Annotated in this window: 55 protein-coding genes (2 of these 55 cut by a window edge); 22 read left to right on the top strand and 33 right to left on the bottom strand. The window is 71.4% G+C overall.

Annotated elements, in window-relative coordinates; translation table 11 throughout:
* Together ACF08B_RS16990 and ACF08B_RS16985 are read left to right on the top strand one after the other, a co-directional pair.
* Positions 1 to 186, top strand: partial view of a zinc-dependent alcohol dehydrogenase family protein gene (locus ACF08B_RS16990; protein WP_392171232.1) — the 3' end only. 804 nt of this gene lie to the left of the window's left edge; only the last 186 of its 990 coding nucleotides appear in the window; the start codon falls outside the window, past its left edge; its stop codon occupies positions 184 to 186.
* A 60-nt stretch (positions 187 to 246) separates the two neighbouring features.
* Positions 247 to 1446: a TerD family protein gene (locus tag ACF08B_RS16985; RefSeq protein ID WP_392318042.1), complete on the top strand. Its 1200-nt coding sequence runs from the start codon at positions 247 to 249 to the stop codon at positions 1444 to 1446.
* 70 nt (positions 1447 to 1516) lie between these two features.
* Here ACF08B_RS16985 and ACF08B_RS16980 read toward each other — a convergent pair whose 3' ends face one another.
* The 4 genes from ACF08B_RS16980 to ACF08B_RS16965 form a co-directional block, all read right to left on the bottom strand.
* Positions 1517 to 2083 carry a TetR/AcrR family transcriptional regulator gene (locus tag ACF08B_RS16980; RefSeq protein ID WP_392318041.1) on the bottom strand — a complete coding sequence of 189 codons (567 nt, stop codon included), beginning with the start codon at positions 2081 to 2083 and terminating at the stop codon, positions 1517 to 1519.
* Between the two features lie 146 nt (positions 2084 to 2229).
* Positions 2230 to 3813 (bottom strand): TROVE domain-containing protein, encoded by a 1584-nt coding sequence (locus tag ACF08B_RS16975; protein ID WP_392318040.1) that lies wholly within the window; start codon positions 3811 to 3813, stop codon positions 2230 to 2232.
* Between the two features lie 405 nt (positions 3814 to 4218).
* Positions 4219 to 5673 carry an alkaline phosphatase PhoX gene (locus ACF08B_RS16970; RefSeq protein WP_392318039.1) on the bottom strand — a complete coding sequence of 485 codons (1455 nt, stop codon included), beginning with the start codon at positions 5671 to 5673 and terminating at the stop codon, positions 4219 to 4221.
* Positions 5674 to 5953: 280 nt separating this feature from the next.
* Positions 5954 to 7381, bottom strand: a complete 1428-nt coding sequence (locus ACF08B_RS16965; RefSeq protein WP_392318038.1) for a hypothetical protein — start codon at positions 7379 to 7381, stop codon at positions 5954 to 5956.
* Between the two features lie 266 nt (positions 7382 to 7647).
* Between ACF08B_RS16965 and ACF08B_RS16960 the strand changes: the two genes are divergently transcribed.
* Positions 7648 to 9474, top strand: coding sequence for an endonuclease/exonuclease/phosphatase family protein (locus ACF08B_RS16960; protein ID WP_392318037.1), 1827 nt, complete (start codon positions 7648 to 7650; stop codon positions 9472 to 9474).
* A gap of 6 nt (positions 9475 to 9480) precedes the next feature.
* On the opposite strand, the gene ACF08B_RS16955 is transcribed toward ACF08B_RS16960, so the two are convergent.
* The 5 genes from ACF08B_RS16955 to ACF08B_RS16935 all read right to left on the bottom strand — a co-directional run bounded on the left by ACF08B_RS16955 (position 9481) and on the right by ACF08B_RS16935 (position 12217).
* Complete coding sequence (locus ACF08B_RS16955) at positions 9481 to 10218, bottom strand: SRPBCC domain-containing protein (RefSeq protein WP_392318036.1); 738 nt, start codon at positions 10216 to 10218, stop codon at positions 9481 to 9483.
* 173 nt (positions 10219 to 10391) lie between these two features.
* Positions 10392 to 10916 (bottom strand): DUF3618 domain-containing protein, encoded by a 525-nt coding sequence (locus tag ACF08B_RS16950; RefSeq protein ID WP_392318035.1) that lies wholly within the window; start codon positions 10914 to 10916, stop codon positions 10392 to 10394.
* Positions 10913 to 11332, bottom strand: coding sequence for a phage holin family protein (locus tag ACF08B_RS16945; RefSeq protein ID WP_392318034.1), 420 nt, complete (start codon positions 11330 to 11332; stop codon positions 10913 to 10915). Before ACF08B_RS16945 ends, ACF08B_RS16950 begins: the two co-directional genes overlap by 4 nt.
* A 52-nt stretch (positions 11333 to 11384) precedes the next feature.
* Complete coding sequence (locus tag ACF08B_RS16940; RefSeq protein ID WP_392318033.1) at positions 11385 to 12080, bottom strand: hypothetical protein; 696 nt, start codon at positions 12078 to 12080, stop codon at positions 11385 to 11387.
* Positions 12077 to 12217, bottom strand: coding sequence for a hypothetical protein (locus ACF08B_RS16935; RefSeq protein WP_218138118.1), 141 nt, complete (start codon positions 12215 to 12217; stop codon positions 12077 to 12079). The genes ACF08B_RS16940 and ACF08B_RS16935 overlap by 4 nt, the downstream gene beginning before the upstream one ends.
* A 166-nt stretch (positions 12218 to 12383) precedes the next feature.
* Here ACF08B_RS16935 and dapA point away from each other — a divergent pair, with 166 nt between their 5' ends.
* Complete coding sequence (gene dapA / locus ACF08B_RS16930; RefSeq protein WP_392318032.1) at positions 12384 to 13289, top strand: 4-hydroxy-tetrahydrodipicolinate synthase; 906 nt, start codon at positions 12384 to 12386, stop codon at positions 13287 to 13289.
* Here the strand turns inward: dapA and ACF08B_RS16925 are convergent.
* Positions 13276 to 14487, bottom strand: a complete 1212-nt coding sequence (locus ACF08B_RS16925; protein WP_392318031.1) for a hypothetical protein — start codon at positions 14485 to 14487, stop codon at positions 13276 to 13278. The two genes, dapA and ACF08B_RS16925, sit on opposite strands and share 14 nt — an antisense overlap.
* Entirely contained in the window at positions 14484 to 15041 is a 558-nt protein-coding gene (locus ACF08B_RS16920) for a SigE family RNA polymerase sigma factor (protein ID WP_392318030.1), read from the bottom strand. The genes ACF08B_RS16925 and ACF08B_RS16920 overlap by 4 nt, the downstream gene beginning before the upstream one ends.
* A gap of 188 nt (positions 15042 to 15229) precedes the next feature.
* Here ACF08B_RS16920 and ACF08B_RS16915 point away from each other — a divergent pair, with 188 nt between their 5' ends.
* The 3 genes from ACF08B_RS16915 (at position 15230) to ACF08B_RS16905 (ending at position 17611) form a co-directional block, all read left to right on the top strand.
* Positions 15230 to 16117 (top strand): prohibitin family protein, encoded by an 888-nt coding sequence (locus ACF08B_RS16915; protein ID WP_392318029.1) that lies wholly within the window; start codon positions 15230 to 15232, stop codon positions 16115 to 16117.
* A 13-nt stretch (positions 16118 to 16130) separates the two neighbouring features.
* The gene (locus tag ACF08B_RS16910) at positions 16131 to 16355 is read left to right on the top strand and encodes a cold-shock protein (RefSeq protein ID WP_392318028.1); all 225 of its coding nucleotides are present in this window, start codon (positions 16131 to 16133) and stop codon (positions 16353 to 16355) included.
* A gap of 293 nt (positions 16356 to 16648) precedes the next feature.
* A complete protein-coding gene (locus tag ACF08B_RS16905) occupies positions 16649 to 17611 on the top strand; it encodes a beta-propeller fold lactonase family protein (RefSeq protein WP_392318027.1) in 963 nt (320 codons plus the stop codon).
* A gap of 166 nt (positions 17612 to 17777) precedes the next feature.
* Here ACF08B_RS16905 and dapD read toward each other — a convergent pair whose 3' ends face one another.
* From dapD to ACF08B_RS16890, 3 genes are all read right to left on the bottom strand, one after another.
* Positions 17778 to 18764: a 2,3,4,5-tetrahydropyridine-2,6-dicarboxylate N-succinyltransferase gene (gene dapD, locus ACF08B_RS16900; protein ID WP_392318026.1), complete on the bottom strand. Its 987-nt coding sequence runs from the start codon at positions 18762 to 18764 to the stop codon at positions 17778 to 17780.
* Between the two features lie 73 nt (positions 18765 to 18837).
* Entirely contained in the window at positions 18838 to 19374 is a 537-nt protein-coding gene (locus ACF08B_RS16895; RefSeq protein WP_093478629.1) for a TetR/AcrR family transcriptional regulator, read from the bottom strand.
* A complete protein-coding gene (locus tag ACF08B_RS16890) occupies positions 19374 to 19697 on the bottom strand; it encodes a DMT family transporter (protein ID WP_392318025.1) in 324 nt (107 codons plus the stop codon). The genes ACF08B_RS16895 and ACF08B_RS16890 overlap by 1 nt, the downstream gene beginning before the upstream one ends.
* A 201-nt stretch (positions 19698 to 19898) precedes the next feature.
* Here ACF08B_RS16890 and ACF08B_RS16885 point away from each other — a divergent pair, with 201 nt between their 5' ends.
* Positions 19899 to 20738: an AbfB domain-containing protein gene (locus ACF08B_RS16885; protein WP_392318024.1), complete on the top strand. Its 840-nt coding sequence runs from the start codon at positions 19899 to 19901 to the stop codon at positions 20736 to 20738.
* Positions 20739 to 20804: 66 nt separating this feature from the next.
* Here ACF08B_RS16885 and ACF08B_RS16880 read toward each other — a convergent pair whose 3' ends face one another.
* Genes ACF08B_RS16880 through ACF08B_RS16845 form a run of 8 tightly spaced genes read right to left on the bottom strand, consistent with a single transcriptional unit; the run spans position 20805 to position 27389 of the window.
* Positions 20805 to 21137 carry a metal-sulfur cluster assembly factor gene (locus tag ACF08B_RS16880; protein ID WP_361126148.1) on the bottom strand — a complete coding sequence of 111 codons (333 nt, stop codon included), beginning with the start codon at positions 21135 to 21137 and terminating at the stop codon, positions 20805 to 20807.
* On the bottom strand, positions 21134 to 21601 hold the full coding sequence (gene sufU / locus ACF08B_RS16875) for a Fe-S cluster assembly sulfur transfer protein SufU (RefSeq protein WP_392318023.1): 468 nt from the start codon (positions 21599 to 21601) through the stop codon (positions 21134 to 21136). The genes ACF08B_RS16880 and sufU overlap by 4 nt, the downstream gene beginning before the upstream one ends.
* An 18-nt stretch (positions 21602 to 21619) precedes the next feature.
* A complete protein-coding gene (locus ACF08B_RS16870; RefSeq protein ID WP_392318022.1) occupies positions 21620 to 22876 on the bottom strand; it encodes a cysteine desulfurase in 1257 nt (418 codons plus the stop codon).
* The gene (gene sufC / locus ACF08B_RS16865) at positions 22873 to 23637 is read right to left on the bottom strand and encodes a Fe-S cluster assembly ATPase SufC (RefSeq protein WP_392318021.1); all 765 of its coding nucleotides are present in this window, start codon (positions 23635 to 23637) and stop codon (positions 22873 to 22875) included. Before sufC ends, ACF08B_RS16870 begins: the two co-directional genes overlap by 4 nt.
* A 7-nt stretch (positions 23638 to 23644) precedes the next feature.
* Entirely contained in the window at positions 23645 to 23965 is a 321-nt protein-coding gene (locus ACF08B_RS16860; protein ID WP_285513308.1) for a non-heme iron oxygenase ferredoxin subunit, read from the bottom strand.
* Positions 23962 to 25179, bottom strand: a complete 1218-nt coding sequence (gene sufD / locus ACF08B_RS16855; RefSeq protein WP_392318020.1) for a Fe-S cluster assembly protein SufD — start codon at positions 25177 to 25179, stop codon at positions 23962 to 23964. Before sufD ends, ACF08B_RS16860 begins: the two co-directional genes overlap by 4 nt.
* Positions 25180 to 25236: 57 nt before the next feature.
* Positions 25237 to 26658: a Fe-S cluster assembly protein SufB gene (gene sufB / locus ACF08B_RS16850; protein ID WP_073892546.1), complete on the bottom strand. Its 1422-nt coding sequence runs from the start codon at positions 26656 to 26658 to the stop codon at positions 25237 to 25239.
* Entirely contained in the window at positions 26655 to 27389 is a 735-nt protein-coding gene (locus tag ACF08B_RS16845) for a metalloregulator ArsR/SmtB family transcription factor (RefSeq protein ID WP_073892549.1), read from the bottom strand. Before ACF08B_RS16845 ends, sufB begins: the two co-directional genes overlap by 4 nt.
* Positions 27390 to 27573: 184 nt before the next feature.
* Between ACF08B_RS16845 and ACF08B_RS16840 the strand changes: the two genes are divergently transcribed.
* The 4 genes from ACF08B_RS16840 to ACF08B_RS16825 all read left to right on the top strand — a co-directional run bounded on the left by ACF08B_RS16840 (position 27574) and on the right by ACF08B_RS16825 (position 31208).
* Positions 27574 to 28389 (top strand): aminoglycoside N(3)-acetyltransferase, encoded by an 816-nt coding sequence (locus ACF08B_RS16840; RefSeq protein ID WP_392318019.1) that lies wholly within the window; start codon positions 27574 to 27576, stop codon positions 28387 to 28389.
* A gap of 31 nt (positions 28390 to 28420) precedes the next feature.
* Complete coding sequence (locus ACF08B_RS16835) at positions 28421 to 29344, top strand: ABC transporter ATP-binding protein (protein WP_093478616.1); 924 nt, start codon at positions 28421 to 28423, stop codon at positions 29342 to 29344.
* Positions 29341 to 30114: an ABC transporter permease gene (locus ACF08B_RS16830; protein WP_392318018.1), complete on the top strand. Its 774-nt coding sequence runs from the start codon at positions 29341 to 29343 to the stop codon at positions 30112 to 30114. Before ACF08B_RS16835 ends, ACF08B_RS16830 begins: the two co-directional genes overlap by 4 nt.
* Before the next feature lie 101 nt (positions 30115 to 30215).
* The gene (locus ACF08B_RS16825) at positions 30216 to 31208 is read left to right on the top strand and encodes a heme A synthase (RefSeq protein WP_392318143.1); all 993 of its coding nucleotides are present in this window, start codon (positions 30216 to 30218) and stop codon (positions 31206 to 31208) included.
* Between the two features lie 15 nt (positions 31209 to 31223).
* On the opposite strand, the gene ACF08B_RS16820 is transcribed toward ACF08B_RS16825, so the two are convergent.
* The 4 genes from ACF08B_RS16820 to ACF08B_RS16805 all read right to left on the bottom strand — a co-directional run bounded on the left by ACF08B_RS16820 (position 31224) and on the right by ACF08B_RS16805 (position 34694).
* Positions 31224 to 31961: a nucleotidyltransferase domain-containing protein gene (locus ACF08B_RS16820; protein ID WP_392318017.1), complete on the bottom strand. Its 738-nt coding sequence runs from the start codon at positions 31959 to 31961 to the stop codon at positions 31224 to 31226.
* A 79-nt stretch (positions 31962 to 32040) separates the two neighbouring features.
* A complete protein-coding gene (locus ACF08B_RS16815; protein ID WP_392318016.1) occupies positions 32041 to 33147 on the bottom strand; it encodes an amidohydrolase family protein in 1107 nt (368 codons plus the stop codon).
* 151 nt (positions 33148 to 33298) lie between these two features.
* On the bottom strand, positions 33299 to 33631 hold the full coding sequence (locus ACF08B_RS16810; RefSeq protein ID WP_073892565.1) for a hypothetical protein: 333 nt from the start codon (positions 33629 to 33631) through the stop codon (positions 33299 to 33301).
* A 91-nt stretch (positions 33632 to 33722) separates the two neighbouring features.
* A complete protein-coding gene (locus ACF08B_RS16805; protein WP_392318015.1) occupies positions 33723 to 34694 on the bottom strand; it encodes a protoheme IX farnesyltransferase in 972 nt (323 codons plus the stop codon).
* Positions 34695 to 35056: 362 nt separating this feature from the next.
* Between ACF08B_RS16805 and tkt the strand changes: the two genes are divergently transcribed.
* The 7 genes from tkt (at position 35057) to ACF08B_RS16770 (ending at position 42893) form a co-directional block, all read left to right on the top strand.
* Positions 35057 to 37144, top strand: coding sequence for a transketolase (gene tkt, locus ACF08B_RS16800; RefSeq protein WP_392318014.1), 2088 nt, complete (start codon positions 35057 to 35059; stop codon positions 37142 to 37144).
* Between the two features lie 32 nt (positions 37145 to 37176).
* Entirely contained in the window at positions 37177 to 38295 is a 1119-nt protein-coding gene (gene tal, locus ACF08B_RS16795) for a transaldolase (protein WP_392318013.1), read from the top strand.
* Position 38296: 1 nt separating this feature from the next.
* The gene (zwf, locus tag ACF08B_RS16790) at positions 38297 to 39835 is read left to right on the top strand and encodes a glucose-6-phosphate dehydrogenase (protein WP_392318012.1); all 1539 of its coding nucleotides are present in this window, start codon (positions 38297 to 38299) and stop codon (positions 39833 to 39835) included.
* Positions 39832 to 40920, top strand: a complete 1089-nt coding sequence (gene opcA / locus ACF08B_RS16785; protein ID WP_392318011.1) for a glucose-6-phosphate dehydrogenase assembly protein OpcA — start codon at positions 39832 to 39834, stop codon at positions 40918 to 40920. Before zwf ends, opcA begins: the two co-directional genes overlap by 4 nt.
* Positions 40917 to 41699, top strand: coding sequence for a 6-phosphogluconolactonase (pgl, locus tag ACF08B_RS16780; RefSeq protein ID WP_392318010.1), 783 nt, complete (start codon positions 40917 to 40919; stop codon positions 41697 to 41699). The genes opcA and pgl overlap by 4 nt, the downstream gene beginning before the upstream one ends.
* Before the next feature lie 211 nt (positions 41700 to 41910).
* On the top strand, positions 41911 to 42402 hold the full coding sequence (locus ACF08B_RS16775) for a lamin tail domain-containing protein (protein WP_392318009.1): 492 nt from the start codon (positions 41911 to 41913) through the stop codon (positions 42400 to 42402).
* Positions 42403 to 42422: 20 nt separating this feature from the next.
* A complete protein-coding gene (locus ACF08B_RS16770) occupies positions 42423 to 42893 on the top strand; it encodes a hypothetical protein (RefSeq protein ID WP_392318008.1) in 471 nt (156 codons plus the stop codon).
* A gap of 15 nt (positions 42894 to 42908) precedes the next feature.
* Here the strand turns inward: ACF08B_RS16770 and ACF08B_RS16765 are convergent, their stop codons facing one another.
* The 5 genes from ACF08B_RS16765 to ACF08B_RS16745 all read right to left on the bottom strand — a co-directional run bounded on the left by ACF08B_RS16765 (position 42909) and on the right by ACF08B_RS16745 (position 49510).
* On the bottom strand, positions 42909 to 43748 hold the full coding sequence (locus tag ACF08B_RS16765) for a carbohydrate ABC transporter permease (RefSeq protein ID WP_093695990.1): 840 nt from the start codon (positions 43746 to 43748) through the stop codon (positions 42909 to 42911).
* On the bottom strand, positions 43745 to 45100 hold the full coding sequence (locus ACF08B_RS16760; RefSeq protein WP_392318007.1) for an ABC transporter permease subunit: 1356 nt from the start codon (positions 45098 to 45100) through the stop codon (positions 43745 to 43747). Before ACF08B_RS16760 ends, ACF08B_RS16765 begins: the two co-directional genes overlap by 4 nt.
* A gap of 11 nt (positions 45101 to 45111) precedes the next feature.
* Entirely contained in the window at positions 45112 to 46437 is a 1326-nt protein-coding gene (locus ACF08B_RS16755) for an ABC transporter substrate-binding protein (RefSeq protein ID WP_392318006.1), read from the bottom strand.
* A 40-nt stretch (positions 46438 to 46477) separates the two neighbouring features.
* Positions 46478 to 48103, bottom strand: a complete 1626-nt coding sequence (locus ACF08B_RS16750; RefSeq protein ID WP_392318005.1) for a glycoside hydrolase family 13 protein — start codon at positions 48101 to 48103, stop codon at positions 46478 to 46480.
* A gap of 135 nt (positions 48104 to 48238) precedes the next feature.
* The gene (locus ACF08B_RS16745) at positions 48239 to 49510 is read right to left on the bottom strand and encodes an ABC transporter substrate-binding protein (protein WP_392318004.1); all 1272 of its coding nucleotides are present in this window, start codon (positions 49508 to 49510) and stop codon (positions 48239 to 48241) included.
* A 125-nt stretch (positions 49511 to 49635) separates the two neighbouring features.
* Between ACF08B_RS16745 and ACF08B_RS16740 the strand changes: the two genes are divergently transcribed.
* From ACF08B_RS16740 to ACF08B_RS16730, 3 genes are all read left to right on the top strand, one after another.
* On the top strand, positions 49636 to 50151 hold the full coding sequence (locus ACF08B_RS16740; RefSeq protein WP_093478589.1) for a PadR family transcriptional regulator: 516 nt from the start codon (positions 49636 to 49638) through the stop codon (positions 50149 to 50151).
* Positions 50148 to 50900, top strand: coding sequence for an ABC transporter ATP-binding protein (locus ACF08B_RS16735; RefSeq protein ID WP_392318003.1), 753 nt, complete (start codon positions 50148 to 50150; stop codon positions 50898 to 50900). The genes ACF08B_RS16740 and ACF08B_RS16735 overlap by 4 nt, the downstream gene beginning before the upstream one ends.
* Positions 50901 to 51003: 103 nt before the next feature.
* A complete protein-coding gene (locus ACF08B_RS16730; protein WP_392318002.1) occupies positions 51004 to 53286 on the top strand; it encodes an FtsX-like permease family protein in 2283 nt (760 codons plus the stop codon).
* 24 nt (positions 53287 to 53310) lie between these two features.
* On the opposite strand, the gene ACF08B_RS16725 is transcribed toward ACF08B_RS16730, so the two are convergent.
* Both ACF08B_RS16725 and pgi read right to left on the bottom strand, forming a co-directional pair.
* The gene (locus ACF08B_RS16725) at positions 53311 to 54084 is read right to left on the bottom strand and encodes a DsbA family protein (protein WP_392318001.1); all 774 of its coding nucleotides are present in this window, start codon (positions 54082 to 54084) and stop codon (positions 53311 to 53313) included.
* A 90-nt stretch (positions 54085 to 54174) separates the two neighbouring features.
* Positions 54175 to 55005: the 3' portion of a glucose-6-phosphate isomerase gene (gene pgi / locus ACF08B_RS16720; protein ID WP_392318000.1), read on the bottom strand. Its footprint extends 822 nt past the window's final position; 831 of the gene's 1653 nt are visible here — the last part of the coding sequence; the start codon falls outside the window, past its right edge; it ends in the stop codon at positions 54175 to 54177.

The following is a 55005-nucleotide window of genomic DNA, read 5'->3' as shown; positions in this document are numbered from 1 at the left end:
CAGGAGATCACCATCACCGGCTCCATGGCCGTGCTGCACAGCTTCGAGCGGGCCGCCGAACTGTTCGCCGGCGGGGTGCTGGACCCGGACGTCCTCATCAGCGACCGGATCCCGCTGGAGCGCTACCCCCAGGCGCTGGAGCAGTTCGCGGCCGGGGTGGGACGGAAGATCGTCGTGGTGCCGTAGGCCGATCGGCTGGTAAGGGAACGGTAAAGCCACCTCGTTCGTTCACCCGGCATGACAGCTATGACCCCAGGCTCGAACATCCCTCTCTCCGCCGCGCGCGTGACGGTGGACGTCGCCGCCCCGGTGCGGCTCGACGTGTCGGGCCTGCTGCTCACCGCCGACGGCAAGGTGCGCTCGGACGACGACTTCATCTTCTACAACCAGCCGGCGGGCCCCGGCGTGACGTACCGCTCCGGCGGCGGTACGTCACCCGACGCCATCACGGTCGACACCGCTGCCGTACCGTCCGACATCGAGAAGATCGTGGTCACCGCCAGCCCGGACGCCGCCGGTCAGACCTTCCAGGGCATCGAGCCGACCGCCACGATCCGCGACGCGGACGGCGGCACCGAACTGGCCTCGTTCACACCGCCGCAGCTCGGCACCGAGACCGCACTGGTCATCGTCGAGATCTACCGCCGCAACGGCCAGTGGAAGGCCCGCGCCGTCGGCCAGGGGTACGCCGACGGACTGGCCGGCATCGCCACGGACTTCGGCGTGACGGTGGAGGAACCGGCCGCCGCTCCCGCCGCCGCGCCGCAAGCACCCGCCGCCCCGCCGGCCCCGCCGGCCCCGGCGGTGTCCGCCCCGCCCGCTCCCCCCATGCCCCCGGCACCGCCCGCTCCCCCCGCGCCGGGCGCCGGGAAGATCAACCTGGACAAGGGCCGGGTCAGCCTGCAGAAGAACCAGACCGTGTCCCTGGTCAAGGGCGGCCGGCCGCTGCTCTCCCGGGTGCAGATGGGTCTCGGCTGGGAGCCCGCGTTCCGTGGCAAGGACATCGACCTGGACGCCTCGGTCATCGCCTACGGTCCGCAGCGCAACCACATCGACAGCTGCTACTTCGGCAAGCTGACGATCCTGAACGGCGCGGTCAAGCACTCCGGGGACAACCTGACCGGCGAGGGCGGCGGTGACGACGAGGTCATCGTGGTCGACCTCGGCCGCGTCCCCCAGGACGTCACCGGCCTGGTCTTCACCGTCAACTCGTTCTCCGGACAGAAGTTCACGGAGGTCGCCAAGGCGTACTGCCGTCTCGTCGACACGGCGACGGGCGAGGAACTGGTCCGCTTCGACCTCACCGGCGCCGAGCCCCAGACGGGCGTCATGATGGCCAAGCTCGTCCGCCAGTTCTCCGGCGAGTGGGACATGACGGCGATCGGCGACTTCGTCAAGGCCCGCACGGTCCGCAACATGGTGGACCCGGGGGCGAGGGCGCTGTAGCTCCCCGGAGCCCGGGTTCCGCGGACGACTCCGGCCTGCGCGCAGGACAGCCCCGCGCGCAGGCCGCCCGCTACGCCCGCAGCCCCTCCCACAGCAAGGTCAGATACCGGCTGATCTCCTCCGGCCCCCCGCCTCCCAGCTCCGACGCCGTGGCCACCCCGTGCGCCAGCCGCAGCACCTCGATCGGCGAGAGGTCGGCCCGCAGGAACCCGGCCTCCTGAGCGGCCCCGACCAGCCGGGTCGCCGCCCCCTGCACCGCCGTACCGCAGGCCGTCACCGCCACCGCGCCGCCGTCCGCGACGGCCGCGCCCAACAGGGCCTTCATGCCCCGCAGTCGTATCGTGGCGGCGCACAGCTCGGTCAGCCACGCCGGGAGCGCCTCCTCCGGCGGCAGCTCCGCCGCCAGCTCGTCGGCGCGTCTGCCGAGCGCCTCGATCCGGTCCACGTACGCCGCCTCCAGCAGCGCCTGCCGCGTGGGGAAGTGCCGGTACAGCGTGCCGGAGCCGACGCCCGCCCGCTTGGCGATCTGGTCGAGCGACGCGTTCTCCCCGTGCTCGGCGAAGGCCTCCGCCGCCACCTCCAGCAACCGCTCGTAATTGCGCCGAGCGTCCGCGCGCATGGGCCTGACGTGCGACATCCAGCAACTCCTCGCGAACCGGCGGTTCTCCCCGGATTTTACCGATCCCCGGCCCGGCCGGTCCCGGCGTGCGCCCGCGCGCGGACACGGGTGTGGCCCGCACCCCCCGTGAAGTGCGGGCCACGCCCGATGCCGGCCGTCGCGGCTCAGTGCTGCCATGGCCAGCGGGTGTCGCGGGCCGCCTCGATCAGCGGCACCATCCGGAACGCCGCGTCCGAGAGACCCCCGAAGGTGTGCCGGTTGCCCGAGCCCGACGGGCCGTGGCCCGCCCGGTAGCCCTCCAGGTTCCAGGTGTAGACCGGGATCCGGTCCGGGATCTGGGCGGTCGGGCCGCCGTGCACGCTCGGCGCGTGCTGCTCGTCGGTGACGATCAGCACCCGGTCGTGCTTCTTGTAGTGCCGGCGCACCGCCGCGGTGGTGTCGGTGCCGCCCAGGTCACCGAAGCGCTCCAGTACCTTCAGCACCGACTCCCCCTTGCGGAACCTCACCTTGTCGCTGGTCGAACCGAACTGCACGAGATCGGCGCTCGCCGCCCGCAGCGCGAGGGCGGTGCCGAAGATCGCCGCCGCGTCGGCCCGGTTGAGCTGCGAGCGCTCGGACACCGGCGACCAGAACATCGAGCCCGACCGGTCGACCAGCACCAGGGTCCGGCCCGGCAGCGCGGGCACGTTGGCCAGCGAGTGGCCGAGCGCCTGCTCCAGCGGGTAGGACCAGCGCAGCGACGGCGCGTGCTGGTAGGCGGCCAGGTAGCGGAAGGGGAACTGCCGCGAGCGTGCCACCTGCTCGGGGTCGCTGATCCGCGCGGCGACCCGGGCCGCGACCTCGTCGGACACTCCGGCCTGGTCGAAGTTGCGCAGGTTGCGGACCAGCGCCATCGCGCCCATGGACGGGATGACGGCCTCCCAGGCCGCCCTGTCCATCGGGCCCTGGAGCCAGCCCGCGAGCGCCTCCCAGGTGATCCCGGCCGCGGCCAGCCGCTCGGCGCCGCCGGGCGAGGTGACGACCGCCCGGCGCTCGGCGACCGGCAGGGCCATCAGCTCGCGGTGCGCGGTGAGCACCGGGAGCGACGCGGGCGGCACGGCGGTGTCCGGGTTGTGCCGGCGGTCGAGGGCGTACCGGAACAGCTCGCCCTGCCACGGCTTGTCCGCGTCCGGGGACGCGTGCACGAGGTTCAGGATGTCGCCGAAGCGGTAACCCTTGGTCGCGGTGTCGTACTTGAGCAGCGACTTGGCGTGGAACAGCCGTCGTACGGCATCGGCGGCACCCCGCTTGACGGGCTTGGGCACGGCGCGGCCGTACGTCGACGTCCAGTAGGCCAGCAGCTCGCCGGGCTCGTCCGGACGCTGCAGCACGGAGTCCACGACCTGCCGGTTCGACGGTCCGTCGGTCGCGCCGGCCGCGAGACGCGCGTGCACGTACTCGGCGGCGCCCACGATCGAGGCCGTCCGCATGTTGCCGTCACCGCGCAGCCAGCGCAGCAGCCCGGCCGTCCAGACCGGGTCGGTCACGGCGAGGTCGCGCACGAGGCGGGTGTACCGGCCGTCGCGGTCGGCGCCCTTCTCGTAGAAGGTGTCCTGCGAGACGAAGTTCGCCACCGCGAGCAGGAAGAGCTCGGAGCGAGGATCGCGCTCCTGACCCCGTCCGCCCTCGTAGGTGCGCAGGATGCGGCCGGTCGACGTGACCGCCGACTTCGGATGTGCCCTGGTCGTACGCGTGTTGAATCGCGCCATGGTGAATTCCCCCGAATTCGTGACTGTTCGTTGCCTTTTCGGAGGGGGCGCGACTAATGGAGGGTGCCCGAGTTCAGAAGTCGGCTGCGGACTTATCCAGATGCTCTACCGATTGAGCTACACCGACCCGGGGTCGGTGACGGGACTCGAACCCGCAACCGTCCGATCAAAGAAGTAACCGCTGCCTGCGCACCGGACACCCACCATGTGTCGCGCCTCCCGAGATCAGCTCGGCGACGGCTGTTTTCATTCCGGGAAAGGGAAGTAGCCGTTGCCTTCGCACCGGGAGGTGCGTGACGTTCTTCGGTGTCCAGAGATCGAGGCCGGCGGCTCCCGCTCCTGGACGAACATCACTCTAGGAGGGGGGCCGCGGGACGGGCGAGCGAATTAATCGCGGCGCGGGGTTCAGCCCCGCTTCTGCCGCTTCCAGGGACCGGTGATGGCCAGCATGATGCCGGGGGTCTGGATGTTGGCGAACAGGGTGCGGCCGTCCGGGGAGAAGGTGACGCCGGTGAACTCGCTGTACTCGGCCTCCTCCGGGGTGCCGAGGTTCAGCTCGTTGCGTGCGATCGGGTAGGTGCGGCCGCTGTCGGTGGCGCCGAACAGATGCTGGACGCCCTCGCCGTCCTCGGCGATGACCAGGCCGCCGTAGGGGGAGACGGTGATGTTGTCCGGGCCGTCGAAGGCGCCGTCCTCGGCCGGGTCGGGGTTCACCCCGAGCAGGACCTTCAGGGTCAGGGTGCGGCGCTTGGGGTCGTAGAACCAGACCTGGCCGTCGTGCTGGACCGGGCTCTCCGCACGGGCGAAGGAGGAGACGACGTAGACGCCGCCGTCGCCCCACCACATGCCCTCCAGCTTGCGGGCGCGGGTGACCTGGCCGGTCGTAAACTGCTTGCGGACGGAGACCGTCTTCGCGTCGCGGTCGGGGACGTCCACCCAGTCGACGCCGAAGACCGTGCCGACCTTCGTGGCGCGGGAGAGGTCGTCGACGAACGTGCCGCCGGAGTCGAAGCACTTGAAGGCCTGGAGCACGCCGGCGTCGTCGGCGAGGGTGCGCAGCTTGCCGCGGCCGTGGCGGAAGCCCTCCGGCGGGGCCCAGCGGTAGAACAGGCCGTTGGGGCTGGAGGCGTCCTCGGTGAGGTACGCGTGGCCGCGCTTGGGGTCGATGACGACGGCCTCGTGGGCGTAGCGGCCGAAGGCCTTGACGGGCTTGGGGTCGCGGTTGGCCCGGCGGTCCTCGGGGTCGACCTCGAAGACGTAGCCGTGGTCCTTGGTGAAGCCGTTCTTGCCGGCCTTGTCCTCGGTCTCCTCGCAGGTCAGCCAGGTGCCCCACGGGGTGCTGCCGCCCGCGCAGTTGGTGGCGGTGCCGGCGATGCCCACCCACTCGGCGACCTCGCCGCCGTGGCGGACCTCGACGACGGTGCAGCCGCCGGCCGCGGCGGGGTCGTAGACGAGGCCCTCGGTGAGCGGCACCGGGTGCGGCCACTGGGCGCGGGCGCCGGCCAGCTCGTGGTTGTTGACGAGGAGGGTGGTGCCGCGGGGGCCGCGGAAGGTGGCGGTGCCGTCGTGGTTGGACGGGGTGAACTCGCCCGATTCCAGCCTGGTCTTCCCGCTGTAGGTGATGATCTCGTACCGGAACCCGGCGGGCAGCGCGAGGATGCCGTCGGGGTCGGGGAGCAGCGGGCCGTAGCCGACGCCGTGGTGGCCGTGTGCCGGCGCGCCGTCCGCGCTCTCGGCGTCGGTCTCCGTGGACGCGAGGGCGTTCGGCGCGGTGGCGAGTGCGCCGACGCTGCCCGCCAGGGCGACCCCGGCACCGGTGATCGCGGATTTCCTGGCGAAGTCCCTGCGGGTGAGCGACATGGTGTCTCCTGTGACGGTGGGAGTGCCGTGGAGGGTGGCGGGCCTCGGTTTCGGCGCACACGTTCCCGTCCACTTCTGAACGGGAGTTGAACGCGGGGCTACTTCGCGGGCCCGTGTTCGAGAATCCGCATGAACTGCCCCCATGCCCAGCAAAAGCACCGCCCCCACCGTCCGGTGCGGCGGGTGACGCCCGGGTCCGGCCTTACGGTCTTCTCGCGTCCCGGCGCCGAACCGCCGGGCCCGGGCTCCGTCGTTCACCCCGGGCCCAGGCTCCCGTCGCTCAGCCTCCCTGCTGGGAGCGGGCCTTGAACGCGGCCTTCCGGGCCTCCTTCGCCACCTTCTTGTCGGGGTGCAGTCGGCCCATCGCCTCCAGCACGTCCGCGGTGGCGGGGTGGTCCACGCGCCAGGCGGCGGAGAAGAAGCCGCTGTGCTGCTCGGCCAGGCCCTCCACGAGAGCCTGGAGCTCGTCGGAGTTCCCCTCGGCCTGAAGCTGCGCGGCCACGGTGTCGACGGTCAGCCAGAACACCAGCGCCTCGGAGGGTGCCGGCACTCCGGCGGCCCCGCGTTCGCTCAGCCACACCCGGGCGAGGCCGCCCAGTTCGGGGTCGTCGAGAACCTCCCGCAGAGCGGGTTCGGCCTCCGGACCCACCAGGGACAGGGCCTGCTGGCAGCGCAGCCTGCGCAGCGGCGCCCCGGGGTCGGCTCCCCGCGCCGCGGCCAGCAACTCCCGTGCCGAGGCGAGGGGTTCGCGGCGGGCCAGCCACTGCTCGGTCTCGGCGCGGGCCGCGGACTGCCCGAACGCCGACGTGCCGTCGAGCAGCGCGTCCGCGCCCTTGTCGACGAGTTCACCGACGGCGGGTGCCTCGAAGCCGGCCTCCAGCAGCCGCGCCCGCAGCCCGTACACACCGAGCGGGGTGAGGCGGACCATGCCGTAGCGGGAGACGTCGGTGTCGTCGACGAGCGTGGCGGGCTCCTCGTCGGCGTCGGCCATCAGGGCCTCGTCCACCGGCCGGTACTCGACCAGTCCGACCGGCTCCAGGGTCCGGAACTGGTCGTCGAGGCGCATCATCGCGTCGGAGACCTGCTCCAGGACGTCGTTGGTGGGCTCACCCATGTCGTCCGGCACGATCATCGACGCGGCGAGGGCGGGCAGTGGGACGGGCCCCTCGCCGGGACCGTCCTCACTGACGGTCAGCAGATAGAGGTTGCCGAGGACGCCGTCGAGGAACTCCGCCTCGGCCTCCGGGTCCCAGTCGAGTGACGAGAAATCGACCTCGCCGTCCTCGTCCATGGCGGCGACCAGGTCGTCGAGGTCGGGCACGCTCGCGTCGGCGAGCACCGTCTCCAGGGCGGCGAGCCACACGGCGAGCACGTCGTGCGGGGAACCGCCGGTGAGCAGTCCCAGCTCCGCCCCCGCCCGGACGGTGCCGGCCTCCTCGTCGACGATCTCCACCAGGCCCGCGTCCACGGCGACCCGCCACGCCTCACCGGCATAGGCGACGGCGTCGTCACCGGTCAGCCCGAGGAGTTCCACCGCGGCCGGCAACTGCTCCTCGGCGAGACCGCCGCCGGCGTCCACGCGGGTCTCGGGCCCGGCCCAGCGGGCCAGGCGGGCGGCCCGGGAGAGCAGGGGCGTGGACAGCGCGGCGTGCGCCAGCTCCGCTTCGGGGCGCAGCCGTACGGGCGGCAGGGGGGAGCTGTCTGGCATCGGCTGGTTCTCCTCGGACCGTGAACGGGCTCAGCCGCTCAGCCTAGACGGATTTCCACCCATGCAGCCCGGTTCATCTACCGGTCAGCCCGCGTACATGGCCGAAACCTTGACAACTCCCGGCGTCAGGCAGGAGATTGACGCGCGTAGAAGTTGGGGGGACAACTGTTCACTCGGCTCTATGCGTGTCACAGAGGGCCACGAGCCCGACACGCTCACGTTCCACCCTCGTCCCGGCGCTCACGCACGTCCCCGGAGGGATTTCCTTGCCGAGCAGGTCTTCCGCGCGCCTCGCCGCGCTCACCGTCGCCGCCGTCTGCAGCGCGACGTCCGTCGTCGTCCTCACGTCTCCCGCGCACGCCGACGCGGTGCGCATCCACGACGTCCAGGGCACGACCCGAATATCGCCGCTGGCCGGACAGAAGGTCACGGACGTGCCGGGCATCGTCACGGCCACGCGCACGTACGGGTCCTCCAAGGGCTTTTGGATGCAGGACGCGACCCCGGACGACAACCCCGCCACCAGCGAAGGTGTGTTCGTCTTCACCAGCTCCACGCCGAAGGCCGCCGTCGGCGACTCGGTGACGGTGACCGGCACGGTCTCCGAGTACGTCCCGGGCGGCGCCTCGTCCGGCAACCAGTCGCTGACGGAGATCACCAAGCCGGTGGTCACGACCGTCTCCAGCGGCAACGCCGTCCCGGCGCCGGTCGTCGTCGACCGTGACTCGGTGCCGGACGCGTACGCACCGGAGGGCGACACCGCCGCCGCCGGCTCGATCAACGGTCTGACCCTGGACCCGTCGAAGTACGCCCTGGACTACTACGAGTCCCTGGAGGGCATGAACGTCCAGGTCGCCGACGCCCGCGTGGTCACCGCGACGGACCCGTACAGCGAGCTGTGGGTCACGGTGAAGCCGCGGGAGCACCGCAGCCTCCGCGGCGGCACGGTCTACGGCTCCTACGAGTCGCAGAACACCGGCCGGCTGCAGATCCAGTCCCTGGGCTCCACCGCCGACTTCCCGAAGGCGAACGTCGGCGACACCCTGGAGGGCGCGACCACCGGCCCGCTGGACTTCAACCAGTTCGGCGGCTACACGCTGGTCGCGAGCCGGCTGGGCACGCTGAAAAGCGCCGGCCTGGAGCGCGAGACGACGCAGAAGCAGTCGAGCCGCGAGCTGGCGGTCGCGACCTACAACGTCGAGAACCTCGACCCGTCGGACGCCACCTTCGACAAGCACGCCGCCGCGATCGTGCACAACCTGCAGTCGCCGGACATCGTGTCCCTGGAGGAGATCCAGGACAACAACGGTGCCAAGGACGACGGCACGGTCGACGCGAGCGGGACCGTGAACAAGCTGATCGACGCGATCGTCGCGGCGGGCGGCCCGAAGTACGACTGGCGCTCGATCGACCCGGTCAACGACCAGGACGGCGGCGAGCCGGGCGGCAACATCCGCCAGGTGTTCCTGTTCAACCCCGAGCGGGTGTCCTTCGTGGACCGTGCCGGCGGCGACTCGACCACCGCGGTCGGCGTCACCAAGGTGCACGGCAAGGCGCAGCTGACGGCCTCGCCGGGCCGTATCGCCCCGCAGAACGCCGCCTGGGCCAACAGCCGCAAGCCGCTCGCCGGCGAGTTCGTCTTCCGCGGCAAGACCGTCTTCGTGATCGGCAACCACCTCAACTCCAAGGGTGGCGACCAGGGGCTGACCTCGCAGTTCCAGCCGCCGGTGCGCAGCTCGGAGGTGCAGCGCCACGCGCAGGCGACCGAGGTGAACGCGTTCGTCAAGGACATCCTGTCCGTGCAGAAGAACGCGAACGTCGTCGCGCTCGGCGACATGAACGACTTCGAGTTCTCCGAGACCGCGCAGATCCTCGAGGGTGACGGCGAACTGTGGTCGGCGATCAAGTCGCTGCCGCGGAGCGAGCGTTACACCTACGACTACCAGGGCAACCAGCAGGTCCTGGACCAGATCCTGGTCAGCCCGGCGATCCGCCGGGGCTGCGACTTCGAGTACGACAGCGTGCACGTCAACTCGGAGTTCAACGACCAGATCAGCGACCACGACCCGCAGGTGCTGCGGTTCCGTCCGTAGCGCCGCTCAGGACCGGCTGAACACGCCGTTCAGCCAGTCCTGCCAGGCGGTACGGTCCGCCTCGGCGTCGGCGTCCGGCGCGAAGTCGTGGATGCTGATGCCGAGCGGGGCGCCCCAGCTGCCGCGTCCGAAGAACCGGATGAGGGCGTCGTCGGTGCGCAGTCCGACGAAGTACGGGCTGCGGTAGTCGATCACCACGTCCAGGGTCCGTCCGCCGGGGCCCCGGACGGCGGTCCTCGTGCCCGCGGCCGCGTCGTCCGCCAGGCCGAGCGCGCGGCCGACGGCCGCGAGCGCCCGCGGGGTCGCCGAGGTCCGCGGGCCGTCGAGCCGGGCGAAGGCGACCGGGCGGGGTGCGAAGTGCGTGAGGTACTCGCACAGGGTGTGCAGGTGGAAGTTGGTGTGCTTGCTCGCGCCGTCGTACTGGTTGTTCCAGTCGTCGGTGAAGACGCCGCTGTGCACGTAGCGCACCCGGGAGCGGCGGCCCTCGTCGCGGGGCTCGATGGTGTGGTCGAGCAGGCCGAGCGACTGGACGCCGGGGCCGGCGTCCCCGCTGCGGTGGGCGTAGCGGTGGGGCGGGTCCCAGGCGGTCACCGTGGACCCGGAGGGACCCTTGCCGCCCACTCGGGGCTCGGGCGGGTCCATCGGCCACAGGTATCCGCCGGTTCCGGTGGTGACCGCCTCCCACACCCGCTCGGAAGGGACGTCGACCTCGAACTCGCGGACGATCTCGAATTCCTTGGACATGGCGGGGCTCCTGCTCGGCTCTCCACGGCGGGCCGTTCGGTGGCCTCGCGTCCAGCGTGCGTCCACCCTCCCACCGAGAACTTCCGTCCGGACGGACGAAGTCCTCGGCAGGAGGGTGTCACGGGTGCCGGCAGGGCGTCCGCGGGGCCCCTCCCGGAACTCGTCGCGGAGGCTCAGCGGTGGTGCTGCCTGCGCCAGGCGATGCCGGCCGCCACCGCGGCCGCGCCCAGCACGCCGACCGCGATGATCGGACCCGGGTGGCGCATGCCCCTGCGCAGCGCGCCGCGCAGGGGCTGCGGGACGGATCCCTCCAGGCTGTGCCCGGCATCGGCCGCCCTGCCCTGCACGGCATGCCCGGCCTTGACCGCGCTGCCCTGGACCGCGTGCCCGGCCTTGACCGCGCTGCCCTGGACCGCGTGTCCGGCCTTCGCCGCGGTGCCCTGCATCGCGTGTCCCGCCCTGGCCGCCTTGCCCTGCATGTCGTGCCCCGCGTGGGCGGCGCTCGCACGCAGCTGGACGGTCATGGCGCCGGCCTTGTCCCGCAGGTCGGCCGCCCGCGCGCGGGCCCGGCCCTTCACGTCGGCCTTCTCCATCAACTGGGCGACGGTGTCGCCGAGCTGGTGCCTTGTCTGCTCGATCTGCTGCCGCAGCTCGTCGGGGCCCTTGGCGCCCGAGCCGTGCGGGGTCCTGTGCGTCATCGGTGTGCCCTTTCCCTGATCACGTCGACGTCCGCCCTGACACTGTCGAGGGTCTCCTCCGGTGCGGGCGGGGCGGCGCGGCGCAGCCGGGCGCGTCCGGTCGCGGCCGGCACGGCGGCCACGGCGAAGAACACCGCGGCCACGGTCGGCGCCGCCGCCCGACCGGGCAGCGCCGGAACGAGGGCGGCGGTGGCCCCTCCGGCCAGGACGATCGGCCCGACGTAGCCCGCCGCGCCCGCGGCGGCCGGCAGTCCGCCGCCGCGTCCGGCCCGGCGTCCCTTCCCCGCCGGCTCCTCCTCGGCGAGGGCGACCGTCTGCCGCGGCGGCCGGGAGACCTGTTCGGCGGCCCGGCCGACGGGCTCGCCCGTGGAGGGGCGTCCGTCGGCCGCGGGCCGTGCGTACTGAGCCACGGTCACGGTGCCCCGCCTCCTTTCCTACGGAACATCCGGGTACCCGGCCGCAGGGCCGTTAGCCCTGGTCCCCTCCCCGGTCCCCGCTTTCCCCGAGTCGGGCGAGTTGGGTCTGGAACCAGTCGAGGCGCGCCTGCAACAGGGCTGCTTCGGCCGCGAGTTCGGGCACACCGCACTCGTCCTCGACCGCCAACCCGCCGGACGGCGCGGCTGCGGCACCGGCTCCCCGGGCCATCCGCAGCCCCTCTCCGGCCAGCCGGGCGAACCCCGCGAGCGAGACGGACGTACGGCCGCGCGCACAGCTCCCGCAGACGGGGAGCAGGACGCGCCAGCCGGGCCTGCCCCAGCCCGCGTCGGCCAGCCCGGCCGCCCCCGCACCGCAGTCGCACGGTCCGACGGTCGCCGTGCGCACCCGCTGCCGGGCGTAGCGGAAGCCGCGCTCGAAACGGATGTACGCGCCGAGGACGGACACCTCGAGCAGTACCGCCCTGCGGTACTCGGCGGTGCAGAGCAGGGCTTCGGCCGCCGTGGCGTCGTGGACGCAGTGGAAGCCGCAGTCGCACAGCCGCGCGGGCGGGCGGTGCCTGCGGCCGTAGACGCACGCGGCGTCGTCGAGCACGCCGTAAGGGAGCGCGCCGCCGAGTGACACGCCGGTGAACCCGGCCCGGGTGCCGTCCTGGGACAGCACCGGGTGGGCGATCTTGTATCCGGTCGGCGGCTCCGTGGGGCGTTCCGCCGGGAGCCGCATCCTCATCGGACGGCCGGGACCTCTTCGCGGGCCGGCTCGGCCGGTTCGGTGCGGACGGTCTCCTCGGGGAGTCGCGCATCCTCTTCGTGGACGGGCGGCCGCTCCTCGGCGACGCCGGTGGCCAGTGCCTTGCCGAGCTTCATGGTGCCTCCCATGACAGACGTCGGTGACCCTCCGGCCATAGTGACCCATGAGGGGCGAGTTGGACACAGGGCCGCCGCCCCGCCTCCTCACGTATTAGCGATGCTTAGAGATAAAGTGTAGTTAATTTAAGTAGAGCTTCACCCGGGTTGTGCCGAGACTACTCCCATGACGAGCACGCACAAGCCCGCCCCGCCCTTCGGCCGCACGCTCTGCGCGATGGTCACGCCGTTCACCGAGGACGGCGCCCTCGACGCCGACGGCGCCGGACGGCTGGCCGCGCGGCTGGCGGCACAGGGCTGCGACGGGCTGGTCCTCAGCGGCACCACCGGAGAGTCGCCCACCACCTCCGACGCGGAGAAGGCGGACCTGATCACGGCGGTGCGGGCGGCGGTCGGCGACCGGGTCGCGCTGGTCGCGGGCGTGGGCACGTCCGACACCCGGCACACGGCCGAGCTGGCCGTCGCCGCCGAGAAGGCCGGCGCGGACGGCGTACTGGTGGTGACGCCGTACTACAGCAGGCCGCCGCAGGAGGCCGTGGCCGCCCACTTCCTGGAGGTGGCCGACGCGAGCGGCCTGCCGGTGATGCTGTACGACATCCCGGGCCGCACCGGCACCAGGATCGAGCCGGACACCATGATCCGCCTCGCGGAGCATCCCCGGATCGTGGCCGTCAAGGACTGCTCCTACGACTTCCTCGGCACCCAGAAGGTGCTCGCGCGGACGGAGTTGGCGTACTACGCGGGCTGCGACGAACATGTGCTCGCGCTGTACGCGGTCGGCGCGGCGGGCTGCGTGAGCACGGTCGCCAACGCCGTGCCCGGGCACTTCACGGCGATCCTCGACGCCTTCGACGCGGGCGACACCGCCCGGGCGACCGCGCTCCAGCTGGCGGCGACCCCACTGATCGAGGCGATGATGGGCTCGGGTCTGCCGGGCACGGTCACCGCGAAGGCCCTCCTCACCCGCCTCGGCCTGCCCGCCGGCCCGCCGCGCGCACCCCTGCGGCCCGCCGGCCGGGAGACGGCCGACGGGCTGCGGGCCCGGTACGAGGAGCTGGTCAGCGCGTGGTGAACAGGGGCTCCCAGCGGCCGCCGCTGTCGTCCTTGGGCGAGCGGAAGCCGCTGAGCGGCCGCACCTTCTTGCTGCCGACGGTGACGAGGACCAGCCGCTGGTGGAACTCGTTGCCGTCGCCGCCGATGCCCCAGGCGATCAGCCGCCTGCCGTCGGCCCAGGCCAGCAGCTGCTGACCGGGCACCTTGGTGACCAGCCGCCCGGACCGGGCGTCGTGGACGGCGGAGGCGATCTCGTCACCCCTGCCGGCGAAGTCACCGGCCGCGTACTTCCCGTCGGGCGACAGGCCGGCCTCGACCCACGGGTGCACATGCGCCTCGTTCGCGGGCGTCGGCACGTCCGCGCCGTCGAGGGTGTGGTATTTGCGGCCCGGGTCCATGCTCAGGGGTTCCCAGAGGTACTTCCCGTCGTGACTGAACTCCAGATCCGTGCGTGCGTTGAGCGAGAACGCATCGTCGTCCTTCCCGACGGGCAGGCTGTGCCACTTCCCCGTTCCCGAGGCGACGTCGAACACCGAGAACCCGGTCCGGCTCGGCACCTGCTGGGGCTCGATCGTGTCGTTCACCGGGATCCGCTTGCTCCAGAAGGCGCGGTCGGGGTTCTTGCCGTAGGTGGTGACGACCAGTTTGCTCCCGTCCGGCGAGAACTTCGCCCCGCCGGCGCCCTGCGGCACCGGGATCCACCGCTCGACCTTGCCGCTCGCCAGGTCCAGCAGCCCCACGCGGGCCGCGGGCAGTTCACGCTCCAGCACGGCGGCCGTACGGGCGCCGGGCGCGACGGTCGCGAGGGCCCAGCGGCCGTCCTTCTCGTACCTGCCGGTGCCGGGGTCGAGCAGCCGGTAGGTGCGCGTGAGGATCTTGTCCTTGTTCGGCTGTTTCACCTGCTTCTGCGTGCTGTAGCCGGCCACGACGGCATCGCCCGCGCCGATCAGCTCGCGCGGCGGGGACTGGTCGGGGTGAGCCACCACCCGGCCGTCCGTGACCTGCGCCGGGCGTACGTCCCGTCCACCGCCGGTCAGTTGCGTCACGCCCACCGCGACGGCGACCACGGCCGCGGTGCCGGCGGCGGCGACGGCGATCCGGCGGGTACGACGGGTGCGGCGCAGCACCAGCACCCGGTCGGCGAGGTTCGCGGCCGCCGGCTGTGCCTGACCCGCCATCTCCTTCAAGGAGTCGCGTACCAGTTCCTCGACATTCACGGACGCACCTCCACGGGCGAGAAGTCACGGGACGGCTGCTCGCCGGGGCCGTCCAGCGCGGCCAGTTCGGGTGCCAGGGTGCGCAGACGGGCCAGGGAGCGGTGGGTGGTGGACCGTACGGTGCCCACCGTGCAGCCCAGGATCCGGGCCACGTCGGCCTCCGGCAGGTCCTCGAAGTAGCGCAGCACCAGGACGGTGCGCTGGCGGGCGGTGAGCCGGGCCAGCGCGCCGCGGAGCACCAGCCGCAGCTCGGCGGCGGCCGGGGCGTCCGGGCCGTGCCCCGCCTCGGTCTCCGGCGGCTCGGCGACCATGACCTCCCGCCGCCGCCACTTCAGCCGCCAGCGGCTGACCTGCTGCCGGTACAGGATCCGTCGTACGTAGGCCTCCGGCTCCTCGATCCGCTCCCACCGTCCGGCCGCCTTGACCAGAGCGTTCTGCAGCAGGTCCTCGGCGGCGTGCCGGTCGCCGCCGGCCAGCAGGACGGCCGTCTTCAGCAGCGCGGACGATCTACCGGCCACGAAGTGTCGAAAGCTCTCCTGTGCCTGGGCATCCATCGTCACCTTCTCTGTCCCCCGGGCCCTTCGGTGTCCGGGCCCTCCATACCGTCCGACGCGTCGACAGGTCCCCCGCTATGCCTGCCTGCGACAGGAATTTCGCACGGCTCGGTCACCTGAGATCGCTACGATGCGCCGGGGCCGCGCCCTGGGCGGCGCGGGAACGTTCTTTCCTGAGGGGGATTCCTGTGTTCGTGCTGTCCATCCTGCTGCTCATAGCCGCGGTGGTGCTCTTTCTCGTCGGCCGCAGCCGCGACACCGCGGGCCTGAAGCTGGGAGCGGCCGTCAGCGCCGTGGCGGCCCTGCTGGCGGGCACGTTCGCCTGCGTCCATGTCGTCAGCGCCGCCGAGGTCGGCGTGCCGGTGACCTTCGGCAGGGTCGGCACGCCGCTGGCCTCGGGCGTGCACTTCAAGTCGCCGTTCACCGACGTCACCACCTTCTCCACCCGCCCGGTGGACCTCGACCTCAACGAGGACGACACCGTCGAGGTCCGCTCCTCGCAGGGCGGGGTGCTGTACGCGGACGTCACCATCAAGTGGGCCGTGGTGCCGGCCAAGGCGGTCGAGCTGTACCGGCTGGCGGGCAGCGAGGACGCCGTCGAGTCGCGGCTGGTACTGCCGGACAGCCGCGAGATCATCCGCAACGTGTTCGCGAAGCACACCAGCGAGGAGGGGTACGCGTCCGCCCGCGAGCAGATCGGTTCGCAGATCGCCGACCTCGTCGAGGAGCGCCTGGCACCGCGCGGGATCGACGTCACCTCCGTCAACCTGCGCAACGTCAAGCCGTCCAAGAAGCTCCAGGACCAGATCGACAAGAAGATCCAGCAGGAGCAGGCCACCGAGCGGGCCACCGAGGCGGCGCGCACGGCCAAGGCGGAGGCGGAGCGCAAGCGGATCGAGGCGGAGGGCATAGCCGCCGCCAACAAGATCATCGAGCGGTCGCTGAGCGACAAGGTCCTGTACAACCGGTGCCTCGACGCCTACAAGGAGGCCGCGAAGGCCCACCCGGTGTACGCGGTCCCGTGCGGCCCGGACTCGGGCGGCACCCCGGTCATCGTGGACAACGGCAAGAACTGAGAGGATCCCGTCCATGGTGACTGCGACCGTCCGCGCATGGTACGACGAGGAAGGGTGGGGTGTTCTCGACTCCCCCGAGACCCCCGGCGGCTGCTTCGGGCACTACTCCGACATCCGGGCGCCCGGCTTCCGCACCCTGTCGGCCGGCCAGCGGGTCGACCTCACGTGGGAAGCCCCCGGCTTCCGGCAGGACGGGTACGACTACCGCGCGGTGAGCATCGTGCCCCGGCCCGCCTGACACCCCCGGGCCATCCCGTACGCCATCGACCTGGGCACCTGGACCCCGTACGGCCGCAGGCGGGCGCGCCTCGCTGACTTCTCGCCGGACCGCGTCGTATATGTCAGGTGTCTCGATTCCCTCAGTTCACAGTTCTGCTGATCCCCAGAGCTCCCCGTTCGCTGTGGGGGTCGCAGGGCCGTGGCGCCGGCTGCAAGGAGATGGCGATGCATCCAGCCGACCCGGTAGGAACACCTGCACGTCGCGGTCCGAGGCCGAAAGGGAGCCGGCGCCGGGCGTGGCCGCGGACGGGTGTGGCGGGACTGGCCGTGCTGGCGGGACTGGCCCTGCCGGCCGTCTCCTCATCCCCTGCCTGGGCCGACCCGACCCCGACCGCGTACGTCGCCGACAACGGCTCGAGCGATGTGTCGGTGATCGACATCACCACCAACACCGTCGCAGGCACCATCCCCGTCGGCAACGGCCCGACGGCTGTGGCGATCACCCAGAACGGCCGACGCACCTACGTCACCGACCGCGACTCGAACGATGTGTCGGTGATCGACACCGCCACCCACACCGTCGTGGCCACCATCCCCGTCGGCAACGGCCCAGAAGGCGTGGCGATCACCCCGAACGGCCGGCGCGCCTACGTCACCAACCGCGCCTCGAGCACGGTGTCGGTGATCGACACCACCACCAACACCGTCGTGGCCACCATCCCCGTCGGCACCATGCCGGTCGGTGTCGCGATCACCCCGAACGGCCGGCGCGCCTACGTCGCCGACGACGGCTCGGACGATGTGTCGGTGATCGACACCGCCACCAACACCGTCGTGGCCACCATCCCCGTCGGCGCAGCGCCGGGCGGTGTCGCGATCACTCCGAACGGCCGACGCGCCTACGTCACCAACTTCGCCTCGAACGACGTGTCGGTGATCGACACCTTCACCAACACGGTCGCAGGCACCATCCCCGTCGGCGCCCACCCGTTCGGTGTCGCGATCACCCCGAACGGGCGACGCGTCTACGTCGCGAACGACGCCTCGAACGATGTGTCGGTGATCGACACCACCACCAACACCGTCGTAGCGACCATCCCCGTCGGCACCCGCCCGCTCGGTGTCGCGATCACCCCGAACGGCCGACGCGCCTACGTCACCGACTTCGCCTCGAACGACGTGTCGGTGATCGACACCACCACCAACACCGTCGTGGCGACCATCCCCGTCAGCACCAACCCGGCCGGTATCGCGATCACCCCGGGGAGGGGCTAGCTCCACAAGCCCGGGAAACCGTAGAAGCCCGGCGACCGAAACCCCTTATGCGGTGCTCACGCACGAGCGCCCTCCCGGGCCGTTCTCGGGCCGTGGAAGGGCGCTCAATGGTGACCGGCACCGACAGGTGCCGACAGCTCGGCCGCAGGTCTACGGCGGCCGGTGATCAGTTGTGGCTGTGCAGGATGTCGTTCAGGCCGCCCCAGACCGCGTTGTTCGGGCGGGCCTCGACCTTGCCGGTGACCGAGTTGCGGCGGAAGAGGATGTTGGAGGCGCCGTTCAGTTCGCGGGCCTTGACGATCTGTCCGTCGGGCATGGTGACGAGGGTGCCCGCGGTGATGTACAGGCCGGCCTCGACCACGCACTCGTCGCCGAGCGCGATGCCGACGCCCGCCTCGGCGCCGATCAGGCAGCGCTCGCCGACGGAGATGATCACGTTGCCGCCGCCGGACAGGGTGCCCATCGTGGAGGCGCCGCCGCCGATGTCGGAGCCGTCGCCGATCACGACGCCGGCGGAGATGCGGCCCTCGACCATCGAGGTGCCGAGGGTGCCGGCGTTGAAGTTGACGAAGCCCTCGTGCATGACCGTGGTGCCCTCGGCGAGGTGCGCGCCCAGCCGGACCCGGTCGGCGTCGGCGATGCGGACGCCCTTGGGGGCGACGTAGTCCGTCATGCGCGGGAACTTGTCGATCGAGGTCACCTGCAGGTGCAGGCCCTCGGCGCGGGCGTTCAGACGCACCTTCTCGATGTCGTTCACGGCGACCGGGCCGAGCGAGGTCCAGGCGACGTTCGCGAGGTGGCCGAAGATGCCGTCCAGGCTCTGGCCGTGCGGCTTGACCAGGCGGTGCGAGAGCAGGTGCAGACGCAGGTACACGTCGTGCGCGTCGATCGGCTTCTCGTCCAGGGACGCGATGACCGTGCGCACCGCGACCACCTCGACGCCCCGGCGGCTGTCCGGGCCGATCGCCGCGGTCGCGCCGCCGCCCAGCAGTTCCGCCGCGCGCTCGGCGGTAAGCCGCTCGGTGCCGGCCGGGCCGGGCTCGGCGACCAGCTCGGGGGCCGGGAACCAGGTGTCGAGGACGGTGCCGTCGGAGGCGATCGTGGCGAGGCCGGCGGCGACGGCGCCGGTGGTGCGGGAAGCAGAGTCGGTCATGGGGGAAAACCTAACGTGGGCGGGGTCGCGGAGGCCAACCGCCACCGGGGCGTCTCAGGTGGCGGGCGCCGGTTCAGGGGATCAGCCGAGCCAGCGCGGCGCGGGCGTACTCCTCGTCGTAGGAACCGCCCGTCAGCAGCACCTGGAGGCAGATTCCGTCCATCAGCGCCAGCAGCGCCCGTGCCGTCACCGGGTCGACCCGCGCGGCGAGCCGCTCGGCCGTCTCCTCGGTCCACCGGGCGGCGACGGGCCGCAGGGCGGGCCGGCGCAGGGCCGCCAGGTACAGCTCGTACTCCAGCTCCACGCCCGGCCGGTCACCGCCCAGCCACTGGCCGAGGACCCGGGCGAGGCCGGCCGCGAGGTCGCCGTCGGCCTCCCGCAGCACCCCGCTGTCGTCCAGGACCCCGGCGAAGCCCTCGGTGGCCTGGCAGAGGGCGGCCACCAGCAGGTCGTCCAGGGTCGCGAAGTGGTAGGTGGTGGAGCCGAGCGGTACGTCGGCCTCGGCGGCGACCGAGCGGTGGCTGAGCCCGGAGATGCCGTCCCGGCCGGCCACGCGGATCGCCGCGTCGATGATCCGCTGCCGCCGGTCGGGATCGTAGCGGCGGGGCATCAGTGGGCCGTCCCGCCCAGGTTGAGGACCATGACTCCGCCGATGATCAGCAGGATCCCGGCGACCTTGGCCGGACTCAGCCCCTCACCGAACAGCAGCAGGCCCAGCACGGCGATGGCCGCGGTGCCCACGCCCGACCAGATCGCGTACGCCGTGCCGATCTGCACGGTCTTCAGCGTCTGGGCCAGCAGCGCGAAGGAGACGACGTAGCCCAGCGAGGTGACGAGGGAGGGCCAGAGCCGGGTGAAGCCCTCGGTGTACTTCATCGCCGTCGTCGCGGCGACCTCGGCGGCGATGGCGCCGGCGAGCAGCAGGTATCCCATGTGTACGAGCGTACACAACGGATGTGTACGGATGTACACCATCCGAATGTCACACTTTCGGGGCAAGGGCCCGCCGAAAACGCCCGTGGACAGGTGCCGGGTTCACTAGCGTCCACCCCTCGGCACCACGTCTTCGACGCCCCTCGCCCACCTCACCCTCACGCCCCCGGTCGCCGTCCGGGCGGCGGTGGAGAACCACGCATGCCTGAGAACAGCCCCCTTCCCCCGGAACGGCAGCACCCGGAGGACGACCCGATACCCGGCACCGCGCGGAAGCGGCCCGGACGGCTGCTCTGGCCGGCCGGCGCCCTGGTCCTGGCGGCCGTGGCCGCCGGTGTCACCGTGACCGCCGTGCACGGCGAGGCCCCGAAGACCCGGGCGGCCCCGGCGGCGAACGGGGCACCCAAGGCCGGCACGTCTGCCGGAGCACCGGCGGACGGCAGCCCCGGCCCGCGCTCGTCCGCCTCCCGGCCGGCGAGGACGTCCCCTCCCGCGAAGGGCGGCGGCCACCCGTCCCCGGCGGCTCCACGGGCCGCCGAGTCCCCCGTCCTGCCCGCCGGCGACCCGACCCCGACGCCGGCCAAGTCCCCGTTCCGGCAGGGCGGTTCACCGAAGGCCACGGGCGGGGAGACCGCCGTGCGCTCCCTCAACCACCCGGGCGACTACTGGCACCTCAGCGGCGACGACGTGAAGCTCGGCCCGCTCGGCTCCGCCGCCGCCCGCCGCGCCGCCACCTTCCGGCTGGTCAAGGGCCTGGCGAACGGCCGCTGTTACTCCTTCGCCACGGCCGGCGGCGGATACCTGCGTGTCCGGGACGGCCTCCTGCGCGCCGGAGACGACGACGGATCACGGGCGTTCGAGCGGGACGCCACCTTCTGCCCGCGCCCGTCCGCCTTCGCCGGCGGGACCTCGCTGGAGTCGGCCGCCCACTCCGGCCGCTTCCTGCGCCACGACGGTTCCCGGCTGCGGCTGGACCCGTACCGCAACACCGACCCCTTCCGGGCGGACTCGGCGTTCCTGCTGGTGGCCAAGCCGGCCTGAGCACACGGAAGCGGCGGCACCCGGCAGGGTGCCGCCGCTTCCGTCACGTTCGGGTACGCGGTGTTCTCAGACGTTGAACCCGAGCGCCCGGAGCTGCTCGCGACCGTCGTCCGTGATCTTGTCCGGACCCCACGGCGGCATCCAGACCCAGTTGATGCGGAGCTCGCTGACGAGGCCGTCCGTGGCGGACTTGGCCTGGTCCTCGATGACGTCCGTCAGCGGGCAGGCCGCCGAGGTCAGAGTCATGTCGATCGTCGCGATGTTCGCGTCGTCGATGTGGATGCCGTAGATCAGGCCGAGGTTGACGACGTCGATGCCCAGCTCGGGGTCGACGACGTCGTACAGCGCCTCGCGGAGTTCTTCCTCCGAGGCCGGCTTCATCTCAGCGGTCTCGCTCATGCCGTCTTCCTTTCGGCGTCGGCGCCACCCAATGCCTGGGCCGTCGCGTCCTTCCACGCCATCCAGCTCAGGAGGGCGCACTTGACCCGCGCGGGGTATTTGGAGACACCGGCGAACGCGACCGCGTCCTCCAGCACGTCCTCCATCGCGTCGTCCGGCTCGATCCGGCCCTTGGACTGCATCAGCTCCAGGAAGGTCTCCTGGATCTTCTGCGCCCGGGCCAGGTCCTTGCCGACCAGCAGCTCGTTCAGCACGGACGCGGAGGCCTGGCTGATGGAGCAGCCCTGTCCCTCGTAGGAGACGTCCTCGATCGTCGTGCCGTCGTACTTCACGCGGAGAGTGATCTCGTCGCCGCACGTCGGGTTCACGTGGTGCACCTCGGCGTCGCCATCCCGAAGACCACGCCCGTGCGGGTTCTTGTAGTGGTCCAGGATGACTTCCTGGTACATCGAATCCAGCTTCACGGTTTCAGCTCACGCCTCTCAGCCGAAGAAGTTCCGTACGTGCTCCAGCCCCTCGACCAGTGCGTCGATCTCACCGGGCGTGGAGTACAGATAGAACGACGCTCGCGTGGTCGCAGGAATTCCGTAGCGGAGGCAGACCGGCCGCGCGCAGTGGTGGCCGACCCGGACCGCGATGCCCTGCTCGTCGAGGACCTGGCCCACGTCGTGCGGGTGGATGTCACCGAGCGTGAACGAGATCGCGGCGCCGCGGTCCTCGGCCGTGGTCGGGCCGATGATCCGCAGGTCCGGGACGTCCGCCAGGCGGCGTACGGCGTACTCCGTCAGCGCGTGCTCGTGGGCGAGGATCCGGTCCATGCCGATCGCGTCGAGGTAGTCGATCGCGGCACCGAGACCGACGGCCTGGGCGATCGGGGGCGTACCCGCCTCGAACTTGTGCGGCGCCGGGGCATAGGTCGAGGAGTGCATCGAGACGGTCTCGATCATCTCGCCGCCGCCCAGGAACGGGGGCAGGTCCTCGAGCAGCTCCTGGCGGCCCCACAGGACGCCGATGCCGGTCGGGCCGCACATCTTGTGGCCGGTGAAGGCGACGAAGTCGGCCTGGAGGGCCTGTACGTCCAGCGGCATGTGCGGGGCGGCCTGGGAGGCGTCGATGCAGACGAGGGCGCCGACCTCCTGGGCGCGGCGCACTATCGCCTCGACCGGGTTGACCGTGCCCAGGATGTTCGACACCAGCACGAAGGAGACGATCTTCGTCTTCTCCGTGATGACCTCGTCGATGTTGGACAGGTCGAGCCGGCCGTCGTCGGTCAGGCCGAACCACTTCAGCTTCGCGCCCGTGCGCTGCGCGAGCAGCTGCCACGGCACGATGTTGGAGTGGTGCTCCATCTCCGTGATGACGATCTCGGTCTCGTGGTCCACGCGGTAGGGCTCGTCGGCCCAGCCCAGCATGTTGGCCACGAGGTTGAGCGACTCGGAGGCGTTCTTGGTGAAGATCACCTCGTCGCGGCTCGGCGCGTTGATGAACGCGGCGACCTTGTCGCGCGCGCCCTCGTACAGCGCCGTGGCCTCCTCGGCGAGCACATGCACACCGCGGTGGACGTTGGCGTTGTAGCGCTCGTAGTACTCGCTCAGGGCGTCCAGCACCTGGCGCGGCTTCTGCGAGGTCGCCGCGTTGTCCAGGTACACGAGCTTCTTGCCGTCGTGGATCAGTCGGTCCAGGACGGGGAAGTCCTTGCGGATCGCCTCGGTGTCGAGGAGGCCCGGCAGCTGTGTCACGCGGATACGCCACCCTTCGTGTACGCCTCGTAGCCCTCGTCCTCCAGCTTGTCGGCGAGCTCGGCACCGCCGGACTCGACGATCCGCCCGCCGGAGAAGACGTGGACGAAGTCGGGCTTGATGTAGCGCAGGATGCGCGTGTAGTGCGTGATCAGCAGGGTGCCGACCTCGCCGGTCTCGCGGACGCGGTTGACGCCCTCGGAGACGATGCGGAGCGCGTCGACGTCCAGGCCGGAGTCGGTCTCGTCGAGGATCGCGACCTTCGGCTTGAGCAGCTCGAGCTGGAGGATCTCGTGGCGCTTCTTCTCACCGCCGGAGAAGCCCTCGTTGACGTTGCGCTCGGCGAAGGACGGGTCCATGTTGAGGCGCTCCATGGCCTCCTTGACCTCCTTCACCCAGGTACGCAGCTTCGGGGCCTCGCCGCGGATGGCGGTGGCGGAGGTGCGCAGGAAGTTGGAGACCGAGACGCCGGGGACCTCGACCGGGTACTGCATCGCCAGGAACAGGCCCGCGCGGGCGCGCTCGTCGACGGACATCTCGAGGACGTCCTCGCCGTCGAGCAGCACGGTGCCGCTGGTGATCGTGTACTTCGGGTGACCCGCGAGCGAGTAGGCGAGAGTCGACTTGCCGGAGCCGTTGGGGCCCATGATGGCGTGCGTCTCGCCCTGCTTCACGGTGAGGTCGACGCCCTTGAGGATCTCCTTCGTGGCGTTGTCGGCCTCGACGGTGACGTGCAGGTCTCGGATTTCAAGCGTTGCCATGGGTGCCTCAGGACTCCTGGGTGAGGGAGACGAGCACGTCGTCCCCTTCGATCTTTACGGGGTATACGGGGACGGGGCGGGTGGCCGGGAGGCCGGACGGCTTGCCGGTGCGCAGGTCGAAGGCGGAGCCGTGCAGCCAGCACTCGATCTGGCAGTCCTCCACCTCGCCCTCGGAGAGCGAGACGTTCGCGTGGGAGCAGATGTCGTGGATGGCGAACACCTCCCCCTCGGTCCTCACGACCGAGACCGGCGTGCCGTCGAGTTCCACCCGCTTGGGGGTGTCCTCCTCCAGCTCGCTCAGTCCGCAGACGCGTACGAAGGTCGTCATGCGACCGAAGCCTCCAGCTCCTCCTCGATCTTGGCGAGCAGGCGCTCCTCGATGTCCGTGACGCCGATCTGCTGGACCAGCTCGGCGAAGAAGCCGCGGACCACCAGTCGGCGGGCCTCGTACTCCGGGATGCCGCGGGCCATCAGGTAGAAGAGCTGCTCGTCGTCGAAGCGGCCGGTCGCGGAGGCGTGGCCGGCGCCGACGATCTCGCCGGTCTCGATCTCCAGGTTCGGCACCGAGTCGACCCGCGCGCCGTCCGTGAGGACCAGGTTGCGGTTCATCTCGTACGTGTCCGTGCCCTCGGCCTTGGCCTCGATGAGCACGTCACCGATCCACACCGCGTGGGCGGCCTCGCCCTGGAGCGCGCCCTTGTAGACGACGTTCGACTTGCAGTGCGGGGTGTTGTGGGTGACCAGCAGGCGGTGCTCCTGGTGCTGACCGGCGTCGGTGAAGTACAGGCCGAACAGCTCGGCCTCGCCGCCGGGGCCGGCGTACTCCACGCGCGGGTGCAGACGGACCACGTCGCCGCCGAAGGTCACGACCACGGACTTGAAGGAGGCGTCCCGGCCGATCAGCGCGTTGTGCTGGGCGATGTGGACGGCCTTGTCGTCCCAGTCCTGGACGGAGACGACGGTCAGCTTGGCGCCGTCACCGAGGACGTAGTCGACGTTGGCCGCGAGAACGGCGTCGCCGGTGTGGTCGATGACCACGACGGCCTCGGCGAAGGCGCCCAGCTCGATCACCTGGTGGCCGAAGGCGGTACCGCCCTGGCCGTGCACCGCGATGCGGATCGGCTCGGTGAGGACGGTCTCCTTCGGCACGGTCACGACCGACGCCTGCTCGAAGGCGGTGTACGCCTGCGCGGCGACGCGGTCCACGGGGATCGCCCTGCCGAGCCGTGCGTCGTCGCGGCCGACGGCCTCGACGGTGACGCCCTCGGGCGCCTGCACGTCGACCTTCACACCGTCACCGGTGGCGACGGCGGTGCCGTCGTGGAGTCCGCGCAGCCGCTCCAGCGGGGTGAACCGCCACTCCTCCTCACGGCCGTGCGGGACCGGGAAGTCCGCCACGTCGAAGGACGGGGGCGCGCTCATGCGCGAGACGACGGTCGACTCCGCGGCGACCGCGATCGAGCCGGCGGTGGTGCTGCCCACAGGTGGGGGTCCCCCCGCTCGAGCGGAGCCGAGAGTGGGGGAGTTCTGAGCCTCAGCCATGGCTGTCGTATTGCTCGCTTTCTCAGGTCAGTGGCTTGATGGTGGGGGCGGTGGCGACTAGCCGACCGCGCCTTCCATCTGCAGCTCGATCAGCCGGTTGAGCTCCAGCGCGTATTCCATGGGCAGTTCCTTGGCGATCGGCTCGACGAAGCCGCGCACGATCATCGCCATCGCCTCGTCCTCGGAGAGACCGCGGCTCATCAGGTAGAAGAGCTGGTCCTCGGAGACCTTGGAGACGGTGGCCTCGTGGCCCATGGACACGTCGTCCTCACGGACGTCGACGTACGGGTACGTGTCCGAGCGGGAGATGGTGTCGACCAGCAGCGCGTCGCACAGCACGTTGGACTTCGAGCCCGGGGCGCCCTCGCCGATCTCGATCAGACCGCGGTAGGAGGTGCGGCCACCACCGCGCGCGACCGACTTGGAGACGATGTTGGACGACGTGTTCGGCGCCATGTGGACCATCTTCGCGCCGGCGTCCTGGTGCTGGCCCTCGCCCGCGAAGGCGATGGACAGGGTCTCGCCCTTGGCGTGCTCGCCCATCAGGTAGACGGCCGGGTACTTCATCGTCACCTTGGAGCCGATGTTGCCGTCGACCCACTCCATGGTCGCGCCCTCGTAGGCCACGGCGCGCTTGGTGACCAGGTTGTAGACGTTGTTCGACCAGTTCTGGATGGTCGTGTAACGGCAGCGGGCGTTCTTCTTGACGATGATCTCGACGACCGCGGAGTGCAGCGAGTCCGACTTGTAGATCGGCGCCGTGCAGCCCTCGACGTAGTGCACGTAGGCACCCTCGTCGACGATGATCAGGGTCCGCTCGAACTGGCCCATGTTCTCCGTGTTGATACGGAAGTAGGCCTGGAGCGGGATCTCGACGTGCACGCCCTTCGGCACGTAGATGAAGGAGCCGCCGGACCACACGGCCGTGTTCAGCGAGGCGAACTTGTTGTCACCGGCCGGGATGACCGTGCCGAAGTACTCCTTGAAGAGCTCCGGGTGCTCCTTCAGGGCGGTGTCGGTGTCGAGGAAGATGACGCCCTGCTCCTCCAGGTCCTCGCGGATCTGGTGGTAGACGACCTCCGACTCGTACTGGGCGGCGACACCGGCGACGAGGCGCTGCTTCTCGGCCTCCGGGATGCCCAGCTTGTCGTAGGTGTTCTTGATGTCCTCGGGCAGGTCCTCCCAGGACTCCGCCTGCTTCTCCGTGGAGCGCACGAAGTACTTGATGTTGTCGAAGTCGATGCCCGACAGGTCCGAGCCCCAGTTCGGCATGGGCTTCTTCTCGAAGAGCTTCAGACCCTTGAGACGCAGCTTCGTCATCCACTCCGGCTCGGACTTCTTGCCCGAGATGTCGCGGACGACGTCCTCGTTCAGGCCACGGCGCGCGGACGCACCGGCCACGTCGGAGTCGGCCCAGCCGTATTCGTACTTGCCCAGGCCCTCGAGTTCGGGGTGAGCAGTCTCCGTGGGGAGAGTCATGCGGGGTTCCTCCCGGCCGTGCTTGCAGGTGCGTCAGTGGAAATCTTGGGGATGAACGTCGTGCAGACGCCGTCGCCGTGCGCGATGGTCGCCAGTCGCTGTACGTGCGTACCCAGCAGCTCGGCGAAGATCTCGGTCTCCGCCTCGCACAGCTGCGGGAACTTCTCCGCGACGTGGGCGACCGGGCAGTGGTGCTGGCAGAGCTGCTCACCGACCGGTGCGCTGCGCGCCGTAGCAGCGTACCCGTCGGCGCTCAAGGCCTTGGCCAGCGCTTCGGCGCGTTTGTCGGGGCTCACGGCCTCGACGGCCTCGCGGTACGCGCCCGCCTGTGCGGCGATCCGGGCGCGGGCGAAGGCGGCGACCGCCTCGGGGCCGCCCTCGCGCTCGGCGATCCAGCGGAGCGCGTCGGCGGCGAGCTTGTCGTACGACTGGTCGAAGGCGTCGCGGCCGCAGTCGGTCAGCGCGAAGACCTTCGCGGGACGCCCGCGCGTGCGCGTGCCGTACACGCGCTGCTCGCGGGGCTCCACGACGTCGTCGGCGACCAGCGCGTCCAGGTGACGCCGGACGGCCGCCTGGGTCAGTCCCAGCCGGCCGGCGAGGTCGGCGACGGTCGACGGGCCGTGGTCCAGGATGGACCGCGCGACCCGGTTGCGCGTCGAGCGCTCACCGGTCGCGAGTTCCTCCTGAGGGGCCCCCGTGGGGGTCTCCCGAGCCTCGCCGACGTTTTTCACAACGCCATTGTTGCGTAATTCCTCCGACCCTGACAAGCGCCGTCCGGATCATGGGGCGGTGCCCTGCGTCACTTAGGCAAACCTAATCCGACCTGCGGAAACGATCTTCTGATCGATCATTCGCCCGCCTCCGACCAGGCAATTCGGTGGCGCCGCGAGGCCCCGTCGGGAAGACTCCCGGACCATGCCCACACCCCCTCCGACCGGCCCTCTCGTCACCCGGGACAGCATCGCCCGACAGGTGCGCCTGCTGGGTGTGGAGACCGGAGAGACACTGCTCCTGCACTCCTCGCTGAGTTCCCTCGGCTGGGTGAACGGCGGGGCCGTCGCGGTCGTCCGGGCCGTCCTCGACGCGTTGGGCCCTTCGGGCACGCTGGTCGTCCCCAGCCAGACCGGCGACCAGTCCGATCCCGCCCTGTGGGGGGACCCGCCGGTGCCCGAGGAGTGGTGGGAGCGCATCCGCGCCACCATGCCGCCGTACGAACCGCTGATCACCCCCTCGCGCGGGGTCGGCGTGATCCCGGAGACCGTGCGGACCTGGCCCGGCGCCGTGCGCAGCGCCCATCCGCAGACCTCTTTCGCCGCCCTCGGTCCGCTGGCGCGGGACATCACCGACGGCCACGCGCCCGACTGCCGGCTCGGCGAGCGCAGCCCGCTGGCCCGCCTGGAGAGGCTGGGCGCCCGGGTGCTGCTGCTCGGCGCGGGCTACGGCGCCTGCACCAGCTTCCACCTGGCCGAGTACCGGATACCCGCGCCCCGCGTCGAGGTCGGCAGGCCCGCCCCGGGCGGCGGCTGGGAGCGGGTCGTCGAGGTCTCCATCACCTCCGACCGCTTCGACGAGCTGGGGCACGACTTCGAGAGGGACCGGCCCGTCCTGCGCGGCCCGGTCGGCGCGGCGGACGCGCGGCTGTTCCCGGTGGCGGACGCGGTGGCCTACGCGGAGCGCTGGCTGCCGCTGCACCGGCCCCGTGAGGAGGAGTTCCCGCACCCCCGCGACTGAGCGCCACGGCGTCTCCCTAGACTTTGGACCCATGCGAAGCGAGCCCGTGGTCCAGGTCCAGGCCCTGGTGAAGCGGTACGGCACGAAGACCGCGGTGGACGGCCTCGACCTGGCGGCCCGGGCGGGAGTGACCGCCGTCCTCGGCCCCAACGGGGCGGGGAAGACGACCACGGTCGAGACCTGCGAGGGGTACCGGAAGCCGGATTCCGGCACGGTGCGCGTCCTGGGCCTCGACCCGGTACGGCAGTCCGCGCAGCTGAGGCCCCGCATCGGCGTGATGCTCCAGTCCGGGGGCGTCTACTCCGGCGCCCGGGCGGACGAGATGCTGCGGCACGTGGCGAAGCTGCACGCCCACCCGCTGGACGTGGACGCGCTCATCGAGCGGCTGGGACTCGGCTCCTGCGGCCGTACCGGCTACCGCCGGCTGTCCGGCGGCCAGCAGCAGCGCCTCGCGCTCGCCATGGCCGTCGTGGGCCGCCCGGAGCTGGTGTTCCTGGACGAACCGACGGCCGGCCTCGACCCGCAGGCCCGCCGCGCCACCTGGGACCTGGTGCGGGACCTGCGCGCCGACGGCGTTTCGGTGATCCTCACCACGCACCACATGGACGAGGCCGAGCAGCTCGCCGACGACGTGGCGATCATCGACGGCGGCCGGGTCATCGCCCAGGGCTCGCCCGAGGAGCTGTGCAAGGGCGGCGCCGAGAACACCCTGCGCTTCGGCGGCCGCCCGGGCCTCGACGTGGGCTCCCTGCTCAAGGCGCTCCCGGCCGACTGCACGGCCGCCGAGCTGACCCCCGGCTCCTACCGGATCGTCGGCAAGGTCGATCCGCAGCTGCTGGCCACGGTGACCTCGTGGTGCGCCCAGCACGGGGTGATGCCGGACCGGATCTCGGTGGAGCGGCACACCCTCGAGGACGTCTTCCTGGAGCTGACCGGCAAGGAGCTGCGCTCATGACCACCGCCTCGGGCACCTACACCCCGAAGCCGGGTGCCGCCCCCCTCCCCCGCATGATCGCCGCGCAGGCCGCGCTGGAGACCAGGATGCTGCTGCGCAACGGCGAGCAGCTGCTGCTGACGGTCGTCATCCCGACGCTGCTGCTGGTGCTGTTCAGCTCCGTCGACATCGTGGACACCGGCTCCGGCAAGGCGGTCGACTTCCTCGCGCCCGGCATCCTGGCCCTCGCGGTGATGTCGACGGCGTTCACCGGCCAGGCCATCGCCACGGGCTTCGAGCGCCGCTACGGGGTGCTGAAGCGGCTCGCCTCCTCCCCGCTCCCCCGCTGGGGCCTGATGACCGCGAAGACGGCGTCCGTGCTGGTCACGGAGGTCCTCCAGGTGATCCTGCTGACGGCGATCGCCTTCGCGCTCGGCTGGTCCCCGCACGGGAACCCGGCCGCCGTCCTGCTCCTGCTGATCGTCGGCACGGCCGCCTTCTCGGGGCTCGGGCTGCTGATGGCCGGCACCCTGAAGGCGGAGGCGACGCTGGCCGCCGCCAACCTCGTCTTCCTGCTGCTGCTCGTCGGCGGCGGGGTGATCGTGCCGCTGGAGAAGTTCGGCACGGCCGGTCAGCAGGTGCTCGGACTGCTGCCCATCTCCGCGCTCTCGGACGGTCTGCGGGACGTGCTCCAGCACGGCGCCGGGATGCCGTGGGGCGACCTGGGCGTCCTCGCGGTGTGGGCGGTGGCCGGGCTGGCCGCCGCCGGGAAGTTCTTCCGCTGGGAGTGACCCGGCGCCGGTCCGCGCGACGGGACTTGCGCGACGCGCGTGTGAGCGGACCCTCGTGAACGCGTGCACAAGCGGCGGCCTACGATGGTGGCGTGCCAAAGCTGAACCCTGCCGACGTCCAGGCGGCCCTGCGCAACCCGCTCGCCTTCATCGCCGCACGGTGGACCCCGGCCCCCCGGACCGTCCAGCGGGCGGCCCTCGCCGCGCTCGTGATGGCGGTGGTCATCGTCGTCACCGGCGGCGCCGTACGGCTGACGGGCTCGGGCCTCGGCTGCCCGACCTGGCCCACCTGCACCGACGACTCGCTGACCACCACCCGGGAGATGGGTTTCCACGGGGTCATCGAGTTCGGCAACCGCATGCTGACGTACGTGCTGTGCGCCGCCGTCGGCTGGGCGATCGTGGCGGCCCGCTCCCAGAAGCCGTGGCGGCGCGGCCTGACCCGGCTGGGCTGGGCCCAGTTCTGGGTGGTCATGGGCAACGCGGTGCTCGGCGGCATCGTGGTGCTGGTCGGTCTCAACCCGTACACGGTGGCCGCGCACTTCCTGCTGTCCTCGGCGCTGATCGCCGTGGCGACGGTGATGTGGCAGCGCACCCGGGAGGGCGACGAGGCGCCGCGCCCGCTGGTCGGCAAGGCCGTGCAGCAGCTGGTGTGGTTCCTGGTGGCCGCCTCCGTGCTGCTCATCGCGGTCGGCACGGTGGTGACCGGGGCCGGCCCGCACGCCGGTGACTCCAGCCAGGTCGACCGGATCCACATCGACTGGGAGAACGTCGCGAAACTGCACGCGGTGCTCGCCTGGATCGTGGTCACGCTGACGTTCGCCCTGTGGTTCGTGCTGAAGGCGGTGGACGCGCCCCGGGGTCCGCTGGCGCGGACCCGGGAACTGTTCCTGATCCTGCTCGCCCAGGGCGTGATCGGTTACGTGCAGTACTTCACCCACCTGCCCGAGGTGCTGGTGGGCCTGCACATGTTCGGCTCGTGCCTGGTGTGGATCGGCACTCTGCGCGTCCTGCTCTCGCTGCGCGAGCGCCCGCAGGCCGGTCTGGACCTGCCCGGCCCCGCGGCCGAGGCGACGGTCCGCACGTCCGCCTGACCCACCCCGCCCGGCTCACCCGTACTCCGTGACCAGCGCGTCGATCGCCGGGCCGAGGTAGGCGCGGGTCAGTTCGGCGCGGCGGGCGAGCCAGGCGTCTCCGGCCGGGGCGGGATCCTCGTAGCGGCGTCGCGCGATGTCCGCCACGACCTCCTCGGGCGCGCCGAGCGCGGACAGCTCGCCGAGCGCCTGCCGTTTGGAGACCAGCCTCTTGTCGCGCAGGGTCACGGTGGCCCGGGCGAAGGTCAGCAGCCCCAGGTCGACCCAGACGTCCTGCCGCCACAGCCGGCTCCTGCGCACCGCCGGCCGCCAGAAGTCCCGCTGGTCCCGGACGACGAAGTCGCCGAGCTGCCGGTCCGGTACCGGCGGCAGCAGCGCGGACGGCGCTTCACCGTGCAGGACCAGGCCGAACTCGTGCAGTTCACGGCGTGTGACGGGGGTGACCGGGCGGCGCATCGGCCCGCCGTGCGCCCAGGTCAGGTGCGAGCGGTCCGGGTCGGAGAGGGTGTCCGGGGTGAGGTAGCTGCAGTGGAGCTTCCCGGCGAGCGTTTCCGCGCCCAGCCGCCGGTGCGCCACGGCCACCCGCCAGACCTGCCGGAGGCCCACGGGCCCGGGCAGTACGGCGATGAGGTCCAGGTCGCTGCGGCCCTCCTGGTAGTCCCCGCCGGCCAGTGAGCCGTGCGCCCACACCGCCAGGGGCCCGAGGGCGGACAGTTCGCGCAGGAAGCGGGCGACGAGCGTGTCGGTGGCCATCGGATCAGTCTGGACAGCGGGCGCGTCCTGGTACAGGTCTCGTTTCAGCCGGTGCGCCGCGCGGCCGCCGGCACCGGTTTCATCCCAGCCCGTACACGCGCCGCGCGTTGTCCGCCGCGATCAGCCGCGCCACCCGTTGCGCGTCCTCCAGGGACCAGGCGCCGTCGGCGACCCAGGTGCCGAGGACCCGGCCCAGCGCCTCGCGGAAGAGCCGGGCGCCGACGACGTGCAGCTCGGGCAGTCCGTGGGCACCGGTCGAGAACAGGATCTTGCCGAAGGGCGCCAGCTCCATGATCTCGGCGAGGACCGTGGCCGCGCGGGCGCCGGTGCGCACGAGCGCCGCGCCCGAGTCGGCGTAGACGTGCGGGAAGACGCCCGCCAGATGGGCGGCGTGGCGGTGGTACGGGTAGCCGTGCAGCAGGATCAGGTCGGTGCCGAGTCCGGCCGTGGCCCGCACGAAGTCGGTGAGCAGCACCGGGTCCGTACGGTCGATGCGGGAGGCCGGCTCGCCGAGCCCCGCGTGCAGTTGCAGTGGCAGGCCGGAGGCGACGGCGATCCACAGCACGTGCCGGAGCAGTACCGGGTCGGTCAGCGGCCCGCCGACGCGCCGTCCGGCCAGCCAGCGGCCCACCGCCCCGCGCACCTCTCCCGGTCCGGGCGGTTCGGGCGCGAGGGCCAGGCCGTGCCTGAGGCCCGCGACGGAGGTGAAGGCGACCGCGGTCGCGGCGGCGCCGTGGACGGACTCGGCGAGGTTGGCGAGGAAGGCCTCGACGGTGCCGGAGGTGTCGGCGACCTGCTCGGCGAGCAGTTCCAGCCGGACGATCTCGCGGGCGTCGGCGTCGCCGTCGCCCGCCATGTCGGCGGGTCCGGTGAGGTCGCCGGGCAGGCCGGTGTCGACGAGATAGGTGGTGATGCCGCTGCCCCGCAGCAGTCGGCGGCCCGCCTCCAGGACCCCCAGTTCCCGGCGCCGGGCCAGGTAGCGGGCCGGCGGGCAGTGCGGCTCCAGGCCGAGCAGGGGCGGGCACCAGCGCCGTAGGGCGAAACCCGTCTGGGTGTCGAAGAGGGTGGTGCCCGGGGCCGGTGGCCCCTCGGTGCGGGCCAGCTGGGCCTCGAAGGTGCCGAGGCCCAGCTCGGTGCGCAGTACGCCGTGGCAGTACTGGTCCACGAGGGACGGCGTTTCGATCATTCCGGCCTCCCCGCGGGCGCTGGCTTCGACGGGCCTAACGGGTGAAGGGGGTGCGAGGTCGCGGCCGAGCCCGGGACTGCGGGTTCTTTGGCGGGTTGAGACCGTATGTGGTTGATCGCGCGGTGCCCCGCGCCCTTCCGGTGCGGGTCGCTCAGCCGCCGACCTGGATGCCGGCCATCCGCTTCCACTCGTACGGCCCCGTCCGCACCTTCGCCGCGAACTCGCCGTCGAAGGACTCGTGCACGGTGATGCCGGACTTCTCCACCGCCTGCTCGGCGATGGCGTACGTGGGGGCCACCAGGTCGCCCCAGCCGCCGTCCTCGCCGACGAGGACGATGCGGGCGCCGCGTTCTCCGATGTGGGCCACCTGGCCCTCGGCACCGCCGTGGGCCTTGGAGAAGGCGCTGATCTGCCGGGCGAGCTTCGCCACCTTGCGCTCGGCCTTGGCTTCGGCCTTCGGGTCAACCTGCTGCGTGTCTGCCATGGCCAGGATGCTACCGACGGGTAGATCAAACGGCGACGGGAGGGGTGCGTGGCCTTGACCACGCACCCCTCCCGTCGGAGAGAAGGTGACGTCAGCGGAGGAAGGGGTCCACCGCGACGGCGACGAAGAGGATCGACACGTAGGTGATCGACCAGTGGAAGAGACGCATCTCCTTCAGCTTGGCGCCGCTCACCTCGGCCTTCGCCCGGTTCTGCAGGCCGTGCGCCTCCCAGAGCCAGAAGCCGCCGGCGGCGAGGGCGACCACCGTGTAGAACCAGCCCGTGTAGCCGAGCGGGGTCAGCAGCAGGGAGACGACGACCATCACCCAGCTGTAGATGACGATCTGCCGCGCGACGACCTTGTTGGAGGCGATGACGGGAAGCATCGGCACGCCCACGCGCGCGTAGTCGTCCTTGACCTTCATGGACAGCGGCCAGTAGTGCGGCGGCGTCCAGAAGAACATGACGAGGAAGAGGATGACCGGCGCCCACGACATGGAGTTCGTGACGGAGGACCAGCCGATCAGCACCGGGAGGCAGCCCGCGATGCCGCCCCACACGATGTTCTGCGACGTACGCCGTTTGAGGATCATCGTGTAGACGACGACGTAGAAGAGGAGGGCCCCGAGCGAGAGCCAGGCGCTCAGCCAGTTGACGGTGAATCCGAACAGCAGCGTCGAGACGACCGCGAGAGTGATGCCGAAGACCAGGCACTCGACCGGGCTCACCATGCCGGTGACCAGCGGCCGCTGCGAGGTGCGGTCCATCAGGGCGTCGATGTCCCGGTCGATGTACATGTTGAGCGCGTTGGCGCCGCCGGCCGAGAGGTACCCGCCGACACAGGTCAGCAGGACCAGCGTCAGGTCCGGCACACCCTGCTGCGCCAGGAACATCACCGGAACGGTGGTGATGAGCAGCAGCTCGATGATCCGCGGCTTGGTCAGCGCCACGAACGCCTTGACACGGGCCCCGAACGGCCGATGAGCCGGGCCCTGGCTCGCACCACCGAGCACACCCGATGGACGGGATTCGACGGCCGTCACGCACACCCCTGACAGAGACATCCCAGCAAGCCCCCCGTGTGAGGTCCCGGTAAAGGCTCGCGCGTACCACGCCACTTTAGACGTTGCCCATACCCCGGCCTTCGCGGGGGTGGGCTCGTGTTGACGGGGGTCGCTCATCGGTCGCATTCGGGCTCGATTGAGCAGTCAGATGAGCGCCTCCGTATTCATGTGCCGACTGCCTTCCCGGCCAGTCGGGAGGCGGATCGCACGGACTCCCGGCAGTCTGGAAACACTCGAAAAAACGCACGTCCTCACGGGGGTAGGCTCGACAACGGCCGGCGGGCAGAAGCACGCCGGCGGCCGGGTCGCGGGCATGCCCCGAAGACCGGCGACCGACATGTGGAGAGGAGCCCTGACCCAGGGTGAGCACCAAGCCGACCACCACAGACCTTGAGTGGACCGACCTGGACCAGCGGGCCGTGGACACCGCCCGCGTCCTGGCCGCCGACGCCGTACAGAAGGTCGGCAACGGCCATCCCGGTACGGCGATGAGCCTGGCCCCGGCCGCCTACACCCTCTTCCAGAAGGTGATGCGGCACGACCCGGCCGACCCGGAGTGGGTCGGACGCGACCGCTTCGTACTGTCCGCCGGACACTCCTCCCTGACCCTCTACACGCAGCTCTACCTGGCCGGCTTCGGCCTGGAGCTGGAGGACCTGGAGTCCTTCCGCACCTGGGGGTCGAAGACCCCGGGCCACCCCGAGTACGGGCACACCAAGGGCGTGGAGACCACCACCGGTCCGCTCGGCCAGGGCGTCGCCAACGCGGTGGGCATGGCGATGGCCGCCCGCTACGAGCGCGGCCTGTTCGACCCGGAGGCCCCGCAGGGCGAGTCGCCCTTCGACCACTTCATCTTCTGCATCGCCGGTGACGGCTGCCTCCAGGAGGGCATCTCCGCCGAGGCGTCCTCGCTGGCCGGCCACCAGAAGCTCGGCAACCTGGTCCTGCTGTGGGACGACAACCACATCTCGATCGAGGGCGACACCGAGACGGCCGTCTCCGAGGACACCGTCAAGCGGTACGAGGCCTACGGCTGGCACGTGCAGCGCGTCGAGGCCCAGGAGAACGGCGACCTGGACCCGGCCGCGATCTTCGCCGCGATCCAGCGGGCCAAGGCGGTCACGGACCGGCCGTCCTTCATCGCGATGCGCTCCATCATCGCCTGGCCGGCCCCGAACGCCCAGAACACCGAGGCCGCCCACGGCTCCGCGCTGGGTGACGAGGAGGTCGCGGCCACCAAGCGCGTCCTCGGCTTCGACCCGGAGAAGTCCTTCCAGGTCGACGGTGACGTCATCGACCACACCCGCCAGGCGCTGGAGCGGGGCCGGCAGGCCAAGGCGGAGTGGGAGAAGTCCTTCCAGGAGTGGCGGGACGCCAACGCCGAGCGCGCCGCGGACTTCGACCGCATCAGCCGGGGCGAGCTGCCCACCGGCTGGGAGGAGAAGCTCCCGGTGTTCGAGCCGGGCAAGGCCGTCGCCACCCGCGCCGCCTCCGGCAAGGTGCTCCAGGCCCTCGGCGCGGTCGTCCCCGAGCTGTGGGGCGGCTCCGCCGACCTCGCCGGGTCGAACAACACGACGATCGACAAGGACAGCTCCTTCCTCCCCGAGGGGAACCCGCTGCCCGAGGCCAACCCGTACGGCCGCACGATCCACTTCGGCATCCGCGAGCACTCGATGGGCGCGGAGCTGAACGGCATCACGCTGCACGGCAACACCCGCGTCTACGGCGGCACCTTCCTCGTCTTCTCCGACTACATGCGCAACGCCGTGCGCCTGTCGGCCCTGATGCACCTGCCGGTGACGTACGTGTGGACGCACGACTCCATCGGTCTCGGCGAGGACGGCCCCACCCACCAGCCCGTCGAGCACCTCGCCTCGCTGCGCGCCATCCCGGGCCTGAACGTCGTCCGCCCGGCCGACGCCAACGAGACCGCGATCGCGTGGCGCGAGATCCTCAAGCGCTACACCAAGGAGTTCGGCAAGGGCCAGCCGCACGGCCTCGCGCTCACCCGCCAGGGCGTGCCGGCCTACGAGCCGAACGAGGACGCGGTCAAGGGCGGCTACGTGCTGTTCGAGGCCGAGGGCGGCGACGCCGAGGTCATCCTGATCGCCACCGGTTCCGAGGTGCACGTGGCCGTCGAGGCACGTGAGCGGCTCCAGGCCGACGGCGTGCCCACCCGGGTCGTGTCCATGCCGTGCGTGGAGTGGTTCGAGCAGCAGGACCAGGGGTACCGGGACTCCGTGCTGCCGCCGTCGGTCAAGGCCCGAGTCGCCGTGGAGGCGGGCATCGGTCTGACCTGGCACAAGTACGTGGGGGACGCCGGCCGCATCGTTTCCCTGGAGCACTTCGGTGCGTCCGCGGACGGCAAGGTGCTCTTCCGCGAGTTCGGCTTCACCGCCGAGAACGTGGCCGCCAAGGCCCGGGAATCCATCACCGCCGCACAGCGCTGACGCTCATATCGACACGTAGGAGATGTAATTCCATGACAGACGCACTCAAGCGCCTCTCCGAGGAAGGCGTCGCGATCTGGCTGGACGACCTGTCGCGCAAGCGGATCACGTCCGGCAACCTCGCCGAGCTGATCGACCAGCAGCACGTCGTGGGCGTCACCACCAACCCGACGATCTTCCAGAAGGCGATCTCCCAGGGCGACGGCTACGACCAGCAGGTCTCGGACCTCGCCGCCCGCAAGGTCACCGTGGAAGAGGCCATCCGCATGATCACCACGGCGGACGTCCGCGACGCCGCCGACATCCTGCGCCCCGTCTTCGACGCCACCGGCGGCAAGGACGGCCGGGTCTCCATCGAGGTCGACCCGCGCCTCGCGCACAACGAGAAGGCGACCGTCGCCGAGGCCAAGCAGCTCGCCTGGCTCGTCGACCGCCCGAACACCCTGATCAAGATCCCGGCCACCCAGGCGGGCCTGCCGGCGATCGCGTCGACGATCGGCCACGGCATCAGCGTCAACGTCACCCTGATCTTCTCCCTGGAGCGGTACCGGGCCGTCATGGACGCCTACCTCTCCGGCCTGGAGAAGGCCAAGGAGCGGGGCCTGGACCTCTCGCTGATCCACTCGGTGGCGTCCTTCTTCGTGTCCCGCGTGGACACCGAGATCGACAAGCGCCTGGACGGCATCGGCACCGACGAGGCCAAGGCGCTGCGCGGCAAGGCCGCCGTCGCCAACGCCCGTCTCGCCTACCAGGCGTACGAGGAGGTCTTCTCCTCCGACCGCTGGAACGCGCTGGAGAAGGCGGGCGCCAACAAGCAGCGTCCGCTGTGGGCGTCGACCGGCGTCAAGGACCCGGCGTACTCGGACACCCTGTACGTCACCGAGCTGGTCGCGCCGAACACGGTCAACACCATGCCGGAGGCCACCCTGGAGGCCACCGAGGACCACGGCGAGATCACCGGCGACACCGTCTCCGGCACGTACGAGCAGGCTCGCGCCGACCTCGACGCGCTGGAGAAGCTGGGCATCGCGTACGACGACGTGGTCCAGGTGCTGGAGGACGAGGGCGTCCAGAAGTTCGAGGCGTCCTGGAACGACCTGCTGAAGTCCACCCAGGCGGAGCTCGAGCGCCTCGCCCCCACGGAGGGCTGACTTGTCACCCGTTTCCGGTTCCGGAGCGAACCCGCTTCGTGACCCGGCCGACCGACGGCTCCCGCGTATCGCGGGGCCGTCGGGTCTGGTCATCTTCGGCGTCACGGGCGACCTGTCCCGCAAGAAGCTGATGCCCGCGGTGTACGACCTCGCCAACCGGGGGCTGCTGCCGCCGGGCTTCTCGCTGGTGGGCTTCGCCCGCCGCGACTGGGAGCACGAGGACTTCGCCGAGGTCGTCCACGACGCGGTCAAGGAGCACTCGCGCACCCCGTTCCGCGAGGAGGTCTGGCAGCAGCTCATCCAGGGGATGCGCTTCGTCCAGGGCACCTTCGACGACGACGAGGCGTTCGAGCGGCTCCGGGCCACCATCGAGGAGCTGGACAAGGCCCAGGGCACGGGCGGCAACTTCGCCTTCTACCTGTCGGTGCCGCCCCGCTCCTTCCCGGTGGTCATCCAGCAGCTGAAGAAGCACGGTCTCGCCGACCAGTCCGGCGGATCCTGGCGGCGCGCGGTCATCGAGAAGCCGTTCGGCCACGACCTGAAGTCGGCCGAGGAGCTGAACAAGGTCGTGCACGAGGTGTTCGAGCCGGACCAGGTGTTCCGGATCGACCACTACCTCGGCAAGGAGACCGTCCAGAACATACTGGCGCTGCGCTTCGCCAACACGATGTTCGAGCCGATCTGGAACCGGTCCTTCGTGGACCACGTGCAGATCACCATGGCCGAGGACATCGGCATCGGCGGCCGGGCCGGCTACTACGACGGCATCGGCGCCGCCCGTGACGTCATCCAGAACCACCTGCTCCAGCTCATGGCCCTGACGGCCATGGAGGAGCCCGCCTCCTTCGGCGCGGACGCACTGGCCGCCGAGAAGGAGAAGGTGCTCGGCGCCGTACGGCTGCCGAAGGACCTGGGCAGGTCGACCGTGCGCGGGCAGTACGCGGGCGGCTGGCAGGGCGGCGAGAAGGTCATCGGCTACCTCGAAGAGGACGGCATCGACCCGAAGTCGAAGACCGACACGTTCGCCGCGATCAAGCTGGAGATCGACAACCGCCGCTGGGCGGGCGTCCCCTTCTATCTGCGTACCGGCAAGCGGCTCGGCCGCCGGGTGACGGAGATCGCGGTGGTCTTCCAGCGGGCCCCGCACTCCCCCTTCGACCACACGGCGACGGAGGAGCTGGGCCAGAACGCGATCGTGATCCGCGTCCAGCCCGACGAGGGCATCACGGTCCGCTTCGGCTCCAAGGTGCCGGGCACCTCGATGGAGATCCGGGACGTCTCCATGGACTTCGCCTACGGCGAGTCCTTCACCGAGTCCAGCCCCGAGGCGTACGAGCGTCTGATCCTGGACGTGCTGCTGGGCGACGCCAACCTCTTCCCGCGCACGGAGGAGGTCGAGCTGTCCTGGAAGATCCTCGACCCGATCGAGGTGTACTGGGACAAGCACGGCAGGCCCGCCCAGTACCCGTCGGGCACCTGGGGTCCCGTGGAGGCGGACGAGATGCTCGCACGAGACGGACGGAGCTGGCGCCGGCCATGAAGATAGATCTGACCGACACCACCGCCGGCGAGATCAACAAGGCGCTCGTCCAGGGCCGCCGTGCCATCGGCACCCCCGCCGTCGGCATGGTCCTGACCCTCGTCATCGTCACCGACGAGGAGAACGCCTACGACGCCCTGAAGGCCGCCAACGACGCGTCGCGCGAGCACCCCTCGCGCACGCTGGTGGTCGTCAAGCGGGTCTCCCGCACCCCGCGCGACCGCACCTCCTCCCGCCTCGACGCCGAGGTGCGGGTGGGCGCGGACGCGGGCACCGGCGAGACGGTCGTGCTCCGGCTGTACGGCGAGATCGTCGGCCACGCCGACTCGGTCGTCCTGCCGCTGCTGCTGCCGGACGCGCCGGTCGTCGTGTGGTGGCCGGTGAACGCCCCGGTGGACCCGGCGAAGGACCCGCTGGGCGCGCTCGCCCAGCGCCGGGTCACCGACACCTACGCCGCCGAACAGCCGGTGCGGGAGCTGTCCGCCCGTGCCGCGGCCTACACGCCCGGCGACACCGACCTGTCCTGGACCCGGATCACCCCGTGGCGCTCCATGCTCGCGGCGGCCCTGGACCAGGTCACCTGCGAGGTGCGGGCGGTCGAGGTGGAGGGCGAGGAGTTCAACCCGAGCTGCGAGCTGCTCGCGATGTGGCTGGCGGACCGGCTGGACGTGCCGGTGAAGCGGTCGCTGTCGGACGGTCCGGGCCTCACCGCGGTCCGGATGGAGACGACCAGCGGTCCGATCGCCCTGGACCGTGCGGACGGCTCGCTGGCCACGCTGTCCATCGAGGGCCAGCCGGCCCGCGCGGTGGCGCTGAAGCGGCGGGACACCGCCGAGCTGATCGCGGAGGAGCTGCGCCGGCTCGACCCGGACGACACCTACGCGTCGGCCCTGCGCTACGGCGTGGAGCGACTCGGCGCCGTCCCCGAGCAGTCCGCGGAGCAGTCCGCCGGGCGCTCGGCCGGGTCCGGTGACGAGGCGGTCGCGGAGCCGCAGCCGGTCGAGGAGGCCGCGAAGGCTCCGGCGAAGAAGGCCGCGGCCAAGACCGCGAAGAAGGCACCCGCGAGGAAGGCGGCGGCGAAGTGAGCACTCCGCAGCTGGTCGTCCACCACGACAAGGAACTGATGGCGCAGGCCGCCGCGGCCCGTCTGATCACGAAGATCGTGGATGCGCAGGCCTCCCGGGGCGCCGCGTCCGTGGTCCTCACGGGCGGCCGCAACGGCAACGGCCTGCTGGCCGCTCTGGCGGCGGCGCCCGCCCGCGACGCCGTCGACTGGGGCCGGCTGGACCTGTGGTGGGGTGACGAGCGCTTCCTTCCGGAGGGCGACCCCGAGCGCAATGTCACGCAGGCCCGTGAGGCGCTGCTGGACTCGGTGCCGCTGGACCCGGAGCGCGTGCACGCGATGCCCGCCTCCGACGGTCCGTACGGCACGGACGTCGAGGCGGCGGCGGAGGCCTACGCGGTGGAGCTGGCGAAGGCGGCCGGACCGCAGGACCACGGGCCGGTGCCGTCCTTCGACGTGCTGATGCTGGGCGTCGGCCCGGACACCCATGTGGCCTCGCTCTTCCCGGAGTTGCCGGCCGTGCGGGAGACCGAGCGGACGGTGGTCGGGGTGCACGGCGCGCCCAAGCCGCCGCCCACCCGGATCAGCCTGACCCTTCCGGCGATCCGGTCGGCCCGCGAGGTGTGGCTGCTCGCGGCCGGCGAGGACAAGGCGGAGGCGGCGGCCATCGCGCTGTCGGGAGCGGGCGAGATCCAGGCGCCGGCAGCGGGGGCGTACGGCCGTTCGCGCACGCTGTGGCTGCTGGACTCGGCCGCGGCTTCGCAGTTGCCGCGGTCGCTGTATCCGCCGGCTTCACCGTGAACCGCTGAGATGAACCGGTGAACCGGTGATTCGCTGAATCGCTGAATCGCCGTGGAACGAGGGCGGCAGGGAACGACTCCCTGCCGCCCTCGTCGTTGTGCGCTGACTCCCCCTCAGCGGGTTCTCCACTCTCTCCACGAAATATTCATACAGCACTCAACTTTTGTGTAAGCTCCAGGACGCACCGATCGCACCACTGAGGGGGGACCTCATGCGCATACGCTTCGCCCTGGCCGCCACCGCCGCCGCCGGCACGCTCACCGTCGTCATCGCCGCTCCGGCCCAGGCCACCGAGTACTCCTCGGCCCTGAAGATCAAGGGCGCCCAGTACGACGCCCCGGGGCGGGACTCGAACAACTGCACCACGGGTAACAGCAAGAGCGAGTACCTGACGATCAAGAACTACTCGCGCACCGCGAAGGTGAACCTCAAGGGCTACGTCGTCAAGGACGCCACCGGCAACAGGTTCACCTTCCGCTCGAACCACTACCTCGAGCCAGGCGACTACGTGAAGCTGCGCGGCGGCCACGGCACCGACTCGGACGCCAAGAACGTCGTCTACCGCCAGAACTGCAACTTCATGTGGAACAACGACAAGGACACCATCTACCTGTCCAAGCCGTCCGGCGCCCACGCGGACACCCACGCCTACACGAAGTCGAAGAACGACCGCGACGGCGACGGCTACATCTCCTTCCACTGACAGAACGTCATCCGGGGAGAATGACCGTGCACAGGTACCAGAGCGCGAGCCGGCGCATGCGGGCGTGGGCAGCGGGCGTGGCCCTGCTGGCCGCCGGCGCGGCCGGCTGCGGATCGGCGGACGACGGCGCGGCCAAGGCGGCCTCGCCGGCGCCCCGCCCGACCGTGACCGTCACCGCGACGGCCACGGTGACCACTTCGCCCGAGCCCGGGCCGACGGTCACGAAGACGAAGACCGTCAGGAAGCCCGGACCGACCGTCACCGTCACCGTCACCAGGAGGGCCGCCTCCGGCACGGTGCGCAGTGACACCAGCGGCACCGGTTCCGGCACCCACGCCGGCACCTGCTCGATCGTCTCCAACGCGGGCAACTGCTACGCGGCGGGCCAGTTCTGCCGGAACAGCGACCACGGGGCGACGACCACCACCGCGAGCGGCAGCCGCATCAGGTGCGCCTACAGCTCCAACGCGTGGCGCTGGACGTACGCGTGAGCCCGGCGGGTTCGGTCACTTGACCGAGCCCGCCATCACGCCCTGGACGAAGTGCCGTTGGAAGGCGAAGAAGACCACCACCGGCACGATCAGGGACAGGAAGGCGCCCGGCGCCAGGACGTCGATGTTGCTGCCGAACTGGCGGATCTGGGACTGGAGTTGCACGGTCAGCGGCTGGGCGGAGCTGTCCGCGAAGAGCAGGGCGACCAGCATGTCGTTCCAGACCCACAGGAACTGGAAGATGGCCAGCGAGGCGATGGCCGGGCGGCCCACCGGCAGGACGAGCCGGGTGAAGATGCGCCACTCGCTGCCGCCGTCCATCCGTGCCGCCTCCAGCATCTCCTTCGGCATCTCGGCGAAGTAGTTGCGCAGCAGGAACACCGCGAACGGCAGCCCGTACGCCACGTGGAAGAGGACCACCCCGGGGATCGTGCCGAACAGGCCCAGCTGGCCGAAGAGTTTGGCCACCGGCAGCAGGCCGATCTGCACCGGCACCACCAGCAGGGCCACCACCAGCAGGAAGAGGGGCTCCCGGAACGGGAAGTCCAGCCAGGCGAAGGCGTATCCGGCGAGTGCCGCGATGACGACGACCAGGGTGGTCGCCGGCACCGATATCAGCACGGTGTTCCAGAACGCCTGGGTCATGCCGGAGTTCTTCAGCAGCGCCGAGTAGTTGTCGAAGGACAGCTGCCCGGGACCGGCGAGCGCGGTCCACCAGCCCCCCTTCGCCGTGTCCTGCGCCGAGCGCAGGGAGGACAGGAACAGTCCCGCCAGCGGAGTCAGCCAGACGAGGCCGATCACCACCAGGAAGGCCTGCACCAGTCCGTTGCCCAGACCCCGCCTGATCGCGTTCATCGCTGACTCCTTCGGAAGCGGCGGACGTTGAACACCATCGCGGGGACCACCAGGAGCAGCAGGAGCACACCGAGGGCGCTGCCGAGGCCCTGGTTGTTGCCGCCGCCGAAGGACACGAGCCACATCTGGGTGGCGAGGACGGTGGCGTCCTCCTGCACCGGTCCGGGAGCGATGATGTAGACGAGGTCGAAGACCTTCATCACGTTGATCACGAGGGTCACGAAGACCACGGTGAGCACGGGCGCGAGCAGAGGCACGGTGATCCGGCGGAAGATCTGCCACTCGTTCGCGCCGTCCATCCGGGCGGCCTCCAGCGCGTCGCGCGGCAGCGTGGCGAGTCCCGCGCCGATCAGCACCATCGCGAAGCCCGTCCAGATCCACAGGTACGCGCCGATGATCGCGGGGGTGACGAGGGTCGGGCCGAGCCAGGAGACGCCCTGGTAGGGCGCGGCGAAGTTGGCCGCCGGCAGTTTCACGGTGTACGAGCCGTCGGCCAGCCCGGGAAAGCGGAAGGAGCCGTCGGCGGCGGTCGTCGTGCTCGCGACCGAGTGGCCGTCGCGCAGCGCCTCGACCTTCATGCCGGGCAGGCCGCTCTCCCGGGGGTCGACCTTGCCCTGCCTGCCGCTTCCGCCGGGGGTGAAGTCGAGGTAGACGACACCGCGCACCTCCTTGGCGGCGGCCGCGTGCGAGGCCGCGGCCCGCGCGGGTTCGGCGCCGGCGGGCAGGTCCTTGGGCAGCACCCCGACCATGGGGATCGCCACCGACTCGCCCGGCGAGACGCCCGCGTGGGTCAGCCAGGAGCCGTCGCGGCCCTGGTCCAGCAAGCCCACGCGGCCTCGGGCCGTGGGGTACGTGGACGTGCCCGTGAAGGCGTCGTGGACGGAGACGGCGGCCGCGTTGAGCACGCCCTTGTCCGGGTCCTCGTCGTAGGCGAGCCGGAAGATGATGCCGGCGGCCAGGAAGGACACCGCCATCGGCATGAACAGCAGCAGCTTGAAGGCGGTGGCCCAGCGGACCTTCTCCACCAGGACGGCCAGGATCAGGCCGAGCCCGGTGAGCAGGGCCGGGGCCACCACCACCCAGATGGTGGTGTTGCGGATGGCCTTCAGCGTGGCCGGGTCGCGGAACATCTCCGCGTAGTTGCCGCCGCCGACGAACCGGGTGCCGGAGGCGTCGAAGAAGCTGCGGCCGACGGAGAACAGCACTGGATAGACGACGAGCGCGCCGAGCAGGAGCAGCGCGGGGAACACGAAGAGCAGCGCGATCAGCCGGGCGCGCCGCCGGCTGCGGCGCCCGCGCGCCGCGCCGGCGGCCCGCGGGCCCGCCTGCTCCTTGACGAGTGTGGCGGTCATGGTGATGCCGTTCAGTCCTGGTAGGCCTTGGCCGCCGCGGCTTCGAGCTTCGCCGCGGTCGCCTTCGGGTCGGAGGGGTCGCGCAGGAAGTCCTGGAGCAGCTTCCACTCGCCGGTTCCCTTGGTGCCGCCGAAGGCCGCCGGGGCCTGGTCGGACATGTCGAAGCGGACCGAGTCGCCCGCGCCGACGAGGGACTTGGCGGTGGCGCGGGTGACGTCGTCGCCGTACTGGGCGAGATCGAGCTTCTTGTTCGGGGAGAGGAAGCCGCCTGCCTTCGCCCACACGGCCGCCGCCTCCGGGGTGGCCAGGTACTCCAGGAGCTTCATGCCGGCCTTGGCGTTCTTGGCGTCCTTCAGGACGACCGCCGCGTCACCGCCGCTGACGACCGGCGCCGTGCCGCCGCCGACCGCGGGGAAGGGGAAGAAGTTCGCGTCCTTGCCGATGGCCTTGCCGAACTGGTCGTGGGCGACACCGGCGACGAAGTCGCCCTCGTAGACCATGCCGGCCTCGGCCTTGGGCCCGAAGACCTTCTCCACCGAGCCCGGGAAGTCGGTGTTGAGGGCCTCCTTCTGGCCGCCCGCGATCAGCTGCTTGTCCTTGAACAGCTTGCCGAGGGTGGTGAGCGCCTCGACGACCGAGGGGTCGCTCCACTTCAGCTTGTGGGTGGCGAGCGCGTCGTACTTCTCGGGGCCGGCCTGGGAGAGGTAGATGTTCTCGAACCAGTCGGTGAGGGTCCAGCCGTCCTGTCCGGCGACGGCGAAGGCGGCGAGACCGGAGTCGGAGACGGTGTGGCCGGCCTTGAGCAGCTCGTCGTACGTCTTCGGCGGCTTGACCCCGGCCTGGGTGAAGGCGTCGGGGCTGTACCAGACCGTCGACTTGTGGGCGGCCTTGAAGTACAGGCCGTAGAGGGTGCCGTCGACGCTGCCGTACTTCTTCCACACCGGTGCGTAGTCCGCGGTGATCGTCTGCTGCGCGGCCGGCGACAGCGGCTCGAGCCAGCCCTTCTTGGCGAACTGCTGGAGCACGCCGACCTGCGGGACCATGACGACGTCGGGCGCGTTGCCGCCCTCGATCTTGCTGCCGACGACGGTGGAGACGTTGTCGCCGGTGGACACGAACTGGGTCTTGGCGCCGGTCTTCTCGGTGAACGCGTCCAGGACCTTCTGGAAGTTCTTCTGCTCGCTGCCGGACCAGACGCCGGCCACGGTGACGGTCTGGCCGTCGAGGGCCTTGTCACCGCCGCCCGCGGAGACCGGGCCGCCGCCACAGGCGGTGGCGCCGAGGGCGAGGACGAGGGCGGTGCAGCCGGTGAGCAGGGTCGTACGACGTCGCATCATCGTTGATGTCCCTTCGGGGAATGGGCGTTGACGGGTGGGTTCAGAGGTCGTTCAGCCACCAGGCGGCCGTGGAGCCGGGCAGGACGCCCGGCGGGCAGGGCTCGCTGGAGAGCAGGGGGGTGCCGGAGACCGGCGCGGGCGTGGGGGCCGTACCGAAGTTGACGGCGCAGACCAGTCCGTCGCCGCGGACGAAGCCGAGGACGCCGGGCGGGGTGTCGAGCCAGCGCAGCGTGCCCTCACCCAGCTGCGGCAGGGAGTGCCGCAGCTGGAGTCCGTCGCGGTACAGGTGCCAGAAGGAGCGGGTGTCGGCGAGGGCGCGGTCGGTGGCGTACTCGGCGAAGTACTCGGGCTGCGGCAGCCAGGGCTTGGCGCCCTCGGCTCCGGAGGTGAAGCCGAACGGGGAGGCCTGCCCGGACCAGGGCAGCGGCACCCGGCAGCCGTCACGGATGCGGGCGCGGCTGCCGGTGCGGTGGAAGATCGGGTCGGTGAGCACGTCGTCGGGCAGGTCGACGACCTCGGGCAGGCCCAGTTCCTCGCCCTGGTAGATGTACGCGGCGCCGGGCAGCGCGAGCATCAGCAGGGCGGCTGCGCGGGCCCGGGCGGGGCCGAGACCGCTGCCCTCGGTGGCGGGCTCGCCGTAGCGGGTGACGGTGCGGACCTGGTCGTGGTTGTTGAGCACCCAGGTGACGGTCGAGCCGGTACCGGCGATGTCCTGCATGGCCTCGGAGATGACCTTGCGGAAGGAGTCGGGGTCCCAGGGTGCGCCGAGCAGGTCGAAGAAGAAGGCCTGGTGGAGTTCGTCGGGGCGGACGTAGAGCGCGTGTTCGCGGGCGGTGGGGACGGAGACCTCGCCGACGAGGAGGCGTTCGCGGCCGTCGCGTTCGCGGTACTCCTCGCAGACGGCCCGCCAGTCGCGCCACACCTCGTGCACCTCGGGCTGGTTCCAGGCGAGCGGGTTGACGGAGTCGCGGGTGCGGGCGTCGGCCTCCGGATCGTCCGAGTCGGGCAGCGCGGGGTGCTTGTACAGGCCGGCGGCGACGTCGATGCGGAAGCCGTCCACGCCCCGGTCCAGCCAGAACCGCAGGACGCGGTCGAACTCGGCGGGGACCTGGGGGTCACGCCAGTTCCAGTCGGGCTGCTCGGGCGTGAACATGTGCAGGTACCACTGGCCGGGGCGGCCGTCGGGCTCCGTCACCCGGGTCCAGGCGGGGCCGCCGAACATCGCGTGCCAGTTGTTGGGCGGTTCGCCGCCGTCGGGGCCGCGGCCGTCGGCGAAGTGGAAGCGGGCGCGGGCCGGGCTGCCGGGCCCGCCCGCCAGCGCCTCGCGGAACCACGGGTGCTCGCTGGAGCAGTGGTTGGGGACGATGTCGAGGAGCACCTTGACGCCGAGGCGCCGGGCGTCCGCCATCAGCAGGTCGAACTCGGCGAGGTCGCCGAAGAGCGGGTCGACCCCGCAGTAGTCGGCCACGTCGTAGCCGTGGTCGTGCTGGGGCGAGGGGTAGAACGGGCTCAGCCAGATGCCGTCGACGCCGAGCTTCTTCAGGTACGGCAGCCCGGCCCGGACGCCGGCCAGATCGCCGATGCCGTCGCCGGTGCTGTCCAGGAAGCTGCGGACGTAGACCTGGTAGATCACCGCGTCGCGCCACCAGTGGTACTTACTCAACATGCATGCATGTTAGGTAGGCGTGTCGCGAGGGTGTCAATGAAAAGAACAGAAGCTACTAGGTAGTTGGCCCGCCAAAGACGGACGTAATAGGGCAGTCCGAACCGAGATGAGATGTCCGCGTTACCTAACAAGTAACTAGCGACTGGAGATGGCGGCCAGCTCGTGCGCCAGCCGACGAACCGCCGCCTCGGGCGTCTCGCGCCCGGTGAGCGCGTCCTGCACGACCGCCTGCACCGCCAGGCTGACCTGGTCGTAGTGGGCGCTCTTGGGACGCGGCTCGGCGTGTATCACGGCGGTGTGCAGGGTCGGCAGATAGGGGAACTGCCGGATGAGCGCGGGGTCCTGGTACAGCGCGGCGCGTACGGGGGGCAGCGCGCCCCGGGTGAGCACCTGGCGCTGGACGGGCGCGCTGGTGAGGTAGGAGATCAGCCGCGCGGCGGAGTCGGGATGCCGGGCGTGGCTGTTGACGGCGAGGTTGGAGCCGCCGAGGACGCTCTTCCCCGGCCCGTCGGGTCCCGGCAGCGGTACGGCGCCGATCTTCCCGGCGACCTTGGACCCCCGGGCGGAGGCGACGGCGTAGGCGTAGGGCCAGTTGCGCAGGAAGAGCAGCTTTCCGTCCTGGAAGGCCTGCTTGGACTCCTCCTCCTTGTACGTCAGCGCCTGCCGCGGGATCCAGCCCTCGCGGATGCCGCGCGCGAGGAAACCGATGCCCTCGCGGGCCGCCGCCGAGTCGACGGTGACGCGCTTGCCCTCGGCGCCGAGGATCGTGCCGCCCGCCGAGTACACGGCCTCGGCGGCGTTCACGGTGAGGCCCTCGTAGGGCAGGAACTGGCCCGCGTAGCCGCCGAGTCCGTGCTTCGGCGCGATGGTCTTCGCGTCCTGCTCCAGCTCGGCCCAGGTACGCGGCGGGGGCACCCCCTCCTCGGCCAGGACGTCCTTGCGGTACAGCAGCAGCCCGGCGTTGGTGACGTACGGGACGGCGTACAGGTGTCCGTCGTAGGTCGCCGTGCGCACGACCGGGTCGAGGAAGCTCTTCAGCGGGAAGCGGCCGCGCTCCAGCGGGCGGATCCAGCCGGCCGCCGCGAACTCGGAGGTCCAGTTGACGTCGATGTTCAGGACGTCGAAGCGGCCCCGGTCACCACCGCGCAGGTCGGTCGTCATCTGCGCGTGGGTCTCGTCGGCGGAGTCCGGCAGCTCGACGAGAGTGACCTTCTCGCCGGGGTGGGTGCGGTTCCAGCCCTCCAGCAGGGGGCCCAGATAGTTGGTGAGATCCCCCGCGGTGGCCAGGGTCAGCGGTCCGCGCCCGGTGGCGCTCCCCTGTTCGGCGCGGGCGCCGGAGGCGACGTAACCGGTCACGACCACGGTGAGAACGAGCAGGCCCCTACCGGCGGCGCGTATCCACCGCATAGGTTCCTCCCTGTACACCGGCGCCGCGAGCACCCTCGCCCGTGGGGTCAGAGGCCATGTATACCTGTTAGGTATGGGCGATACTAGGGCCTGGAGCACATTGAGCAGACAGGAGGACAGCACGAGTGCGCCTGCCCCTCCTGGCTCTCCTCGCCCGTGGTCCGGCCCATGGCTACGAGCTCAAACAGGACCTTGAGCAACTGCTGGGCTCCGCGTACCCTCAGCCGAACGTCGGCCAGATCTACGTCACCCTCGGCCGCCTCGAGAAGACGGGGCTGATCGAGGGCGAGGACGTCGAGCAGTCCAGCCGGCCCAACAAGAAGGTCTACCACCTCACCGACGCCGGGCGGGAGGCGCTGCACGCCTGGTTCGAGGAGACCGAGGACGAGCCGCGGGTGCGGGACGAGTTCTTCATGAAGCTCGCCCTCGCCCCGCAGACCGGTCTCGCCGACCAGATAGCCCTCATCAACCGGCAGCGGCGCCAGTACCTCAACACCATGCGTGACCTGTCGAAACTTGCCGCGGCCGAGAACCGGGACAACCGAATCGCCCAACTGCTGATCGAGGGCGCCATGCTGCATCTGCAGGCCGACCTCGACTGGCTGGAGCGGTGCCAGGAGGAACTGGAGGAGCTGGAATGAGCGACGGCTCTGCTGCTCCCCTGCTGCGCGCCGAGGGGCTGGTCAAGACCCACCACGGCGAGGGCGCGCCCGCACGTGCCGTGCGCGGGGTGGACCTGAGCGTCGCTCGGGGCGAGTTCGTGGCGATCACCGGCCCGTCCGGCGCCGGGAAGTCGACGCTGCTGCACCTGCTGGGCGGGCTGCAGCGGCCGGACGAGGGCAGCATGTGGCTCGACGGGCGGTGCACGGACTCCTTCGGCGAGGCCCGCTGGGCGGTGGAGCGCCGCAGGGCCATCGGGATCGTCTTCCAGTTCTTCAACCTCGTGTCGAACCTGTCCGTCGCCGACAACGTGGAGCTGCCCGCGCTGCTGGCCGGCGTCCCGCCGAAGAAGGCCCGCGCCGAGCGCGAGGCCCTTCTCACGGAGCTGGGCCTCGCCGGCAAGGAGCGCAGCATGCCCGGCGAGCTGTCCGGTGGCGAACAGCAGCGGGTCGCGCTCGCGCGGGCACTGGTCAACCATCCGCCGCTGCTGCTCGCCGACGAACCCGCCGGCAGCCTCGACAGCAAGGGCACCCGCGAGGTGATGCGGCTGCTGTCCCACTTCCACGGACGCGGGCAGAGCATCGTCCTCGTCACCCACGACGCCCGGCTGGCCAGCGCCGCGGACCGGGTGATCAGCTTCTTCGACGGCCGGATAGCCGACGACGCCGCGCTGGACGCCACGCCGTCCCGGCGCCGCGGCATCTCCGGTGTGCTGGAGCTGAGGGACTGATGGTGCGGCTGACGTCTCCGCGGACGGTGCCGCCGGCGACCCGGCCGGCAGTGCCGCCGGCCGGCCGCGCGGCCGGCCGCCGCGGGGCGAGGGGCTGAGGCACGTGCGGGCCACCCTGCGCTGGGCACACTCCGATCTGCGCACGCACCGCGGCGAGGCGCTGTTCCTCGTGCTCGCCACCGCCGGCATCGTCGCCTCCCTGCTCCTGGCCACCGCCCTGTTCGGCTACGCCACCAATCCCTGGCAGCGGATCTTCACGCAGGCCCGCGGCGCGCACGTGTGGCTCCACACCGTTCCCTCGGCGGACGCCCGCAAGCTGACCCGGCTGGACGGCGTCGAGTCCGTCGCCGGCCCCTACCGCACCGAGGCCGCCACCGTCTCCTCCCGCGGCACCCGTGCCTCCGTGGAACTGCGCGCCACGCCCGCGTTGCCCTCCGTCGGCCGCCCGCTGGTCACCACCGGGCGCTGGCTGGACCCGGCCGAACCGGACGGGGTGGTACTCGAGACCGGCCTGGCCCGGGCCCTGCTGGCCGAGCCCGGGGACACGCTGACCCTGCCCGGCACCGCCCGCACCCTCACCGTCGAGGGCATCGCCGACAGCGCCGAACCGCACTACAGCCCGGGTGAGCAGCCGGGTCTGGTGTGGGCGCCGCCGTCCGCCGTACGCGCCCCCGCCGGCCGGGTGATCGGCCTGCGGCTCGACGATCCGGCCGACACGGACTACGCCGTGCAGCGTGCCGTGACCGTCCTGGGCGCGGGCGCGGTCGGCGAGGTGTCCACCTGGCAGCAGGCACGCGCCGAGGCCCAGGGCGACGACCGGCTGCTCGGCCAGGTCCTCGGGCTGTTCGGTCTGGGCGCGCTGATCGCCGCGGGGCTCGCGGTGCACGGCGCGATCGCCACCCGCATCCGCGGGCACCTGCGGGACCTGTCGGTGCTCAAGGCGATCGGTTTCACACCCGGCCAGGTGGTGCGGATCTTCCTCCTCCAGCATCTCGCGTACGCCCTGCTCGGCGCCGTGGGCGCGGCCGCGCTCACCGAGGCGCTGGGCCGCCGGGTTCCCGGACGGCTCGGTGACGCGGTGGGGGTGTGGCAGGGGCTGCCCGGGCACACCCTGGCGCTGTTCGTGGTGCCGGTGGGCGCCGTCCTGTTCATCGGCCTGACCACCGGGCTCGCGGCCTGGCGGGCGGGGCGGGTACCGCCCGTACCGGTGCCGCGCAGGTCCGCGCCGGCGGGCGGTCGGCTGACCCCCCTGGCCCGGCGAGCGCTCGGACTGCGGCTGCCGGCCGCACTGGTCCTCGGCTGCCACAAGGCCTTCGCGGGGCGCGGCCGGTCCTTGGCGACCATGGCCCGGCTGACCCTGCCCCTGCTGCTGATCGTGGTGGCGCTCAGCGCGTGGACCACGATCGACCGGTTCCACAGCAGTCCCGGGCGGGTGGGGCTGCCGACCACGCTCACCGTGCGCTCCGACGGCGACGACAGCACGGCGGACGTGAAAACCCGGCTGACCCGCGACCCCAGGGTCGCCGCCGCCTACCCGGGCGTCGAGGTGGCCGCGCTGGTCCCCGGCCAGACCGGGACGATCGCCCTGCGCGGCATCGGGACCCACGCGGAGCCCTACCCCTGCGCGCTCGCCGAGGGCCGCGCCGCACGCGGACCGGACGAGGCGGTGGCCGGCCAGGGACTGCTGGACCTGCTGCACGCGCGGGTCGGCGACTGGGTGCGGATGACGGTGGGCGACCGCCCGCAGATCCTGCACATCGTGGGCCGCAGCCTCGAACCGCAGAACGCCGGCCGGGTGGTGACCACCACCCTGGACACCCTCCGCGAGAACGATCCCGGAGTGTCCGCCGCCTTCTACGAGCTGCGCCTGCGCGCCGGGGCCGACCCGCGGCGTGTGGCCGCCGCGCTCACCGAGGCCGGCCAGGGCCATCTGGACGTGCACCCCGTGACGAACCCCGCCGACGGGCTGTCGCCGCTGCGCGCGGTCGTCGCCGGGCTGATCGCCGTGCTGGCCCTCATCGGACTCGTCGAGCTGCTCACCGCGATCGGGGGCAGCGTCCGCGAGGGTGAGCGGGACGTGCTGGCACTCCGGGCGATCGGCATGTCCCCCCGGCAGATCACCGCGATCACCGTGACGGCGACGAGCTGTACGGCCCTGGCGGCGGCCGTCGCCGCCACGGCTCTGGGGCTGCCGCTGGCCCGCCGGCTGATCGACGCCCAGGGCGACTCCAGCGGCATCGGGGCCGGGATCGCCCAGTCCCCCTCGCCCGGGCTGTTGCTCCTGCTGCTCCTGGCCGCGGTGCTGGGGGCGGCGGGCCTGGCCGCGCTGCCGGCCGCCCGCGCGGCCCGGCGACGCCTCGCGGACACGCTCAGCGCGGTCTCCTAGGGCCGGCTCCGCAGGACACCCGGCTCAGAAGGAGAGGTCCTTCCACTGCTGCGGCCGGCTGCGGATGTCGGACAGCAGCTTGCCGAACACCTTCCCGTCGAAGAGCAGTCCGTTGTACTGCGCCGGGATGCGTACCCCGTCGATCTCGGCGGTGGGGGTGCCGGGTCCCCCGGGGTCCTTGTCGCCGCCCGCCTTCTCGTACCGCTTCTCGGCGGCGGTCACGAACGACCGGTACTTCATGGTGCGCACGGCCGAGTCGAACTCCGGCCCGCGCAGCCCGTCGACCTGTCCGGCCAGCTGGAGCAGGCGGGCGTCGGTGAATCCGTCGACGCTCTCCTCGGGCTGGTTGGCGTACAGCAGGTCGTGGTATTCGGCGAACTTGCCGGCGTCCAGGGCGGCCCGCAGGGCGTTGACCGCCTTCTTCGAGCCGGAGCCGTCGAGGCGGTCGTCGAGGAAGGAGGCAAGGGTGTACTGGATCCTCGTCTCCCGGCGGATGGTTGCCTCGCGCAGCTGCGGAGCGCCGCCCTCGGTCTCGAACTCCTCGCAGACCGGGCAGCGCGGGTCCTCGTACAGGCGGACGGTCACGGGCGCGCCGGGGTCCCCGACCGTGACGGTCGTCCCGTCCGCCTCCAGCCGCTCCGGCACCTCGGACAGCCCCGCGTAGGCCGGGTGGGCCATGAAGGTGGCCGCGGGAGCGCCGTCCTCCCCCTGGGGCGGGCGGTACCTGCCGCCGCAGCCCGCCACCGACATCCCCACCACGGCCACCGCGACCGCCGCGGCGAACCCCCTGCGCATCATGCGTGCGTCCTCCCCTGGATCAGCGGAACCCTAGGGGATGCGCACGGGTAACGCACAGCGGGTATGGCCGGGCGGGCCAGAACGGGGTGGTCAGCCGCGTCCGCGCAGCTCCCGGTACCTGCCGACGAGTGCTTGGGTGGAGGGGTCGAGGCCGGGGACGTCGGCGCCTTCGGTGAGGGCGGGTTCGACGCGTTTGGCGAGGACCTTGCCGAGTTCGACGCCCCACTGGTCGAAGGAGTCGATGTTCCAGACCGCGCCCTGGACGAACACCTTGTGCTCGTACAGCGCGACCAACTGGCCGAGGACGGAAGGGGTCAGCTCCCGGGCCAGGATCGTGGTGGTGGGATGGTTGCCGCCGAACGTGCGGTGCGGAACCTGCTCCTCGGCGACACCCTCCGCACGGACCTCCTCGGCGGTCTTGCCGAACGCCAGGGCCTGCGTCTGCGCGAAGAAGTTCGCCATCAGCAGATCATGCTGGTCCTTCAGCTCACCACGCAGTTCACCGACCGGACGGGCGAACCCGATGAAGTCCGCCGGGATCAGCTTGGTGCCCTGATGGATCAACTGGTAGTACGCGTGCTGCCCGTTGGTGCCCGGCGTGCCCCACACCACCGGACCCGTCTGCCAGCGCACCGGCTCACCGTCACGCTGCACCGACTTGCCGTTGGACTCCATGTCCAGCTGCTGCAGATACGCCGTGAACCGCGACAGGTAGTGCGAGTACGGCAGCACCGCGTGCGACTGCGCGTCATGGAAGTTGCCGTACCAGATCCCCAGCAGACCCATCAGCAGCGGCGCGTTCGCCTCCGCCGGCGCGGTACGGAAATGCTCGTCGACCAGACGGAACCCGTCGAGCATCTCGCGGAACCGCTCCGGGCCGATCGCGATCATCAACGACAGGCCGATCGCCGAGTCGTAGGA

This window comes from Streptomyces sp. NPDC015139, assembly GCF_043079785.1.
In the GTDB taxonomy this organism is placed as follows: domain Bacteria; phylum Actinomycetota; class Actinomycetes; order Streptomycetales; family Streptomycetaceae; genus Streptomyces; species Streptomyces albidocamelliae.
This window is presented reverse-complemented; position numbering and strand designations above follow the sequence as displayed.

Excerpts from the sequence above, each read along its gene's own strand:
- ACF08B_RS16910 (WP_392318028.1), top strand. The coding sequence starts at position 16,131 with ATGGTGACTGCGACCGTCCGCGCATGGTACGACGAGGAAGGGTGGGGT.
- ACF08B_RS16940 (WP_392318033.1), bottom strand. The coding sequence starts at position 12,080 with ATGAGGATGCGGCTCCCGGCGGAACGCCCCACGGAGCCGCCGACCGGA.
- dapD (WP_392318026.1), bottom strand. The coding sequence starts at position 18,764 with ATGACCGACTCTGCTTCCCGCACCACCGGCGCCGTCGCCGCCGGCCTC.
- ACF08B_RS16820 (WP_392318017.1), bottom strand. The coding sequence starts at position 31,961 with ATGGCCACCGACACGCTCGTCGCCCGCTTCCTGCGCGAACTGTCCGCC.
- ACF08B_RS16920 (WP_392318030.1), bottom strand. The coding sequence starts at position 15,041 with ATGGATGCCCAGGCACAGGAGAGCTTTCGACACTTCGTGGCCGGTAGA.
- ACF08B_RS16810 (WP_073892565.1), bottom strand. The coding sequence starts at position 33,631 with ATGGCAGACACGCAGCAGGTTGACCCGAAGGCCGAAGCCAAGGCCGAG.
- ACF08B_RS16745 (WP_392318004.1), bottom strand. The coding sequence starts at position 49,510 with ATGCGGTGGATACGCGCCGCCGGTAGGGGCCTGCTCGTTCTCACCGTG.
- ACF08B_RS16840 (WP_392318019.1), top strand. The coding sequence starts at position 27,574 with ATGCCCACACCCCCTCCGACCGGCCCTCTCGTCACCCGGGACAGCATC.
- ACF08B_RS16755 (WP_392318006.1), bottom strand. The coding sequence starts at position 46,437 with ATGATGCGACGTCGTACGACCCTGCTCACCGGCTGCACCGCCCTCGTC.
- ACF08B_RS16970 (WP_392318039.1), bottom strand. The coding sequence starts at position 5,673 with ATGTCGCTCACCCGCAGGGACTTCGCCAGGAAATCCGCGATCACCGGT.
- ACF08B_RS16935 (WP_218138118.1), bottom strand. The coding sequence starts at position 12,217 with ATGAAGCTCGGCAAGGCACTGGCCACCGGCGTCGCCGAGGAGCGGCCG.
- ACF08B_RS16880 (WP_361126148.1), bottom strand. The coding sequence starts at position 21,137 with ATGAGCGAGACCGCTGAGATGAAGCCGGCCTCGGAGGAAGAACTCCGC.
- ACF08B_RS16760 (WP_392318007.1), bottom strand. The coding sequence starts at position 45,100 with ATGACCGCCACACTCGTCAAGGAGCAGGCGGGCCCGCGGGCCGCCGGC.
- ACF08B_RS16805 (WP_392318015.1), bottom strand. The coding sequence starts at position 34,694 with ATGTCTCTGTCAGGGGTGTGCGTGACGGCCGTCGAATCCCGTCCATCG.
- ACF08B_RS16860 (WP_285513308.1), bottom strand. The coding sequence starts at position 23,965 with ATGACGACCTTCGTACGCGTCTGCGGACTGAGCGAGCTGGAGGAGGAC.
- ACF08B_RS16770 (WP_392318008.1), top strand. The coding sequence starts at position 42,423 with ATGACCGTGCACAGGTACCAGAGCGCGAGCCGGCGCATGCGGGCGTGG.
- ACF08B_RS16980 (WP_392318041.1), bottom strand. The coding sequence starts at position 2,083 with ATGTCGCACGTCAGGCCCATGCGCGCGGACGCTCGGCGCAATTACGAG.
- ACF08B_RS16765 (WP_093695990.1), bottom strand. The coding sequence starts at position 43,748 with ATGAACGCGATCAGGCGGGGTCTGGGCAACGGACTGGTGCAGGCCTTC.
- ACF08B_RS16965 (WP_392318038.1), bottom strand. The coding sequence starts at position 7,381 with ATGCCAGACAGCTCCCCCCTGCCGCCCGTACGGCTGCGCCCCGAAGCG.
- ACF08B_RS16955 (WP_392318036.1), bottom strand. The coding sequence starts at position 10,218 with ATGTCCAAGGAATTCGAGATCGTCCGCGAGTTCGAGGTCGACGTCCCT.
- ACF08B_RS16775 (WP_392318009.1), top strand. The coding sequence starts at position 41,911 with ATGCGCATACGCTTCGCCCTGGCCGCCACCGCCGCCGCCGGCACGCTC.
- ACF08B_RS16885 (WP_392318024.1), top strand. The coding sequence starts at position 19,899 with ATGCCTGAGAACAGCCCCCTTCCCCCGGAACGGCAGCACCCGGAGGAC.
- dapA (WP_392318032.1), top strand. The coding sequence starts at position 12,384 with ATGACGAGCACGCACAAGCCCGCCCCGCCCTTCGGCCGCACGCTCTGC.
- sufD (WP_392318020.1), bottom strand. The coding sequence starts at position 25,179 with ATGGCTGAGGCTCAGAACTCCCCCACTCTCGGCTCCGCTCGAGCGGGG.
- sufC (WP_392318021.1), bottom strand. The coding sequence starts at position 23,637 with ATGGCAACGCTTGAAATCCGAGACCTGCACGTCACCGTCGAGGCCGAC.
- ACF08B_RS16725 (WP_392318001.1), bottom strand. The coding sequence starts at position 54,084 with ATGATGCGCAGGGGGTTCGCCGCGGCGGTCGCGGTGGCCGTGGTGGGG.
- ACF08B_RS16835 (WP_093478616.1), top strand. The coding sequence starts at position 28,421 with ATGCGAAGCGAGCCCGTGGTCCAGGTCCAGGCCCTGGTGAAGCGGTAC.
- ACF08B_RS16815 (WP_392318016.1), bottom strand. The coding sequence starts at position 33,147 with ATGATCGAAACGCCGTCCCTCGTGGACCAGTACTGCCACGGCGTACTG.
- ACF08B_RS16950 (WP_392318035.1), bottom strand. The coding sequence starts at position 10,916 with ATGACGCACAGGACCCCGCACGGCTCGGGCGCCAAGGGCCCCGACGAG.
- ACF08B_RS16750 (WP_392318005.1), bottom strand. The coding sequence starts at position 48,103 with ATGTTGAGTAAGTACCACTGGTGGCGCGACGCGGTGATCTACCAGGTC.
- ACF08B_RS16895 (WP_093478629.1), bottom strand. The coding sequence starts at position 19,374 with ATGCCCCGCCGCTACGATCCCGACCGGCGGCAGCGGATCATCGACGCG.
- opcA (WP_392318011.1), top strand. The coding sequence starts at position 39,832 with ATGAAGATAGATCTGACCGACACCACCGCCGGCGAGATCAACAAGGCG.
- ACF08B_RS16890 (WP_392318025.1), bottom strand. The coding sequence starts at position 19,697 with ATGGGATACCTGCTGCTCGCCGGCGCCATCGCCGCCGAGGTCGCCGCG.
- ACF08B_RS16830 (WP_392318018.1), top strand. The coding sequence starts at position 29,341 with ATGACCACCGCCTCGGGCACCTACACCCCGAAGCCGGGTGCCGCCCCC.
- tal (WP_392318013.1), top strand. The coding sequence starts at position 37,177 with ATGACAGACGCACTCAAGCGCCTCTCCGAGGAAGGCGTCGCGATCTGG.
- ACF08B_RS16735 (WP_392318003.1), top strand. The coding sequence starts at position 50,148 with ATGAGCGACGGCTCTGCTGCTCCCCTGCTGCGCGCCGAGGGGCTGGTC.
- ACF08B_RS16975 (WP_392318040.1), bottom strand. The coding sequence starts at position 3,813 with ATGGCGCGATTCAACACGCGTACGACCAGGGCACATCCGAAGTCGGCG.
- sufB (WP_073892546.1), bottom strand. The coding sequence starts at position 26,658 with ATGACTCTCCCCACGGAGACTGCTCACCCCGAACTCGAGGGCCTGGGC.
- ACF08B_RS16985 (WP_392318042.1), top strand. The coding sequence starts at position 247 with ATGACCCCAGGCTCGAACATCCCTCTCTCCGCCGCGCGCGTGACGGTG.